The organism is Haladaptatus salinisoli (genome assembly GCF_020614375.1).
GTDB classification, from domain to species: domain Archaea; phylum Halobacteriota; class Halobacteria; order Halobacteriales; family Haladaptataceae; genus Haladaptatus; species Haladaptatus salinisoli.
The window spans coordinates 276,001-332,404 of sequence record NZ_CP085330.1; the positions used below are offsets into that span (position 1 = coordinate 276,001).

Below are 56,404 nucleotides of genomic sequence, written 5' to 3' on the forward strand. Positions count from 1 at the left end.
CAACGCACTACGGCTGTGTGTACAAGAACGATGGTTACCGTGTCATGGAAGAGATGGCCAAACACGTTCCCGGTGTGAGTTACAAGGAATCTGACGGAGGAATTCGATCATCTGTCGCCCCGCAGCCCAGACGAGGGTGTCACTACTTCCCGCTAATTCTACCACAATTCCTTCTGACAGCTACCGGAACCACCTGACACGTGCCGTCGAAAAATCGCCGTCACCGTGCACCGACACGTAGATCGTCGGTGCGTACGAGTCGACGATCTCGCAACTCACACCCGTCTCAGTTAGCGACCAGGTGAGGACGTCGCCATCGACGTGTCGATTTTGTACACCATGGCCTCATCCCCGGTCGTTCAAATCGTCCTCGATATGATCGAGTCGGTCTTCCAAATCGTCGATTTGGATCTGCTGTTCGAGTAATATCGAGATGAGGATCGGCGTCTCGACGAACAAGGGCTTGTGTACCGTACTGGGATCGGTATGCAGCTGGGCATACTCGAAGAGTCGATCAAAGACCGCTTGGTCGGTCGGTCGAAGCGCCCGGCGATACTCGTCCCATTCCGTTGTAATCTGGCTGGTGTAGCTCATTGCAGGTAGACACGACCACCGAGATGGCCTTAGGCAGGCCAGGGTCGCTTCCGAATATTCCAATACCCGAAATATCGATAGTAATCGGTGTGGGTGTCGTGTTGATCGCCACACTGGAGAAAGAACGTGATCTGCTTTTTCACTAATTTCGATCGGTTCATTGCATCGAGAGAAGCCCACTAGAACCTCGAGGGATTTCTGTAAATTTGGCCAGGTTAATTCTGTCTTCCATTCGCCAAATATCGATGAAGGCGAGGTGATACCGAACGAATTGGTTGATGAGGTTGTGGCGAATTCCCTCATCGCATCTACGGACGGTTTCAAAGGGGTTGCAGAGGGTTCGATTCACAGTGAGCTACTGGATTGCTATACGATTCTACCGCAATTCACGATCTGCGATGCCTGATAGTGGTAGCTGAACTCGGCTCCTTCCATTCGTTTCCGATTCGGATTTCCGAAATGCTGGGTGTCGACTTAGACGCACTGCACAACAAACACACTCGGGTATCGAAAAAGACGACTAGGGGGAGGCAACTCTCACGACCAGGCACGAGAACATCGTTGGGTGATGGCGCCAAACTATGCCGTCGTGCTGGCCTCTGTGAGAGCGTATCCATACCTATGGTCCAAAGGATAAAATAAGCTCGTCAGACATAGTTTGATTTTACTATATTATTCAACCGAATGATCTAAACAGCAGTTATCGAACTCGATTTTCGGCATCGTTTTCTTTCCATCGAGTAAATTCTCGCGTAATCGGCTGTTACTTAACTATCTTAAGAGCTAACAAAAAGTATGAACGGCGAGTCACAGACAACCAAAACGACCCGCTGGTTCGGCTCCACCACTGAACAATCCGGATCGAACTCATTCCACCAATATGCATTGATCGCTTCCGAGACGATTGACGCCGAATCATCGAGTTCGGAACTTGCTACCGATATAATCAACGCACTCATTGACGTAATTGAGCCAGCGACTGGCCAAACGACGCTCACGCTGTACGAATACGTGAATCCAGACGCGCTCGAAGACATCATTACAGCAAGCGCAGAGAAAAAAAGCGACATCGAAGTCAGATTCACAGTCGAAGGCTATCTCGTCACCGTTCGGAGTAACAATACCATCCTCATTTACGAATCGCTCGGAGCACATCCCAGTACTAGTGAGAAGCCGTCCCTGGCTAGTTGATCAAGTAAAACGTTCCAACGACACCATATACTATTTATGTGCGCCCTCACTGACAAGGCAGTCCTCGTTAGTCGGTTTCATAATCAGTGAGCCGAAGCTTCCTCTCAACCTCATAGAGATGGCCTTTCATGTAGAGCCGTTCGACGATATCCTTGGCAGCTGGCCGTTCAAGGTCTTCTTCCGCCTTGAGGATCGCATGTGCTTCATCGTAGGTGAGCTCGCCCTCAGCCGGGAGTTCCTTCGCGAGTGCGTCGAGTGCCTCTTGTGCAAGAGGTGCGAGTGGCGATTCGCCATCAGAAACCATCGGTACTCCCGAATCTGCGTTCGCAGTAAGTAAACCCTCGGGAGACGCCTCTTTGTGTCACGCTTTTCGCTGCGACAATGGGATAGGCATACGGCGTGGGCGGATGGGTTAGGGATGAGTACGAATACCCACGCCGCTTGCCGGGAGACGTTGACTGCATTCCGTGCTTAGAACGCGATGGATAAAGGGGCGAGCCAACCACAGCGGAAGTGAAACTAACTGCAGCTACAGGTTCCTTTGCTAATCCTGGCGCACAGTCTCGTGCCGTGAGTTGCCTCACTGAGGCCGATGATGGGGTAGGCGATGCGCGCGTCGCCTACCGTGTTCTTTCATTTCGCTTTCTACAGAGATAACGGAGTCGCCACGTCGTCTAACAATCCTACAGAGCGCTCGAATCTTTTTGAGTAAGCGAAGAGGTTACTGCCGGAACGTTAGCAGGTGGGACTTTACCTCTTCAAACTCACTTCGAGGGATTACGAGGTGAGATAGCGGGGAACCCATGATTCGTCGTGTAGCCTGTTCAATGAGGGTGTCCTTCCTTCGCCACGAAAGTGCAAGTTCATTGTCCGTGGTTTCCCTGACGGAATCTAACTGCGTTAAGTCATGACAGTGGTGTGAGACGGACATCCGTTCTTCCTCATCAGGCCCTACTACCGGCCTGTCGAACACGCACAACTCGGAGCCAGTCAACTCCACGTACTTCCCATCCTGTTCCCATGCTGCGACAGTGTGTGAGGGAACTACAATTCCGAATCCCCCGAGCGAATCGGTTAATCGCTCAACGAACTTGGTGGTGGGTGACTCCTCACGAATTCGGATTTTCCCACGTGTAAGTGGTTCGTACTGGCCGTCACAACCGCTTCGAAACTCGGAGCGTGAAACGAGAGGATCGAGACAGGAAGACTACCACCGTTGCCTAATGCGTTGTGGATTGCCTGTAGCACAGTGTCGTCACCCGGGAGATCGCCAGTTCGCCACGTTAGTTCGTCTTCAGTCTTGGAGTTCGATTCTCTCGGCACTTCTTCAAGGGCGGAAACTTCGTTTGGGAGAGACCGAATTTCTGACGTGTGAACGCCCACAGAGAACTCCGGTGCTGCCTCTTCAAGGGCATTTATCAAATTGGATTTGCAAACGACAACCCGGTCATCATCGAATGCGATTATTCGGTGAGTCGCGTCAAATAGTCCGTACGATTCCATTTTTAGTGAGTTTGAGCGAAAGGTGTTATTCCATAAGGTGATTCTTTCGTCACCTTGAGATTGAAAAAGGCACCCTCCCCTTACTTAGATGTATTGTTTCGCGAACATGAGTGCTACCGGTGACTTCTGAAATTGGCTACTACCACCTAAATTCCTAATGGGAGTCGAAACTGGCAGGTCGGCACCGTCGGCGAATCGGGTTTCGTACCGCGAGCGTTCGCGTGGAAAACGCGGGTCGTCCGCGAACGCGGTCGACGGTGCGCTCGGAAGAGCTCCCGTTGACGAAGTCGGACGGAGACCGCGCTGGCGCACGCTCCGTTCCCGCCGAGGTCACCGTCGAGCGGCCGCGCGAACCGCGTCCCACAGACGCCGGTACCGCGCCTTCCAACTGCGGTCGCCGTCGGTGCGGGACGGGGTTGGACGTTCCGGGCGGTCGGCGGCGTCGCGGCGATTCCGATCCGCGGAGAGGGCCGTCACGACCGCTCCGGCGGTCATCCCCAGGGAGGTCGCTAGCACCGCGAGCTCCCGTTCCAGTCTGCCGAGGTCGAGCGCGTCGAAGTGCATGATCATCCACACCATCCCCGAGACGAACAGGACGCCGCCGGCCCCGGTCAGCCAGGCGTCGGCGGACGACCGCTTCGCCGACGCGCGCGTGACCCGAACGAGGACGCTCCCCGCGAGGAAGTGGATGCCGAAGACCGCGGCGAGGAACCCGGCGGCGGAGAGGACCGCGAACGGGTTCCACGAGGGAAGCGCCGGCGTTGCGCGTCCGACGATTTCGAGGAACGCTCGCAGGAGTCCGGCGAGGAGGCCGTCGGCGACGCCGAGCAGTGCCGCGACGACGTCGGCTTCGAAGTCGAGCAGCGACGCGGCGAGTCGGGACAGCACTCGCCGACCGGTGAGTTCGGCGAGGACGAAGAGCGCGACGGGCGGCGCGACGCCGACCGCGAGCGCTCGTGTGAGGGCGCGGTACGCGACGCCGTCGCGCCGCCGGATTCCATTTCCGACGAACCAGACGAGCGTCAGCAGCGGAACGACCGCGATGGGCGACTCCCGGAGGAGACGAACGGTGGTTTCGAACATGTGACGGGCGGTGATAGCGAGCACGCTGATACTCGAAGCGGTGGGTAGAGAACGTTTTGGCTTCGGTCGCGGAGCGCGGTCGGTGTCGTGAAACTCCGAAAACGGACGTATCGCTCGCTACCGAACCGCCTTCGGTACTCTATCGAGCTTCCGCGACCGGGGTCGCGGAAGCTCGATTCGGGGCCGGTGACTCGGGCGCGCCGGTACGGCGGAGTCGAGAAGACGCCGGCGTCGAGCAGGGAGGGCGCGGGGGGTAGGGGTCGTGCAACTCGGAGGCTTTGGTATGCCACGGCGCAGTTTTTACCCTCCCTGCAACCTGAACTTGCGAGTTCGAGACTAAATATATTATGTCTAAGACAATATCGTAATCGATTGAAAATTGGGCGCAGTAATCGTATCATCCCCGAGCGACCCTCCGTTCGCCGCGTTTCGATTCGCAGGCCCTCACTGAGATGGCTTCGATATCGGCGACTCCCCTCCGAACGCCTCCATCGCCACGTACGTATTGTTGACGGGGTGGTAACCGGGTTCGACTTCGGTTCCTCGATTCGGATCGTCGCGGCCGTTCTCACGGGAGAGTCGTTCGAACCAATTTCCGTACTTCGGGTTGACGAAGTGCGCCTCCGCGTACTCCCAGAGTTCGTCGTACCAGTCGAGGTACTCGTCGTCGATTCCGCCGAGCAGCGCCGCGGCCCCGATGGCCTCCGCGACCGTCCACCCGTACTTGTCGGCGATGACCGGCGTACCGTCCGCCTCGACCGTGTAGTAGAACCCGCCGTGCTCGTCGTCCCAACCCAGTTCGACGGCGAGGTCGAAGAGTTCCCGGGCGCGCGTCGTCAACCAGTCGTCGTCCCGAAACGCGGCCAGCGTCAGGAGGAGCTTCGACCACTCGACGTGGTGGCCGGGCTGGTAGCCCCACGGTCGGAATCTGTGCCGCGGTTCGTCCTCGTTGTACTCGAAGTCGTGGTTCCAGTCCGCGTCGTAGTGTTCCCAGAGGCGACCGTCTGTCTCGGAGGCGAGGTCGTCGACGAAGGCGTGGGCGATGGCGTACGCGCGGTCGAGATACGGCTCCTCGCCGGTCGCTTCGTGGGCGGCGAGCAACGCCTCGCAGGCGTGCATGTTGGCGTTCTGCCCGCGGTACGGCGCGAGACGCTCCCATCGTCCGTCGGCGCGGTCGGCGTAGAGGCCGTGTTGGCCCTCCCAAAATCGGTCGTCCATGGTTTCAAAGGCCCGTCGGAGTTCCTCCCGCGCCCCGGGGACTCCGGCCTCGGTCGCTCGCGCACACGCGAGCACCGCGAACGCGTGGCCGTAGCAGTATCGGGTGTCGTCTTCCGTCCGCCTGCCGTCGAGTAGCCAGTCGTACCCCCCTCGCCGATCGTCCCAATGGTGGTTCGAGAGGAAGGCCAGTCCGTGCTCCGCCGCCGCACGGCACCAGTCCGGACCGTCGACGAGTGCCCCGACGCTGAAGTTGTGAATCGCCCTGGCCGTGGCGACCAGATGTTTCGTGCGACCGTCGTAGACGTGCCCGTCGCGCTCGTCGAGTTGCGCGACGTAGCCGCCGAAACGGCGGTCGATGCAGTCGGGGTAGTAGAAGTTGAGGACGTTCAGCAGTCGCTGCCGGAGCACCCATCGGTCGCGATTGTCTGGCGAGGGCATATCCCTTTTTTCGAGCGCGGCTATTAGATTCCACCGGCGAGCAGTCGGCCCGTCTTTCGGGCGGGATTCGAGGACGAAACTTCGGTCGCGGTCGCTCCGGGTTTCGCACGAGCGCCGACATCGGCGACCGCCCGTCGTTCGTCGACCGTCCGAATGCACAACGGGCCAAAACCGTTAATTTATGGCGCGTACTATGCGTAGTCGCAGGGGACGCCCGACTCGGCGCTGACGTGCGACGGTCGATATCAACCATAGGACACCGAATCGGTCGCCCCCGATGGGGAGGGTCGACCGCCGATAACTCTCCACGCGATCCTCTTCGAGACGGCGCCTAAGACATCGATATCGACGGATTCTGTCCCTGAACCGGGTTTTCGCGGACTGATTACACCGAAGATGAGGGGACAACGTTTATGTCCGGAACCGCCTTTTTATTGGACGAGTGTCCCCCGGAGCAACAGTCACGATCGACCCCCACGTCCACTCGGAAGCTTCGTTCGACGGCCACGACCCCGTCGAACTGCTCCTCGAACAGGCGAGCGACATCGGCCTCGACGCCATCGTCATCACCGACCACGACGCCATCGCCGAATCGAAGCGGGCGGCGGCGCTCGCGGACGACTACGGTCTGATCGGCATCCCCGGCGTCGAAGTTTCGACGGCGGACGGCCACCTCCTCGCCATCGGCGTCGAGACGCTTCCGACGCCCGACCGGTCGCTCTCGGCGACGGTCGAGGAGATTCGGGACCTCGGCGGCGTCGCCGTCGTTCCGCACCCCTTCCAGTGGAGTCGCCACGGCGTTCGCAGACGGAACATCACCGACTGCGACGCCATCGAGGTGTACAACTCGTGGCTCTTCACGGGCTACAAGAATCGGCGGGCGAAGGCGTACGCGGACGCGCACGGCTACCCGAGCGTCGCGGCGAGCGACGCTCACACCGCCTCGCTGGTCGGACGAGCGTACACGGAACTGACCATCGACTCCGTCTCGTCCGTCGACGAGGTCGACGCGGACACCATCGTCGAGGCGTTCAGGGACGGGACGACTCGCATTCGGGGCAAGCGCACGCCCGTCCACCACAGCACCCACCACTACGCGAAGGGCGCGAGCAAGCGGGCGAACGCCGCGCTCACGTCGTCGAACCTCAACATCGCCGCGCTACTCACGCAGGCGGCGTACGCGTTCCATCGCGGGAAACTGACGCAGGGAACGCTGCTGTTCGGCGCGGCGACGCTCTCGCTTCGGGATAGCCGCCTCTGGTACTTGGCCGAAGGGATGCTCACGGCGAAGTACCTCACGCGGCGAGTTCCGTGGTCGCTTTTCTGAGGCGGATCCCCGCGGTCGTCATCTCGGACCGCGTCCCGTCCGCGGTCGGCACACGTCTCCCAGTCGCCGACCGAGCCACGTCGCACCGACCGCGACGAGATAGTAGGTGACGAGCAGACCGGCCTCCCATACGTACTTCTCTTGGGGGAGAACCGCATCGAGCGCGTAGACCGCGTTCTCCAACCCACGGGCTGTCGTAGACGAGGAGCATGACGACGTACGAGAGGACGAACAGGAGTCGATAGAGCACGGAATCGTATATATCGACGACGTTCGGGAGGTACCACGTCAGCGCGAGAAAACCGAAGACGAGGAGCGTCGTCCGGGCCGTCCAGACCAGTGAAGCCGGTTCTCGTCCCATACGCGAGCGGACGTCGCCTCGGTACTTTACGTCACGCCCCGACGCGGGCGCGGGGGTGTGGCGTACTCGTCCGTTCTCGCGGTCGGTCCGCGCGAACCGCACCGAACGGCGAAGCGGTCGGTCACACGTCCCACGTCTCCTGCGCGTACGCCATCTCCCAGAATCGGTGTTCGAGGCGCGCGCTGGTCAGGAACGCCTCCCGCATCGCTTCGCGCTCGCCGGGATACCGTTCGCCGCACCGGTCGACCCAGTCGCGCATCCACGCGACGGCGTCCGCGAACTCGTCGCTCGAGTACTTCTCGATGAACGGGGTGTACCGATGGTCTCCGTCGGCCGCGTCGGCCATGTGCCGCGCGACGTCGAGGTAGCCCTGCCCGCAGGGGTAGACCGCCGCGCTGATTTCGGCCATCGACCCCTCGTGGGCGGTTCGTACCAAGAAGTTCGTGTAGGCGACGCACGTCGGCGCTTTTCGCGTCCGTTCGAGTTCGTCGCGGTCGATGCCGTACTCCGCGGCGAACTCCCGGTGCAGGTCCAGTTCGTCGTCCACGACGGCGTGGGCGACGTCCAGCAGGTGGGTCATCGTCTCCTCGTCGTTCGCCTTCGCGCCCGCGAGCGAGAAGACGCGAGCGTAGTCGAGCAGGTAGCGATAGTCCTGTCGTACCCAGTGGAGGAACGCTTCCTCGTCGAGCGTTCCCGCCGCGAGTTCGCGGACGAACGGGTGGTTCTTCTGGGCATCCCAGATCGGTTCGCCGCGCTCCAACAGCCGGTCGCTGAAACTCATCCGTCGAATCGAACGAGCACCTCCCGCGTGATATAACTAACTAATATCACCGAGTAGTATTGGCGGGATCGGAGTCGCGGACGCCACCGTCAAAACGCCGATGCCGCCGTCGCTCGGCCGTTCGCTTCGAAAAAAGGCGCTTCCGTCTCGTTTGTGGCGGCCTGCCCGAGTTACGGCAGTTGCTCCTCCGGCACGACGTGGACGGTTGTTTCCACGCCCAACTCCCGGTTTTTCCGGTCCGCGATTCGTTCCGCCCGCTGCGCCGACAACCCGTGAAGCACGACCTCCGTCTCCTCCTTCTCCGCCGCGAGCACGACCGCGTAGCGGTCGTCGTTCTGCCGCGCGTTCGTCGTTCTCCGTCGGTTTTGGCGTACTGTCGGCATAGTTGGCTTAATTCAGGCCCGTGGTGGTCTTTCTCACGATACGTGTGACGATAGAGAGCGTAGTTTAAAAAGATTTGAGGCCCATATGCCCGGCGTCGTTTCCTTCCTCAATTCGCCCGGGAGCCGCCTTCGCTGCGGCGTGTCCCGCGACGAACGCGCACGGTCGAGACAGAGCGGGTCGCCCTACCGCGACCGTCGCCGCGTCCTCTCGACGTCTCCGGAGGGATACGTAGCGGTATGTATCTAACCCCGGTTACGTAACTTTTAGGAAGCAGAATTCTAAAAACGAACGTGGCTCGAACGCATCCAATCCCGATCGATAGAGAGACGTCCCAAATCGACCGACGACGATTTCTCGGCGCGACCGCCGCCGCATCGACCCTCGGCGGGGCGAGCGGCGTCGCCACGGCGGCGACCGACACCGTCTCCGTCGTCCACGACACCCACTTCCACGGGCGGTTCGAAGGGAGTTCGGGGGTGAACATCGCCCAGTACACCCACGTCGTGAACGAACTCCGCGACGCGAACCCCAACGCGGGATTCGTCGGCATCGGAGACGACTTCAGTCCGTCCACGCTCGGATTCGAGTTCCACGGCGAGCACATGGTCGAGGCGCTGAACTACCTCGATCCCGTCGTGGACGGCTGCGGGAACCACGACTTCGACTTCGGCGTCGAAAACGCCGTGAAACGGTTTCGAAACTCGACGTTCCCGTGGGTGGTCGCCAACCTGTTCACTCCCGACGGGGACCCCATTCCCGGGACGAAACGCTGGCACGTGGAAGACATCGGCGGGCACGCGGTCGGCTTCTTCGGTTCCGGCGTCGAGGACTTCCACGGCATCACGGCCTACCCCGACGAGTATCGGGTCATCCATCCGGTCGACGCCGCCGAAGAAGCCGCGAACGCCCTCCGCGAGAAGGGCGCCGACCTCGTGGTGATGGCCTCGCACACGAACTCGTCCACGCACGACGACATCGCCGAGAACGCCGACGTCGACGCAATCGTCGGTTCGCACTCCGACAAACTGCAGGACGAGGTTCGCGTCATGAACGGAACCGTCATCAGCGAACTCGGCGACCAGTTCGCCCACCTCGGCGTCGTCCAACTCGACGTTGCGACGGGCGACGTCGTGAACTGGGAACGCCACGACCTCGCGTCGAGGGCCGACTCCATCCCCGAGGACGCGGGGATGCGGAAGATAATGGACAAGTGGCTCGGGCGTCTCGACGAAAGGCTCGGGCAGACCGTCTTCCGCACGGCGAGGAAACTCGACGCTCGTTTCTCGACCAACTACGCGGTCGAATCGAACTTCGGCGACCTCGTCTGCGACGTGATGTGCGAGAAGATGGACGCCGAAATCGGCCTCCAGAACCCCGGCGGCATCCGCTCCGGCGCGCAGTACGGTCCCGGCGCGATAACCGGGAAGGACGTGTTCAACATCCTCCCCTTCCCGAACAAGGTCGTCAAGGCGGAGGTCACCGGGAAGGCGCTGATGGACACGCTCGAAACCTCGGTCTCCGCGCTGCCGTGGTCGTCCTACGGCGTTCAGGCGGGCGCGCAGGTCTCCGGACTCCAGTACGAGTTCACCGGAACCGGGGAGTCCGCCGTCGGAAACTTCTACGTCGGCGGCGAACCCCTGCGGGAGGACGAGACGTACACGCTCGCCACGAACGACTACGTCTTCGAGAACTGGGACGGACTCGACGACGCGACGCTCGTCGAAACGTCGAAGGAGTTCCTCGGTTCCGTCTTCATCGACCACCTCTCGGACGCGGGCGTCGTGCAACCGGACACCGAGAACCGCATCCTCCGCGTGGACGAGGACGTGGGAGGGACGGGAATCGAACTCGACGAGGACCGCGTCACCGCGATCCTCGACAAACCCGAGACGGCGAACGGGGTGTACGAGAAGACGTTCGTCGCGCTCACGGAGTTCGGTCACGAGATCGAGGCGGAGGCCGTCGAAGACCGAGGGGATTCCGTCGCCGCCTCCTTCGACCGTCGGGCCCTCGAACTGCTCGCCACCGGGCCGAAGGACGTGAACCTCCGCGTGTTCGGCGGCTTCGAACCCGACGACGCGGCGTACGACTACCGCAGCGACGGAACGCTCGTCGACCTCCCGGTGGCCGAACCGGTCTTCTACTTCGCGATGAAGGGGACGATACCGACGAACGGTCGCGGCCCGAATCCGTTCGGCGGAACGGCCGCGAGGACGGAGACGCTCGGTTCGGCCGATTCGGAGGCGGACGACCGCGGTCGCCGGCGAAAACAACACTCGCATCACCACTGAGGCCCGCATCACCGGCGGGCGAGCGCGACTATCGGGACGATTCGGCGGCCAAGAGCGCCTCGCCGTCGCTGGTCAGCCGATAGACGACTTCGCCGGTGACGGCCGTGATGAGTTCGCCGTCGGCGAGGAGTTCGCACCGTCGTTCGACGTAGGGGAGGTGCATCCCCATTCGGTTCGCCAGTATCGGGATGTACTCGGGTTGCGTGCGTTGGAGGGCTACGAGGATGTCCACGTCCACGGGGCGCATCCAGTCGGGGCGTTCGATCATTCGGTTCCGCTTCGAAAATGTGATGTGCTACCACATAACTATTCTTGCGCGGCGCTGACCGTTCCGTTCGCATCCGAATCGCACGTCTCCGCCTCGTCCGCTTCGAACCCGGTCGTCCGGTCCGGTTTAGACCGACCGCCCGCGCCGAAGCGGTCGGTAGAACCACGTGTAGGCGATGAAACAGAACAGGCCGCCGAGCGCGGCGATGCAACCGAGCGCCAGGAGGGTGGCGAGCGCGCTCAGTATCATACGGGGGTCGTCCCCCGTCGCGTCGTTCGGCTGGCACCCGCTTCTCCGACCGTCATTCTCACGGCCCACTGATACTCTGAGGGAGTTGAATCTTTCGGGTGCGGAGCAGAATTGACCGGCGGGGAGGGCGTTTTCTCCCTACAGTTCGGGGTCGTAGACCCAGAGCATGTTCGGGCGGTGGAGGTCGCTGTCCTCGCCGATGACGACGCGTCCGTCGGGGAGGATGACGAGGTTGTCCGGATTGGCGATGGTGTTCTCCGGGTCGACCGTCGAGGACGCGTCGGCGAGCCTCCGCAGTCCGCCGCCCGCGAGCCCTTTCGCCGCCTCGGTCGCCCTGTGGACGCCTTTCGCGTCTCCCCGGGTCTCCCGACTCGCGGACGACCGACGTTCCCTCGTCGGGTTGTACGAGCAGTCCCGACAGACGGTGCTCTTCGAGTTCGGGTGCGAGTCGTACGGACAACCGCCGCAGACGTTCGCGTTCGGACCGCCGACGACGACCGGTTCCATCCGGTGGACGTCGTACCGCCCGTCCAACCGCATCCGGTAGACCGCACCGTAATCGTTCCCCTCGAGTTCGATGTGGTCCTGCGGATCGTCGTGCTCCCCGGTGGCCTCGTTCGAGAGCATCGTCTCGTTCACCTCCGACATCGCCATGTAGAGGAAGTCGCCGGGTCGCGCGTCTGACTTGATGTTGACCCCCTCCATCTTGCGGAACTCGTCGGTCGCGCCGACCGCCGCCGCGGCTTTTCGGGATTCGAGGAACGCCGCGCGGTCGTCGGCGGCGTCGCCGTTCGCCCACGCTTCGACCTCCGCGTCGGTGACGTAGTCCGGGTTCGGGGAGGGGTCCTGGTCGTCGTACTCCTCTATCCACGACAGCACTTGGTCGTCGGTGGCGTGCGCGAGTTCGATCCACTCGATGCCGAAGCTGACGTCCGCGGTGTCGTCGGTCGGCCCCAACTGCCTCGCCCGCGCGGCGTAGAGCGTCCCCGCCGAGAGGTCCCCCGGTTCGTCAGCGACGAACTTGAAGAAGACGGTGCCGGTTCCGTCGTCGCTCATGTACGCCGTCTTTCGGTCGGGCATGACGACGGCGTTCTCGTGGGCGAACCGCCCCATCGCGTAGTGCTTGGTCGGTTTCGGGTCGCCCTTCGGGTTCTCAATCTCGACGATGTAGCCGTACCGATAGGCGTTTCCGACGTAACCGAGGTACTCCTCGATCGCTCGCTCGCCGTTCCCGTACGTCGTCTCCTCGGAACTGAACCACGTTCTTGCGTCCGGTTCGTACTCCTCCGAAGTGAGGGGCGTCCCCCACGGGGAGACCGTCCCGAAGCAGTTGTTCCACGTTCCCTCGACCGGTCGGAAATCGAGGTTGCGCTTCTCCGCGACTGTCCATCCGCCGGCGTCGTCCGCCCGTTCGAGCGTCAGTCGACTCATCATCCCGGGTTGGGTCTCCCAGTTGGTGAAGAGGTAGCCGCCGTCCGCACCGTCGGGAACGAATCCGTTGAAGTCGGGGTTCGACCCGTCCGTCAGCGGTTCCCCCGATTTCGAGTACGGAACGCCCAACCGCTTCCCGTTCACCGTCTCGTCGCCCCCCTCCGCGAGAATCTGGTACTCCCCTTTCGCGGTTTTGACGTACTCCGCGGGCGATTTCGGCGGTTGCACGCTCTCGAAGTCGCGGGGGAGACTCGTCATATCGACGCCGGCGACCGCTCCTATCGCGCCCGGTCGGTACCGCTCTTCCGCCTCCGCGCCCGGATGCTGGACGTTGAAGAAGAGCCGCCCGTCCTCCGTCAGGAAGATGCCGGTGAACTCCGCGCCCGCGACGGTCGTCGCGAATCGGTTGAGCGTCGGTTCGGTTTTGCCGTGCCCGCCGATTCGTCCGCTTCTCGCACCGGCAGTTCCCGCGTGGACGCCGAGCGACACCGCGATGAGCGATTCGAGCGTGGCGCGCCGGGACAGGTGTTCGCGCATGACGGGTGTACGTCGGGTAGAATTCGACTTTATCCTTTCGCAAATTACCTGTTTGAAGATAAATCTGAACGGTGAACAATAGTATAAATAACGAAACGATATCTATATCGAAATACGTACGGGGGTGTTTCGGTGGAGTTCGGAGAACGGCCGGTCGTCGAATCGTTCGGTTCGCGACCGATACGCTCAACCGCCCGAACCGCGGCGTTCGACGGCGACCCCTTTCGCCTCGCTCGCGTCGATGCCGAACAGGAAACCCGCGATGAACAGGAGCTCGTTTCCGACGTAGTATCGTCGGAAGACGTGGTCGACGAGCGATTGGAGCGGTTCGGGAGCGACGCCGCCCAGCAAGACGAGGACGAGCGCGATGATGGCGGCGAGTCCGGCGAACCAGCGGGTCACCGCCCCCGAGACGAAGCCGACGACGAAGACGCCGACCGCCGTGAGCAGGCTCATACGGTCGACCTTCGTTCGGATCGCGCTTAGCTATTGGCGTTCGAGCGCGTCGTCGGTCTCACGCAGTCGATACCTCGTCATCCCCTTCTGTCGCCGTCTGTCGACCCGGCGCTCGACGACCAACTCGCTGAGCGCCGATTCGACCGCCTTCCTTGACTCGCCTTCGACGAGCGAGACGAGCGACCGCGCGGTGACCGGCCCCGGGTACGCTCGCTCCAGTTCCCGTACGACCTCCCGTTTCGTTGCCTCCGTCATCGTTCTCCCCCGACCGCTTTCGCCGAAGTCATTCCATCGCCATGTGCGTCTGGGTGCCCTCGACCCCGCTGATCGACAGCACTCCGGACGCGACGGTCTTTCTCACGTCGGCCGGCGAGTCGACGTCTATTTTCGCGATGACGTCGATATCGCCGGCGACGATGTGGGCGTCGGTGACGCCGTCGAGTTCCGCGACCGTATCGCGTATTCGGTCCACTGACGGCACGTTCGCTTTGATGAGGACGTAGGCGATAACCATCGGTTCTCCCCTTCAAACTAGACGCGAGCGATGCCCAAAGCGTTGCCGCCGTCCGAGCGAGGGGACGACGCCCGCGGATCGTCGCGGCGATGGCGGCCGACCGGTCTCGTTCGAGTCGAGACGAGTAGTGAAAGAGCTATAGAAAGACCCATATTATATGAAATTAATGATATATATAATACGAGTTAACAAATGAGCGACCCTCTCCGGGAGTCCGTTGCCGACGGAACGAACGTTCTCGTCCGCGCGTCACCGCTGGACGCGGACGGCGATTCGAAGTGCCTCGATTTTCTCGCGGCCTCTCCCCCGTCCCTATCGAACGTTCTCATCGTCTCCTACGTTCGCACCCCCGAGGAGTGGCTGACGCGGTGGCGCGACTACGTCGGCGAACTCCCGGCGCAACTCGGCGTCATCCACGTCGGGGATACGATGCGCTCCGCGGCAGCGTCCGCCCCGCAACCGAGCGCCTCCGAACGACGACCGCCGGCCCTCGTCGAAGGCGTGGCGAGTCCGACCAACCTCACCGGACTCGGCATCAAGATGAGCGAGTATCTCACGGAGTGGGAGGACAACGGGAACCGGAGCGCCGTCTGCTTCGACTCCCTCACGGTGCTCTTGCAGTACGCGGAGGACGTTCAGACCGCCTTCAAGTTCCTCCACACGCTCATCGGGCGCGTCCGAGCGGCGCGGGCGCGAGCCTGTTACAAGATAACGCCCTCCGCCCACGACGACCGGACCGTCGCGACCCTGTCCAGCCTGTTCGACGGCGTCATCGACTGACGACGAGACGGTCGACTCGCGTCGGAAACGTAGCGTCGCCGCTCGGGCGTCGGCCCTTACGCGTCTCCGGCGTCGCGGCGTCGGAAGAACACCTTCGGCTCCATCGAGAGCTTCGTCTCCCCCGCTTCGTTCTCCAGTTCGATGTGGAACGTCACCAGCCCGCGGTTCGGGTCGCTTTCGAGCGGTCGCTTCTCGAGGACCTCGGTTCGAACCGAGAGCGTCTCTCCGGGGCGAACCGGGGCGGTCCATTCGAGACGCTCGACGCCAGGCGACCCGAGGCTTCCGCCGCCGCCGAGAACGTTATCGACGAGGATTCGCATGCAGATGGCGGTGCTGTGCCACCCGCTCGCCACGAGTTCGCCGAACAGCGACTCCGCCGCCGCCTCCTCGTCCACGTGGAACGGCTGCGGGTCGTACCGCTCGGCGAACGAGAGTATCTCCTCTCTCGTGACCTCGTAGCTACCGAATGCGTCGGTTTCGCCGACCTCGAGGTCGGCGAAGTACGTGCCAGCCATGCGCTCGCTTTGGTGCGGTTCGACCAAATACCCGGCGGTCGTCAGTCGGGTCGGGCGGCGGCCGCGTCGACTACCCGGCCGAGGAAGAGCACGGTGCCCGTCGGGCGGTGCCGAACGAAAAAGAGGAACGGACGGTCGACGGTCATCTCGAACGGATTCAGCGTCGCGCCCGTCGCCGCCACCTCGACGGCCGTCGCGGCCGCCGCCTCGGTTCCTTCCTCGTCGACCGCGACGTAGCTCTCGTGGAGCACGTCGTCGATTCGCAGGTGTTCGCCCGCCCCTTCGAGGTCGACCATCCCGCCGAAGTCTGCGCCCCTCGAGAACGCGACCGGCATCCCCAGGTCCGCGAGCGTCTCCGGAAGTTCGAACGACGACTCGACGGTGAACCTCGGGAGCGCGATGGTTCCCTTCCGACTCTCCATCTCGCTAAGCAGCGTCGACGCGCGGTCGGCGTCCAGCGACCGCTCGAACTCCTCGAACGTTCCCTCCTCGGGGAGGACGACGACCATTCCGACCTCGCCGCCGACGTAGGGGAGTTCGATACTCTGGTGGCCGTCGACGGTCGCGTAGGGGAACGACTCGGATTGGCGCATCATCGGAACTCGCGACCTCGTCCCGTCGAGCGCGGCGAACGACTGCCGTCTCGTCCGATCTTTCTCGAACGGCTCCGCCCACGTCGCCCGGAAGTAGACGGCGTTCGTCAGGACGAGCCGAGTTCGGGGGCCGAGTGCGTTCTTCGGGAGCAGCTCGGTTATCTTCTCCTCGGTCCGGTCGGCGACCCACTCGTTGATGGTTTCGGTCGCTTCGTCGTGATTTGTCTCGAAATCGCAGACGCGGAGGCCGGCGTCGTAGTACGTCTCGAGGGTCGTGAGGAAGTCGTCCCGCCACGGGTAGTTCCGTTGTCCCCAGATGGCGTTCGCGCTCTTCAGTTGGAAGGGGACGTCCTTTCCGGAATCGCCCCCGTCGCTCGCGGCCAGTCGGTCCTCGGTCTCGCCGAAGACCGCGTGGAGCGAGTTGCCGTCCTGCGGAAATCGGAGCGCCTCGGCCATCTGGGTTCGCGTCTCGCCGCGCGCCCCGGCGTAGGTCATCGCCAGCGCGACCGAGACGCTGTAGGGCGAGACGAACTGGTTCTTCGCGGGTTCGTCCGCCGCGAGCGACGATAGGAGATTCAATCCGAACTCGGCGTTGCCGCGGGCCAGTCGGTCGATATCGCTCCCTCCCGCGACGGCCGGGTTCGGATTCGGATCGCCGGCCACGGTCGTACCGCGCGCCTTCGAATCGTCGGACGACAGCGGTCCGAGACAGCCCGGGAGGAGCGAACCGGCGAGGAGCGCGTTCGAGAGCGCGAGAACCGCGCGTCGGGTCGGGGCCATGCGTCACCGATTGGACGTAACGCACGAAAGTTGTTGGCAAGACTCAAAGAACGGTTTGACATACGTTCCGGACGGGCGGCGCTCCCGCGCGGCGAGGACGGCGCGAGAGCGTGCCTTTTTGCCCGACGGACGCGTATCCGAGGGTATGGTCGCGTCGAAACTGGCGGTCGTGCTGTTCGGCCTCTTCGAGTTGGCGTTCCCGAGGAAGGTGGTCGAGTTCGGAGAGGCGCTCGCGTTCGAGAACCCGGGCGAGAGCGAACTGCGGTCGTGGATAATTCCCGTCGCCCGCGCCGAGGGGGTCGCGTTCCTCGCGCTGATGCTGCGCGGCGAGCGGTCGTACTCCGAAGCCGCGCCTCTGCTCGGGCTTATCGGGATACCCGCGCTACTCGAACCGAGGCGGTTCGTCGCCGCCGCGATGCGAGTATCCTACCGCGACGCCGGACGAATACGACTGAAATCGTGGGTCGTTCCGTTCACGCGTCTCCTCGGACTCGTCTACCTGCTCGTCGCGCTGCGCGAGTTCGCCGAGCGCCGCTCCGCCCGCTGAACCCCTCTCCCGTTCGCTCCCTACTATCGCGCTTCGTCGCTCCTCGCCGCTCCTCGCCGCATCTCGTCGTTCAAATCCGATTTGAGGTGGTCGAGTCGATCTTCGAGGTCGTCGATTCGCTTCTGCTGTTCCACGAGCACCGAGACGAACGCCGTCACCTCGACGGGTTGGTGAATCTGAAGCCGACCCGCGTCGGCGTGCGCCCGCGCGTACTCGAAGAGTCGGTCTAACGCGTCCCGGTCGGTGCCCGGAAGCGCGCGTCGGTACGCCTCCCACCGCGTCTCCATCGCGTCCAACGCGTCCTGATACGTCGAATCGGTACGGTTCATCACGACCGACCGTACCGCCGGAGCGCACAAAGGTGCGACCGGGTCGCTTCCGGCGCTTCCGAAAGGAGCGTCGCCGAGCGGTCGGTGCGGCCCATCGTCGGCGAAGAGCGCCGCCGGTGTCGGGTCGGGCCGGTGTCGGTCGCGTCTTCGCGGTCGCTCCGCCGCTTTCCGATTCGGTTCCGAAATCCTCGGGAGCGCGACCGACCCTCCCGACGCCGCGATTTGTATACACAAACCGTTTGCAACGTACACAAAAAACTTAAACTACGTCCGGACGACCATGGGAGTGACGTTGTCATGCAACAAGCCGTCTTCGACCGGAACGAGTACGAGCGGCGGATAGCGCGGACGAAAGAACGGATGCGGGAGGCCGAACTGGACGCCCTCGTCGTCTCCGACCCGGCGAACATGAACTACCTCACCGGCTACGACGGGTGGTCGTTCTACGTCCACCAAGCCGTCATCGTGACCCACGACCGCGACGAACCTGTCTGGGTCGGGCGGGATATGGACGCCAACGGAGCGCGAGCGACGACGTGGCTCGCCGAGGAGAACATCCGGCCGTACAGCGACGACCACGTGCAGTCGCCCCGGGACCTCCATCCGATGGATTTCTTCGCCGCGGTGCTGAAGGACCTCGACGCCGACGACGCCCGCGTCGGCGTGGAGATGGACGCCTACTACTTCACCGCGAAGTCGTACACCAGACTCCAAAAGAACCTCCCCGACGCCGAGTTCGACGACGCCACGCTCCTCGTCAACTGGGTTCGGGTCGTCAAGTCGGAACCGGAGTTGGAGTACATGCGCCAAGCCGCGCGCGTCTCCGAGAACGCGATGCGGGCCGGACTCGACGCGGTCGCGGAGGGCGTCCCGGAGTACGAGGTGGCGGCGGAGATATACGACGGACTCATCCGGGGAACCGACGAGTTCGGCGGCGACTACCCCTCCATCGTCCCGCTGATGCCGTCCGGCGACCACACCGGAACGCCGCACCTCACGTGGACCGACCGACCGTTCGAGCGGGGCGACCCGGTCATCATCGAACTCTCCGGCTGTCGGAACCGGTATCACTCCCCGCTGGCGCGGACGACGTTCGTCGGCGACCCGCCCGAGGAGATGAAACGCAGGGCGGAAATCGTCGTCGAGGGACTCGAAGCGGCGCTCGACCACGTCGAACCCGGCGTCACCGCCGAATCGGTCGAGCGAGCGTGGCGCGACGTCATCCAGAAGTACGACATCGAGAAGGAAGACCGGATCGGCTACTCGATGGGTCTCGGCTACCCGCCGGACTGGGGCGAACACACCGCGAGCATCCGTCCCGGCGACGAGACGATACTCGAGGAGAACATGACGTTCCACACGATTCCCGGCCTCTGGTTCGACGACTTCGGCGTCGAACTCAGCGAGACGTTCCGCGTCACGTCGAACGGGGCCGAGGTGCTGGCCGACTTCCCGCGGGAGCTCTTCACCGCGTGACGGCGGCGGTTCGGAACCAAGGCCCGCACGAACGTGGAATTCGCGGGCGGCCATCGCCGCCCGGCCCCGCGGTGCGTCGACGCGCTCAATGCCCGAAACGAACGATACCCTCGATAGGGGGGCGTTGAAATCCGCTAACTCGGTGAAACGATTGCGCCGTTTTATTCGTACCCTCGTCCATCCGAGAGCGCCGAACCATGACGAACGAAACCGACGACCGCGAGGGGAGAAATTCGACGGAGGCGTCCCGCCGAACGCCGCCGCGGCCGGATGCACTGAGAAAGGCGATACCGGCCACGGGAGCGCTCGCGCTCGGACTGGGGAGCGCCGGAAGCGCGTCGGCACAACCACAGAACGTGTTGGTGTACACCTACGACTACCACCCGAACGTGCAGTTCCGCGTCACCGACTCGATAGAGCAGTCCACCACCGTTCGACTCCTGCGTCGCCCCGGGGGCACCGACGTTCCCGAAATCAGCCAACCGGACGACTACAACGGGTACGTGATTCGCTATCTACTCCGCGGGCGAGGTCGGAGGGGTAATATCACCGCGTTCGTCTTCGGCCGCGACCTGGTACTGAGTCCGGGCGACCGCCGCCGGTTCTCCGAGGACGCGGCCGTCTTCAGCAGTACGCTCAACCTACTCGGAACAACCATCCGCGGACGCGACTGAGCGAGACGGAACGAACGAGATGATTTCGTCCTCCGCGATACAATCGCAATCAGCGGGGGTCCGGCGCGAGCACCAGATTTTCCAGCGGTTCGTCCCCGTCGAGTCGTTCGACGTTTCGCGCGACGATGTCGGCGAGTCGCTCCCAGTGGCGCGGCGTGTGTCCACCGGTGTGCGGCGTGATGAGGCAGTTTTCGAGGTTCCAGAGCGGATGGTCCTCCGGAAGCGGTTCGGGGTCGGTCACGTCGAGCGCGGCCCCGCGGATCTTGTTCGACCGCAGCGCGGAGACGAGCGCGTCGGTGTCCACGATGGGGCCGCGCGCGGTGTTGACGAGGACGGCGTCCGTCGGCATCGTCGCGAACTCCGACTCACCGACGAGTCCGCGCGTCGTCTCGGTGAGCGGGCAGGCGACGACGACGTACCGACTCCGCGAGAGGGCGTCGTGGACGGCGTCTTCCTCGAAACCGACCACTTCGTCGGTCGGGCCACCCTTCTCCGGCGAATAGCGAACGCCGATGGTCTCCACCTCGAACCCGCCGAGGCGCTGCACCACGGCCTCGCCGATGGAGCCGAGGCCGACGACGGTGACGGTGCTGTCGGTGAGTTCGCCCGACTGGAAGTGCCGCCACTCGCGATTTCGCTTGCGCCGCCAGCCTTCGTGGAGGCGGCGCGCGAAGACGAGCATGTTGCCGACCGCCTGCTCGGCGATGCCCGGCGCGTGGATGCCCCCTGCGTTCGTCACGGCGACACCGCGCTCCGCGAGGGCGTCCATCGGAACGTGGTCGGTTCCGGCGAACGTGCACGCGAAGAGTTCGAGGCGCTCGGCGCGGGCGAGCAGGTCCTCGCCGACGGTGATGCCGGTGACGATTCGCGCGTCCGCGACGAGTTCGCGCTCCCGCATCGGCGTCCGGGCGAGCGCGACCGTCCGGTCGGGGAGGCGTTCTTGTAACTCCTCGGCGTACGATTCCATCGAGAGTCCTTCCGTCCCCTCGCGGAGAACGACGATATCGGGGTTCTCGCTCATTCTATCTCCACCGCGCCTTCCGACGCGAACTGACGGTCGAACGATTGCGACGCTTCACCTTAGTCCTTTTGTGTAGCCGATGTCAACAGTAAGCGTTTATCATTAAGTGGTTGGAGCGTGTTAGGGTCACGCATGACCGAGTCGATACGAGAGCGACTCGCCGAGGTGCGCCGCGAGTTCCACCGCTACCCGGAACCCGCGTGGTGCGAGTTCTACACGACGCACCGCCTCGTCGAGGAGCTACGAGCCATCGGCGTCGACGAACTCGCGATCGGAACCGAGATTTACGACGGCGCGGACCGCATGGCGGTCCCCGAGGACGACGACGTCGACCGGTGGTACGAACGAGCGAGCGAACGCGGCGCCGACCCCGACGTGCTCGATCGGATGGCCGGCGGAAACACGGGCGTCGTCGCCGTCCTCGAAGGGAACGAACCGGCGGTCGGCCTCCGCGTCGATATCGACGCGCTGTTCATCGAGGAGTCGACGGCGGACGACCACGCACCGACGGCGGAGGGGTTCCGGTCCGAGGGCGACGGGACGATGCACGCCTGCGGCCACGACGCGCACATGACGTGGGGTCTCGCCGCCGTCGAAGCCGTGAAGGAGAGCGACTTCGACGGGAAACTCGTCGTCTTCTTCCAACCCGCGGAGGAGGTATCGGGCGGCGGCTACCCGATGGCCGAGAGTCGGTTCGCCGACGGCCTCGACTACTTCTTCGCCGTCCACGTCGGTCTCGACCATCCCACCGGCGAGGTCGTCGCCGGAATCGAACGACCGCTCGCCATGTGTCACGTCGAGGCGACGTTCGAGGGAACGTCCGCCCACGCGGGGAAAGCGCCCGAGGAGGGGAACAACGCGATGCAGGCGCTCGGCACCGCCATCCAGAACGCCTACGGCATCCCCCGCCACTCCGACGGGATGACCCGCGTGAACCTCGGGAAGGCGGAGGCGGGGACGGCGAGCAACGTCATCGCCGAGCGCGCCCGCGTCTCGGCCGAGGCGCGCGGCGAGACGACCGAACTGATGGAGTACGCGAAATCGCGGCTAATCGGAACGCTCGAAACCGCCGCCGAGATGCACGGTTGCGACGCGGACGTCGACGTCGTGAGCGAGTCCCCGCGCGCCGACAGCGACCCCGAACTCCTCGACGTCGTTGCGGACGCGGCACGCGGCGTCGACGGCGTCGATTCGGTCGTTCCGACCGCGGATTTCGGCGCGAGCGAGGACGCGACGTTCCTGATGGAGCGCGTGCAGGAGGACGGCGGTCTCGCCACGTACCTCATCGTCGGCACCGACCACCCGACGAGCCACCACACCCCGACGTTCGACGTGGACGAGCGGAGCCTCGACATCGGCGTCGAGGTGCTGACGAGGTCGATACTCTCCGTCGCGGAGGACGGCGTATGAGCCCGGACCGGACGAGAGACGGGGTGCCGACCGCCGACGAGGTCGTCACCCTCGCGGACGTGGAGGCCGCCCGAGACCGACTCGACGACGTCGTTCACCGGACGCCGCTCGACCGCTCGACGACGTTCGCGGAGCGGAGCGGCGCGGCCTCGGTCGGTCTCAAACTGGAGAACGTGCAGCGCACCGGGTCGTTCAAGATTCGCGGCGCGTACAACGCGATGGCCCAGCTTTCGCCGGAGGAGCGCGAGCGGGGGGTCGTCGCGTCGAGCGCGGGCAACCACGCGCAGGGGGTCGCGCTCGCGGGGCGGTTGCTCGACATCGACGCGACCATCGTCGTCCCCGAGGTGACTCCGGCGGCCAAAATCGAGGCGACGCGGGGCTACGGCGCGGAGGTCGTGGTCGAGGGCGACATCTACGAGCGCTCCTACGAGCACGGGCGCGACCTCGCCGACGAGGAGGGTCTGTCGTTCGTCCATCCCTTCAACGACGAGGCGATCATCGCCGGGCAGGGAACCGTCGGCCTCGAACTGCTGGAGCAGTACCCCGAACTCGACACCGTCCTCGTCGCCATCGGCGGCGGCGGGCTGATCTCGGGCATCGCGACCGTGCTCGCGAACCGCGACCCGGACGTCCGCGTCGTCGGCGTCCAACCGGAGGGGGCGTTCCACGCCAAGCCGTCGCTCGAACGCGACGCGATACACGAACTCCCCGACGTGGACACCGTCGCGGAGGGCATCGCCGACACGCGCCTGCTGGAGAAGACATTCGCGGTCGTCCGCGAGCGCGTCGACGACGTCGTCAGCGTCAGCGATAGGGAGTTGAGCGTCGCAGTCGCGCTCCTCGCGGAGCGAGCCAAGACCGTGGCCGAGAGCGCCGGCGCGGCGCCGCTCGCCGCGCTCCTCTCCGGCGCGGTCGACGCGGACGGCGAGCACGTCGGCGTCGTGGTCTCCGGCGGCAACGCGAACCTCTCCGAACACGGCGAACTCGTGCGCGCCGGCCTCGCGGAACTCGGTCGGCGCGCGGACGCCCGCCTCTCGGTCGCCGACTGGCCGACCGCGCTCGGCGCGCTCTCGGAGACCGTCGAGGAGCGCGGCGCGGAACTCGACGCGCTGGAGCGCGCCCGCCGAACCGCCGAGGACGACCCGAACCGGACGCCCGTGACCGTCGGCGTGACCGGAAGCGGGCCGGCGCACGTCGGCGAGGTGCTGGACGCCCTGGACGCCCTGGACGGCGTCGCGGTGGTCGCTGACAACTTCGACCGACACCGCGCCGGGCGATCGGACTAATCGAGCGCGGGAAGGACGATATCAACCGCGCCGTCGGGTCGGATGCGAAGGTCCGGGAGAGACGTCGGGGTCTACTTCGTGAGGGATTCGACCGTTTTCGACGCGTTGATCCTGCCGGCACCGAGTTCGGGTTCGCTTCGTCCGGCGCTCGCCTCGGCGTTTCGTTTGATCGCTCCCTCGACCTGCTGAGGTGTCGAATCGGGCGACAGTTCGCGGACGAGACCGACCAGACCGGCGACCTGCGGTGAGGCCATCGAAGTACCGACGTAGTACGCGTACGAACCGCCCGGTATCGTCGATAGAATCCGATTGGTGGGGTTCGGCCACTCGGTGTCGTCCGACAGCGTCTTCTCGATGGTTTCGTATCCGCCGCCGGGTGCTCCGACGTCGATATCGCCGAGACCGTAATTCGAGTAGAACGCGAGTTCGTCGTTCGGACCCGTTGCGCTCACGCCGAGGGTGCTCTCGAGACTCGTCCACATGTCGCGGTAGCCCCCGTGCTGGAGGTCCGTCTCTTCGTTACCCGCGGATACGACGACCGTCGTTCCTCGGCGAAGGGCGCTTCTAACGACGCGCTCACAGATGACGCGTCGGACGCCGCGCGACGTCTGATTCTCCCTCGGCGGACGCGGGTCCCAACCGAGACTCATGTTAACGGCGTCGGCACCGATCCGAGCCGCGTAGTCGATCGCCAACAGGCAGTCGCTAATGCGTTCGACGAGCGGCCCCTCCTCGGGGAACACGCGGAGCGGAACGATTTCGGCGTCGGGAGCCATCCCGACCACGCCCGCCGCGCCGGTTGCGGCGGTGATTCCGGCGACGTGCGTTCCGTGCGCCGCGACCGGTCCGCCGTCGGGACCGAACTCACCGTCGACTACCGATCGACCCAGTTCGCGGTTCACGTTGTCGGCGAGGTCCGGATGGGTGTGGTCGACGCCCGTATCGACGACGGCGATGCGCGTTCCCTTCCCGGTCGCAGTATCGTGCGCGTCGAACGCGTCCGTGATTCGTTTATCCCACTGCAGGTCGGCGTACTCGGCGTCGGTCGGTGACCCCGTCGAATCGACCGGCGGCGCTTTCAGTTCGTACGCGCTATCCGGCGCGACCTCGCGGACGCCGGGAATCCCTCGAACGTCGGATGCGGCGTTCGCCGGTCCGCGGACGAAAAGGAGGTTCGCGGCGGAAATCTCGTTCCGAACGGCGTAGCCCGCTCGTTCGAGTCTCCGAGCGACGTTGTCGCTTCCCGTCGTCACGAGGTACGTTTCCTCTTCGGACGCGCTTCCCGGCGCAGTTGCCGCGAAGCCGACGGTCGTCGCTGCGATGCCCTTGAGGAACTTTCGACGTTCTGATTTTATATCCATCGTGTCTCGGTATAAAAAACACTGAGAGCTAATAAATTTTTCTCAGACAAAATTTGTGACATGTCTCCCACCCTCTCATCGGACGATGACGCAGCAATCGCGGGAGAGAACGCGAGCGAGTAACCCGCGTCGGCAGTTTCGATTCGCGACTGCTTCGTCCGACCGCTAGCTTCCCACGATGGCACTGCGGGAGGTGCCGACGGACGGCGACCGCCCCGGATACCGCTTATCCCGACCAACCTCGCATCGATATCCGAGAAACGTTCGGCGGGTTTTTCGGACGCCCCCGGCGACACGGAATTCAGTGCATTTACCGGCGTCGGCGACCCTCGGGCGCTCCCGAGCGAGAGAATCGAGAGCGGGTGGCGAGGGCGCTAGGTGTTTAGCCCGTTCGCCTATACGGTCGCGGGCGAGCAGAGACGGTGAATGAGAACGCGAACGCACACGGAAAGAGAGACGCGGAACCCCCTGTTCACGGTCCTGAAAACGAGACGACGGCGGTCGATTCTTAGACACCTACTCGACCGAACGACGCTCTCCGAGCGCGAACTGGCCCTCGCGCTCGCGGCAACCGAGCGAGGCATCCCCACCGCCGACGTCCCGAACGAAGAAGCGAGGGACGTCCGTCTCGATATCCGCCACTCCCACCTGCCGGTGTTAGAAGACCACGGCCTCGTGACGTGGGAGCGGAAGGAAGAAACCGTAACCGCGACGGACCACGCCTCGCTCGCGGACTCGCGGTTTCACCGGCTCCTCGGGGTGGAGGGCGACGGAGTCGACGACGTACTGGTGAGTTTATCGAACGAGCGCAGACGTCTCCTCCTCGCGATTCTCCGCGACGATCCCGCGCCGAGTTCCGTCCGTGAACTCGCTCGAGAAATCGTCCGGCGGGAAACGGGCGAGACGTCGCCGAGTCGAGCGTCGCTCGACGAAATCGCGGTCACACTCACCCACACTCACCTTCCGACGCTTAGCGGCGCCGCCGTCGTCGATTACGACGCCGAATCGGGTCGCGTTGCGTACTCCGAACACCCCGTGCTGGAGGAACTCCTCGGGGTTCTCCGCGAACCGGACGACCGTCTCGTCGACAAGCTAGACGGCTTCCTCGGGGGGCTGCTCGCCTCGTATCGGCGAGCGAGCGAGTACACGGCGGACCCCTTCGACCTGCCGAACTTCTGGAGCGAGTCGCACTATGGCTAAACCGCCGGAGCTGTGGGCGTTCATCTTGACCAACGCACTGCTCTTCATCACCGGCTGTCTCTTGACGGCGTTGAGCTACCTCGCGTACTATCAGAATCCGAAGAAGTCGTCGTACCGTTACTCCACCGTCGGATTCGCGTTCATCGTTCTGGGCGGACTCATCAGTCCGGTGTATCGACTCGGTATCCGTAGCGACTACCACCTGGACGCTAGCCAACGGTTGATTCTCCAATCCGCCGAAGCTATCTTGCTGGCGTTGGGACTCGGCCTCCTCTTCTACGCTGTCGTGCGCCACGACGGGAGTTCCTCGACCGTCGGCGGCGTCGGTCCCGCCGATTCGGACTTTTACGACGCCGACGACCGGTGGCACAGAAATTGAGGAGACCGCGACCGGGTAGCGACTACGATTCGTCCGCGTCGCTCAGTTGCGTCTCCCACTCGCTCACCGTCTGCGTGCACTCGCCCACGAGTTCCGCCGGGTTCCCGATCGCGGTACAGCGAGGCGGAATCGAGTCCAGAACGACGGACCCAGCGCCGACTTTCGCCTCCGTCCCGACCGTTATCGGGCCGAGCAGGGTCGCGCCCGCTCCTATCGTAACCCCGTCCTCGATCGTCGGGTGGCGCTTTTCGCGTTTCATCGAATCGCCGCCGAGGGTCACGCCGTGATAGAGCATGACGTCGTCGCCGATCTCGGTCGTTTCGCCGACGACCACGCCGGCGCCGTGGTCGATGAAGAACCGACGACCGATCGTGGCACCCGGGTGGATTTCGATTCCCGTCAGGAACCGGGCGAACTGCGAGAGGATGCGGGCGAGGATGTAGTGATCCCGCGACCACACCGCGTGAGCGACGCGGTGGAGCCAGATCGCGTGCAGTCCCGGATAGCATAGGACGACCTCCAGCGGATGGCGCGCGGCGGGGTCCTTTTCTAACGCGGTTTGAACGTCCTCCGTGAGTCGGTCGATCATCGCTCTGTGGGTACTAGGTCCCCCGTTCACAAAAAGTCCTCCACGAGCGTAAGCGTGGATTCGAGGAGTCTGTACGCCTCGCTTCCACGAGGCGTTTCGCGGGGTCTTCACGGAAAGCGCGGTCATCGCGGGCGGCGATTCGGAGCGAACTACGCGCGGGCTCGGAGCGTTCAGCACGCCGTTACTCGTCGATGCTCGACTGGCACGCCGGTTCCGGCGCTCGCCAGGCGACCGCAACGCCGCAGACCGCGAGCGCGCCGGCGACGACGAACGCCGCAGTGAAGCCCGCGACGTCGACGACGACGCCGCCGGCTATCGGCGCGAGGAATGCGCCTGCGAGTCCGATACTGGTCTGAAACGCCACCGCGGTGGCCGCCACGCGGGGGTCGACCACCTCCCGAACGTACGTGAACGATAGTCCGAGCGTGAGTTGGACCGCGAACCCGGAGACGAGCAGGAGCAGAACGAGTACCGGAATCGACCGGAAGTGCGTGAAGCCGAGGACGAGCGGTGCCGCCAGACAGAAGGACCCGAGGAGAACCGGTTGCCGCCGTCCGTCGAACAACCGGTCGGAGAGGACGCCGCTACTTATCCGGGCCAAGACGCCGACCGCGGGAAACACCGCGACGAGCAGTCCGCTCAGCCCTAACGAGAGACCGACGACCTCGGTGAGGTACGAAGAGCCCCAACTGTTCACGAACAGGTACAGCGAATAACCGAGGAACCCGAGCGTGCCGACGAGCCAGACGCTCCGGTTTCGGAGCACCGCCCCGAACTCGCGGAGCGTCGGTGCGTCGCCGCCGCTCCGCCCGAGCCCCCGACTCGTCGGCCAGAACAGAAGCAACCCGAGCAGCGCCAAGCCGTTGTACGCGACGAAGATGGCCGGCCATCCGAACCAGTCGGCGACGAGCGGTCCGGTTCCCTGTCCGAGCGCGAACCCGATGGGACCGCTCGCCGTGAACGCGCCGACGGCGGTCGCTCGGTTGGCGTCGGTCGCGGCCCGACTCACGATATCGATTCCGGCGTTCCAGACGACGACGTACGCGACGCCGCCGATCGCTCGCGACGCGATGACCGAGCGGTAGTCGCCGCTCCGGCCCGCTATCCACCCCCAGATGCCGACGACGAGCAGCGCGAGCACGGCGAGCGCCATCGCGCGTCTGGAGTTCGTCCGGTCGAGCACCGCGCCGACGGGAAGGCTCGCGACGACCGCGGTTCCGAACATTATCCCGACGAGGAGGCCGGCGGCCGCCGGAGTGGTATCCAGCGAGTCGCGAATCAGCGGCGTCACGCTCGCGGGGACGATTTCGTAGGCGGCGAGTCCGGTCGAGACGAGGCTCGCCCCGACGACGAGCCCCCACGTAGTCCGGGCGCTTCGCGCGGTCTCACCCGCCTCGCCGGTCGTCGCTCGGTCGTCGCTCGTTCCCGTCGTCATTCTTGGAGGGGTCGGACGTTCGTACTCGACGCTCGGGGATGGGTGTTCCGATACGGGCGATTTCCGAGGGTTCGTACGTCGAAGTTCTCGAAGCGGATTAGGTCTTCGAGGGTCGGAACGGACCGAAACGCCACGTCTCAGGGTTCTTCGAGACGGTATTCGACCTCGACGCCGACGGAGACCTCGATCGGGCCACTCTCGAGGCTTCCCGACTCAGCCGTGTCCATCGCCACTGCCCGGCCCGCCCGCAACCGGCGGGGTCGCGAGACGTGGTCGGTCACCATCGACCGCACGCTGCCGACGGTCACGTCCTCTGGGGCTGCCGCGGCGGTGGCGTTCTTCCGCGCCGTGACGACCGCGTCAGCGATCGCTTTCCGTTGGAGGTCGCGTCGGGTCGCCGTCCGGAACGTGAACGCGACCTCGTCGATTTCGACGCCGGCCCCGTCAACAGCGGCCGAGAGCACGTCGTCGAGGCGGTCGAGGTCGAAGACGACGACGGCGACGGTTCGGTCGCTTGGTACGGTTGCGTCGCGGAATCGGAATCCGATTGCCTCATACGGTCCGGGGGGAACCTGCCGAATTCGAAACTGACTCGGTCGGATTCGGTCGTCGGGAACCCCCACGGCACCGAGTTCTTCCCGAAGCGCCGGTGACCGATTTGGCACTTCGCGGCGGGCGGTCGTGACGTCCGGTTCGACGGCACGGGCGACGAACCGGAGGTCGACTTCGTCGGGTGGAGCAGTCGTCCGACCGACGGCGGTGGTCGTGATCGTCCGGTCGTCCGTACACGACCACGTATTTCGATTGAGAAACCCGTTTCCGTGGGTACAGTAAAACTCGGGGCCGGGAGAGCGTGCACGTACGCCTTCAGGCCGCCTCGATGGCTTCGTTCAGGATGCCGATACCGAGTTCTATCTCGCGCTCGGTCGAATCGAGGGGCGGGAGCAGGCGGACGGTCTTCTCGCCGCAGCCGAGGACGAGCAGCCCCCGGTTCAGCGCCTCCGCGACGACGGCGTCGCGTCGGTCTTCCGCGTCGAACTCGACGGCGAGCATCAGACCCTTGCCCCGAACGTCGACGACGTGCGGCGCGTCGGAATCCCGGAGCAGTTCCTTCGCTTGCCGCCCGCGCTCGGTCGCGTTCGCGAGCAGGTCGTGTTCCTCGATGGCCTCCAGCGTGAACACGCCCTGCATCGACGAGAGGACGTCGCCGCCGCCGAACGTCGACCCCAAGCGGTTCTTCTCGGTCGGGAAGACGTCCGACCGCGAGACGGTCGCGCCGACGCGGAGCGCCTTCGCGCTGGCGATGACGTCCGGTTCGATGGGGTAGTGGTCGGAGGCCCACATCTCGCCGGTGCGGCCGACGCCCGACTGGATTTCGTCCACGACGAGCGGGATGTCGTACGTCTCGCAGACGTCGCCCACCTCCCTCATGAACTCGGTGCTCGGGAAGCGATAGCCGCCGACCCCCTGAATCGGTTCGAGGACGACGAACGCTATTTCATCGGGGTTAACGTGGCCGCCTTCGGGTTGGAGCGCGTTCCGGAGCTGCGAGCCGTCGCGTCGGAAGAACCCGCAGTCGCAGTCGTCGGCCGTGCCGCGGCGACAGTCGCAGAAGGGAACCGTCCGAACGCCGGATATCTCCGGGTAGTGGCGCGTGTACACCTCGCTCGACCGGGTGAGGGAGAGGGTGCCGAGCGTCCGTCCGTGGAAGCTGGATTCGAACGCGTAGGCGTACTTGGCCGTCGGATTGCGGTCGTGACTTATCTTCATCGCGTTCTCGACGGCCTCCGCGCCGGAGTTCGAGAGGAAGACGGTGTCCATCCCGTAGTGGCTGGACGCGTCGGCGAGTTTCTCCATCAGGTGGCTGGCGCCGGGGAACTCCGTCGTCTCCGGGTCGTCCCCCGCGCCGAAGTACATGTCCTGTCCGGCGATTTTCATCGGCTCGACGAGCGTGAACTCGCGGAGTTTCCCGACTACCTTCTCGTTGTTGTAGCCGAGGGGTGCCGCGCCGATGTGGCATGTGAAATCGAGGAGGACGTTCCCGTCCACGTCGGTGACGAACGGCCCGTCCGCCTCGCCCGTCACGTCCCAGACGAACTCGTGGGAGTACTCGCTCGGTGCCGCGTGCGACCCGTGGAACTCGATCCACTTCCGGGCGTTCGGGCCGGGAAGCGCGTCGGCGTCCGGTTCCGCCGTGTCCCTATCCATACACAAAGAGTGTATATGCCGTTAATTAAAACTTGTTATGATTCGGCCGAGAGGAGGGCCTCACCGGTCAGTCGTCGTCGGCCGGATCCTTCCGACCCGGCGTTTGCTTTGCCGCGTCTCCGGTGCCGAAGATGGTCGTCTCGTCCTGCAATAGGATGCTTCCGTACTCGTCTTGGAACGTTCTGATGAGGCCGATAACCGCCACCGAACAGACAACGAGGAACGGGCCGCCGGTGGTTATCGCGGCGGCTTGAAGCGCGTCGGCGCCGCCGATGACCATCAAGATGGACGCGACAGTGCCCTGCAGCACCGCCCAGAAGATGCGGTTGATGGACGATGGGTGTTCCTTCCCGCCGGTCGTCATCATCGAGACCGCGAGCGTCGAGGAGTCCGCCGACGTGACGAAGAACGTCGTCACGAGGACCAGAAATCCAACGAGGAACAGTTGGCCTAACGGGAGCGCGCCGTAGAGGATGTACCCGGAGACGGCGGAGCCGAGATTGGGGTTGTTGATGGGGCCGAGGGCGTTCACGACACCGGTGTGCTGCAACCAGACGCCGGTGCCCCCGAGGACGACGAACCACGGAATCGTCGCCATCGCGGTCGCGCCGATGCCGGTGAATGCGACCTCCCGAACCGAGCGACCGCGCGAGATGCGCGCGATGAATAGGCCCGCGAAGGGCGACCACGCCAGCGGCCACGCCCAGTAGAACACCGTCCACTGGTTCGCCCACTTACCACCGCCCGTCACGTGGGTGAACAAGCTCATCTCGAAGAAGTCGCCGATGAGGCCACCCATGGCCTGCGTTCCGACTTCGAGAATGAAGACGGTCGGGCCGACGATGAGGGTGCCGACCATCAACACGAAAAAGAGGGTCATGTTGAAGTTCGACAGCCGACGGATGCCGCGGTCGACGCCGAACAGCAGCGACGTGGTGAAGATGACCGTCATCCCGGTGATGATGGCGATGGTTCCGGCGTCACCGAGTTGGATGCCCCACCGGTACTGCAAGCCGGTGAGGAACTGGCTCCCGATGAAACCGAGCGAGGTCGCGACGCCGCCGAGGGTGGCGAACACCGCGAGGATGTCGACGAGGGTTCCCCAGAAGCCGTCCACGTTATCCGCTCCGAGGAACGGCGTCAGCATGGCGGAGACCCGGAGCGGCGCGCCGTAGTTGTAGACGAAGTAGCCGATGCCCAGTCCCATCACGGTGAAACACGACCACTGAGTGAGACTCCAGTGGAACAGCGAGTACTGCACCGCGATGGGCATCGCCGCCGCGGACTGGTCGGGGACGTTGTACAGCGGCGGAACGCTCCCGTAGTGTGTGAGCGCCTCCGCGGGGCCCCAGAAGACGATGCCCGCCGCGAGTCCGGCGGAGTACATCATCGCGAAGTACGAGAAGTAGCTGTACTCGGGCGGTTCGTCGCCCAGTTTCAGCTTCCCCCACGGCCCGAAGATGAGGAACCCGAGGAAGAGGACGAAGCCGAGCATGCCGATGAGGAACGCCCAGTTGAAGTGGGCGAGCATGAACCCCTGTACCGCGTAGACGACGTCGCCCGCTGCTTTGGGACTGTACGCGAATATCGCCACGAAGAGGAGCGTGATTCCGGCCCCGAACGCGAAGATGGTCGGCTCGATTTCGTCGAAGAACTCGGCGATCGCACCCTGCTCGTTCGACCGACTCATGCCCGCTCACCCCCTTTTCGGCGATTCGACCGCTCGTCCGCCGCGTCGGGAGTTCCCGTCTCGCTCCCGAACGACCGCAATTCCACCCTCTCGGGGCGTTCTTTCGGTTGTCGATTCACCTGCGCGCGGTCACACCGGTCGTGCGGTTTGAATTTCATGATTAGTGTGTGCTCTCATCGACCATGCCGTACGATACCATACACGCAACCAGTCGTGAAAGACCCTGATAAATATTACGATTATTGAACCCCATGGTTACAGAATACGTTTACTAACTTCGTTCGAGAACGTTAATTGTGTATAGCTATAACAGAGTAGTTGGATACCATACACTAACGAGCCGGGTGTCAGCACGGCAATCAGTATTCGCTTTCCATGTAGAAATTACGATTGTTATTTATATAAATATTAGTAGATATTTGAAGACTTTTGTTTCTAAATCGCGCGTCCCATCTCCTCGAAGCGCTACGATTCGACGAATCCACTGGGAACCACCGGGGTTTCGAACCGAACGTCGAACGCGTTCGACGTTCCGTAACCCTTAATCCAGACCATACACAAAATCTGTGTATGTCCGACCAGTCCGACGAGAAAGAGTCCCCGAACGAACTCGCCTACTCCGCGGATCGGGATAGGGGTATCCTCACGCCGAGCGACAGGGAGTACCTCATCGGACGGAAGTCCGATTACACCGAACACTCCAAGAAGCAGAAGCGGAATCGGATTCGACGCCGCCTCCGCAACGCCATCCTCGATTTCACGATACTCTTCGAGCACTTAGAAGACCGCGACCGGGAGACCGTCTTCAACCCCGACGACGACGCGAGGGACGCCTACACCCGGGGTATCACCGACATGCTCGCGTTCCTCCACCTCGGAACGATGGGCTACTACACCCCGTTCAAGGACATGCTCGCGCAGGGCGTCAACAAGGCCGAACAGGAACTCGCGGGTTCGGACTACCGCATGGTGACCGTCGATTTCAACGTCGACCCGGTCGGTCGCATCGACGTGGACGAGGTCATCGACAAGCTCGAATTCGGCGACTTCGAGGACATCACCGACGAGGAACTGCGCGCGTTCGTCCGCCTCCTCGCCGAATCCGGGGACTTCTCCGCGACCTCCATGCGGTCCGAGATGAAAGAACAGATGAGCGAGTTCATCGAGAAGGTCGACGCCGCGACCGAGCGGCGCGACCAGCGGGTCGAAGAGTTGAACGACTAGTCCCGTCGAACCACTCTCAGCCCCCTCTCGTTCGCGGTGCCAACGAGAAATGAGCGCGCTTACAGCAACTACGGCCTCGGGCCGGCGACGGTGGTTTTTACGAGCTCCTCCCCTCGCATCGTTGTCGACCGAGACTGCGCGTCCGTGCGTACCCTCGTAAATTTCCATCGCGTTCGCCGTGGACTCGTAGCGCCCCCTCGGATTGAGCACGCGGAGAGTTTATCCTCACCCACTATTCTCAGTAATTTATAAATGGGAGAAAGCTTATTTTACTGCTCCAAGAAGTTCGATCCATGCCTCGCTCACGACGAACCCTCCTCAAGACGACGGGACTCGCACTCAGCACAGGGACGCTCGCATCGGCTGCCGGGTGTCTCAGCGACCCGTTGGTTGGCAGCAACAGCAGTCCAGATGAACCACCGACGTCGTCTTCGTCGGGGGGAACCGCAACGACGGATTTCACGCGGTGGCTCCCGGATCCGACGACCACCCCGCTCCGAGATGACTACGGGATTCGGTATTTCGACATCGAAGGTATCCGTTCCCACCGGGATTCCACCCACGAGAACGCGTACTCCCGACTGGAATCTCAGATGTTAGGCCCCGCTTCCAGCGAGTACGTCGACGCGGCCGCAGTCGACGCCGCGATACAGATCGACTTTCACATGAAGTTGGCCCTCGGGTCGTTCGACCCGAAGGAAATCGGCGAGAAAATCACCGACGACGGGCAGTCGACCACGGCAACCTCGACGCAGAGTCACACGACGGCGACGCGAACCACCTGGCCGGAGCCGGAACGCTACCGCGGGTTCGACCTCTACGGCACGGAGCACGTCTACGCCGTCTCGAAGCACGCCCTGATGGAGGTGTCCCCGATGCGCGAGGTCGACGCGGTCGAGTGCGCGAAGGCTATCATCGACACGTCCGCTGCGAAGACGAGTCAGTACGTCGACGGTAACGAGTACGTGGCGGCGATGCTCGGAGTCGTTGACGCCCCCCACGCGCTCTGGTGCTACCCGGAGGCGATGGACGGATCGACGTCGCGCGGCTTCCGGAAGGACATCATCACGGGAGGGCTCAAATCGTGGCGATTCGGAGCTGAGACGACCCACCTTACGTGGGCAAACACCTACCCCGACGCTGAAACGGCGGAGAGCGGAGAGCTGTCGAACTACATCGACTCGGAATCCGATCGGTTCGGTGCGTACGACGGGCTCGATGTCAAAATTGAAGGCCGGATGGCCTGGACCGACGGCACGATTCCGACGGAGGAATTCGATCATCTGGCGCCCGGCGGCCCGGGCGAGGGCGTCACCACCTCCCACCAGTCCCGCCGCAGTCCCTTCTGAAGGCTACCGTCGCCGCGGGCGATTTCGGTAGCCCACGCGAGCGCCAGTCTCCCCGCGTCGGGCCCGCTTCGCGTCCGTTCGAAGGCGATCGCAGTGCCATCCGCTGACGCGACCGTTTCCGTATTTCTCTCCGTTGGCGCTCCTGTCAGAGGACGGTTTACCCTGCGTCCTCTCCGCGGCGTCGTCACGCGGCATCACCGGCCGAAAAGTTCACCGGTCCGAAAGGGAGTGCGGCGGACTCGAATGGGTCAGCCGGCGACCGGTACGCGCCGTACCGGTAGCGCGACGTCGCACCCCCGACCGGGATCGGGAGTTTCGACGGGGCGGAAACGACCGGCTCCGTTTCGAATTCTCAGCCCAGATACGCCACGGCGTCCATCTCGACGCGCACGTCTCCCGGAAGACGAGAAACTTCGACGCAGACCCTCGCGGGCGGGTCGCCGGCGAATCGTGCGCCGTAGGCCTCGTTGACCGCGTCGTAGTCGTCGAGATTCGTCAGGTAGACGGTGACCTTGACCACGTCGTCGAGCCCGTCGCCGCCCGCCTCGCTCACGACGGCGGCGATGTTGTCCAAAACCCGCCCGGTCTGCGCCCGGATGTCGCCGTCCACGTCGTCGCCGGTTTCGGGGTCGACGGGACCGTAACCGGAGACGTACAGCGTGTCGCCGGCGCGAACGCCCTGCGAGTACGGGTTGTCGTTGCGCGGTGCGTCGTCGGTGATGATTCGGTCGGTGTCGCTCATGGTCGTGTTGTGTGTCGAAAGCGTACGCAGCGGTCGGAAAGCGATTCAGGCGGCGCTCTGTCGTTCGGCCGTGACCTCTTGTATGGCCTCGACGATGACGTCCATCGCCCGCTCGGCGAGTTCCTCGGTGAGCACCAGCGGCGGGAGCAGGCGGAGGACGTTCCCGTGTCGTCCGGCCTTCCAGACGAGGACGCCGTGCTCGTAGCAGTACCGCTGGACGGCTTTGACGGTGTCGTCGTCCGGTTCCCCGTCGGCGTCGACGAACTCGGCGCCGATGAACAGTCCCTCGCCGCGAACTTCGCCGAGTCGACCGGTCTCCGCCGCGGCCTCGCGCAGTCGGTCGCGGATGTAGTCGCCGACCTCCCGCCCGTGGGCGAGCAGGTCGTGGTCCTGGATGTACTCGATGGCCCGCGTGCCCGCGCGCATCGCCACCACGTGACCGCGGTACGTTCCCGCGTGGTCGCCCGACCCCCACGTGTCGAGGTCCTCGCGGTACATCGTCGCCGAGAGCGGGAAGCCGACGCCGCCGAGCGCCTTGGCCGTCGTCATCGCGTCGGGCGTCACGTCGTACCACTCGCTCGCCCACCACCGGCCGGACCGTCCGAGTCCGCTCTGAATCTCGTCGAAGACGAGCAGCACGTCGTTGTCGTCGGCGATTTCGCGCAATCCTTCGAGGAAGCCTTTCGGCGGCGTGATGACGCCCCCCTCGCCCTGAATCGGCTCGACGAAGATGCCCGCCGGGTTGGCGAGACCGCCGTAGGGGTCTTCGAGTATCGCCCGTACCTCCTCGAGCGCGTGGTCGACCGCCTCCTGCGGGGTCTTCTCCTGTCCGAACGGGTGGGGGTACGGCGCGTGGACGACGTCCGAGAGGAGCGGCGTGTAGTGGCCCTTGAACCCCTTGTTTCCGGTGAGGCTCATCGCGCCGCTGGTCGCGCCGTGATAGGCACCCCGGAAGGCGATGAGGCCGTCCCCGTCCGTGTTGTACTTGGCGAGTTTGATGGCGGCCTCGATGGCGTCGCTCCCGGTCGGTCCGCCGAAGACGACGCGGTTGTCTCCCCGTAATTCACCCGGCGCTATCTCGTCCAACTTTTCGATGAGTTCGAGGCGCGCGTCGCTCGGAAAATCGACCGTGTGGACGAGTTTATCCGCCTGTTCGTGCACCGCTTCGAGCACGTAGGGGTTCCCGTGTCCCACGTTCAACACGCCGATACCGGCGAACATGTCGATGAACGTGTTCCCATCGGCGTCGCGAATCGTCGCCCCCTTGCCCTCCTCGAAGGCGACCGGAATGTCCTCCGGATAGGCGACGGCGCTACTGTCGATTTCGCGCTGTTTTTCCAGCAGTTCTCGGGAGTTCGGCCCCGGCACGGCGTCGACGTTCGGTGCGTCCTCGTAGTGCAGTTGGTCGATGGGTGGACCGGCCGTCATACGAGAACCCATGCGGAACAGTTATAAATAAGTTGTCCACGGATACCATTCAGGCCATAAACGAAAATTGAACTCGGATGGCGGTTCGAGTTCGGCGGTTGGCGACTTCGGACGCGTTCTTCGTACCGTGCCGACGGCGCGCCGACGAGCCTCGAGACGCGCGAGATCGCGGGACGGAACTCAGCGGGGACGGTACGTCCGCGCGCGATTCTTCCCGTCGGCGACGACGAGCCGATAGTGATCCATCTTGGCGAGGTAGTTGCGAACCGTCCGTTTCGTCTTCGGCTCGTCGACGCGCTTCGCGTAGGCGTCGTAGAGCGCTCCGGGGTCGAGTTCCCCTTCCTCCCGTAGCACCTCGTAGAGCGTGCGCTGGTGCGGATTGAGCTGTTCGACGGTCTTCTGGCGAACTTCGTGGCGGCCGTCCGGAATCGCCTCGCGGACGACGTCGGTCGTGATTCGCTCCGCGCCCGACTGGTCGGCGCGCCGTGCCGCGTTTCTGAGGATACCGATGGCGACGCGGGCGTCCCCCGCCGCGGCGTCGGCGATGACGGTCAACTGCTCGTCTTCGACGGCGTCCTCCGAGAGCCCCCATCGAGCGCGGGCGCGGAGGATGGAGACGAGTTCGTCGAGGTGGTACTTCTCGAAGGGGATGCGGACGCAGGTCTGCAACCGGCTGGTCAGGCGACCGTCGAGTTGACTGAACAGCTCCGCTTCCCGATTGGTGATGAGTATCGTCGAGACGTTCCGCATCCGGTAGAGGTCGTAGAGGACGCTTTTGTCCTCGAGTTGGTCGACCTCGTCGAGGATGACGACGAACTGCGGGCCGTCGTACTCCCGAAGTCGGTCGAGCAGTTCGTCCTTCGGCGTCGACCGGCGGTGGATGTCGACCGTCCGGCCGATGCCCTCGAGCAGTCGGTAGAGCACCTGAAACCGGGTGTACTCCTGCCAGCAGTTTACGTACCGGGTGTCGATGTCGAGAACGTTCTCGCGCAGGCGCTCGACGGTGTAGTTGGCGATGCAGGTCTTTCCCGCACCGGACGGCCCGAGCAGGAGCGACGTTTCCCCGGTCCGCCCGTCCATGATGGGCCTGAGCGCGTTCGACAGGGCGTTTACCTCGGGATTGCGATGCTCGACCTCGTCGGGGATGAACTGGGACTGTAAGACGCGAGCATCGCGTATCATGGTCTACGGGGTCGATATTTCGTCCGACGTAATAAACGAAACTGCGTCGGTTCCGATTCTTCCGATTCGTTCCGAGTTACCCAAAGGAGATGAATTGATAAATACATCTCGGTGAGGAGATATCCAAGACGAAATTCGGCGAAACTCTTACGTGGTATCCTATCATCACCATAGACGGTGTAAGAGTATGTCTACCAAGGAGGGAGAGGAAACGAACTCCATCGACACTGATAACGTTCCAGAAGGGAACGCCGCCCCGACGCGAACCGTCTCGCTCTCGGTCAGCACGACGCTGGAACTGCTCGCTAGCTGGGAGCGGAGAGCGGTTCTCGAATTTCTCAGGGAGAGACCGGACGAAACCGCGACGGTCAGCGAACTCGCGGAGCAACTCCGGCGACGGAAGGACGAATCGCTGGACGAACGAGCTCGCGAGTTCGCGGTGATGCTCTCGCACGCTCACCTTCCGAAACTCGAAGACGCGGGCGTTATCGAGCGCGACGGCCGAGACGTTCGCTACCGGCGCGTCGACCGCCTCGACGACTGGCTACTCCTGATTCGATCCGAGGAGACGACCTGACGAACGGGACGGCCGACCGCCTCCGACGAGCTCGCTTTTCGACGATTTCGGCGCGTTCGAGCGATAGCGATGAGCGACGGCGATTCGACCGTCGTTCGGTCGCTGTCGAGGATGCCGGGCGGGGGCCCTCCCGCAACTGCGTCGCCCGCGCGGGGCGCGACGGGGCTACTCGTCGCCGAACAGGGACGGTTCGTCCTCCTCGTCGGTTTGGAGGAGCGGGACGGGCGGCCCCCAGAGGTAGCAGTGTTCGCCCCCGCACTCCGGGCAGTCGTACGTGGCGATTCCCTCCCCGTCGCGCACGTCGGTGTCCCAGTCGTCGGGGTCCGTGTGTTCGGTCGCTATCGGTTCTAACGTCTCCGGACATCGAATCTCGACCCGGTGGTCCCGGTCGAGATCAGGTCGCTTCTCGGACGCGTTCGTGAATCGGTCGAACATGAGTATCGGTGCGATTCGCCCCGGCTCCGAGACCGTTCGCACGCCGTAGCGTTCTTGGGCACTGGAGCGATACCAATGCGTCGATTTCAGTCTCGTACCTAACCTGAAAGGGACCTCCGGCGAAAATCGGCCGTTCCCGCGTCGTCGTAGGGTGCGCGACCCGGACGTAGACGACGTCCGCGGTCGCGTCCTATCCGCCGCTCGCGGTCGGTTCGGTGAACAGCGCGTCGAAGAGCTTTCGTTCCGCGAGGCGGACGTGCCGGTGGAACGTCGGCGCGCTGACGCCGAGCGAGTCTGCGACGTCCTCGCCGGTGCTGTCGCGGGGCCACTCGAAGAAGCCCGAGTAGAACGCCGTTTCGAGGGCGACCCGCTGACGCTCGGTCAGTTCCTCCGCGAAGACTCGCTCAGTCCGATCCGACGCCACGTCGTAGCGGGTCGCCTGTCGCCGCGTCACCATCTCGGCGTCGGGAATCTCGCGTTGAACCGTGTCGATGACGCGCCTCACGTCCGCGCTCGGGGGGAGGTGGATGGTCATGTGAAAGTCACCGTCTCCGACGGCGACTCGCTCGATGTAACCGCCGTGGGACGCCACGGCCGAGACCACGGGCGCTTCCGAGAGACGAAGCTCGAACCGGATATCGCCGAACTTCTCGCTTAGTTTCGTCAGTTCCTCCCAGCCCGGGAGTCGCTCGAAGAGCGTCTCGAACGCGTCCCACGTCTCGTCGGTCGTCGTTCCGTACTGGAGGTACGTCCCGTCGCCGATGGGGACGGTTCGGTCGAGGACTATCGTGTCGTCGGCCGACGCTTCGATGCCCACCGCCTCGAAGACGTCTCGGACGAGCAGTTCGACCTCGACGAGTTCGTCGCTCATCAGCGCCTGCTTTCGCTCGACGGACGCTATCGCGTGGCCGACGATCTCTCCCAAGTGTCCGATCACCTCCCGTTCTTCGCTCTCGAACGCGTCGGGGCGTTCCGTGTAAACGCTCAGAATCCCGTAGAGGGTGTCGTCGTGGACGACCGGAATCGAAGCCGACGACCGATAGCCGTACTTGAACGCGTACTTACGCCACGGTTCGAAATCCGGGTCGGCGCTGACGTCCGTCATGACCTGCATCTCTTTCGTTCGAATCGCTCGACCGGTCGGGCCGCGACTCGTCGGGTCGTCGGGGTCGATCGAGAGCGGAATTTCGTCGAGGTAGCCGTCGACGCCGGCTTCGACCCGCGGCGTTATCGACCGGGCCTTCGGGTCGACGCCGCTTATCCACGCGAACCGGTAGGAGTTCGACGCGGCCAGATGCTCGCACACCACCCGTTCGATCTCCTCGCGGGTGGACTGCTTGACGAGCGCGCCGTTTATCTCCCTGACGACGGCGTTCAGGTCGTTGAGCGCCGCCAACTGCTCTCGCTGTTGGTTCAGCTCGCGCTCGCGTTCGACCCGCTCGGTGACGTCCCGTATCACGGCCATCCCGGCGAACACCGACCCGTCGTCGTCGGTCACGGGCAGGCACCACGCTCTGAACGACCGCTCCCCCCAATCGAACTCGAACTCGCGGGTCTCTCCGGCCAACGCGGCGCGGTAGTTCGCTTTGAGCAGTTCGCTTACCTCGGGCCGGGAGTACAGGTCGCCGACGCGGACGCCGGCGAACTCCCGCGGGTCGAACCCGTAGTCCGAGAACAGCGTTCCTTCGACGAGCGTGTACCGAAGTTCGTCGTCGTAGAGCGCGACGCTCCCGTTCGGGAAGTTTTCGACGAGCGTTCGGTAGCGGCGTTCGCTCTCCTCGAGTTGGCGCTCGCGTTCGACCCGGTCGCACGCCACCTCGGCGTTCGCGGCCAGCAACTCCACCAACTGCCGCGTTTCGTCGTCGAACGCACCCACGGCCCGCGAGCCGACGACGAGGATTCCGTGCTCGCTCATCGGTACGAACAGCCCGGAGCGCATCTCCGTGACCGATTCGTCGGCCTGTAGGTCGGGCGATTCGCGAACGTCCCGGTAGTAGCGAGATTCCCCCTCGGCGAAGACGCGCCCGGTGATACTGCTCTCGCCCGGCGGTATTTCGGGGAATTCTCCGCGCATGAACCCCGTTTCGACGGACTTCGCCGCGGGGAACAGTCGGTCTCGGTCGTCGTCGAATCGGTAGACGACGACGCCGGGGAGGTCGAGCACGTCGGTCGCCGCGTCGACGACGATATCGAAGACCTCTTCCCTCGACCGCGCGCCGAGGAGCGCGCGGGCGGAATCGTGGAGCGCCCTGAGCGTCCCCTCGAACTGCTTGCGTCCGGTCACGTCCCGGACGACGCCGGTGCGCGCGTAGGAGTCGTCGTCGTAGCGGTACGGCCCGAATCGGCTCTCGACCGGTATCGACTCGCCGTCGGCCGTCCGGAGGTCGAATTCGAGGGTCGCGCCGTCGCGCTCCCCGTCGCGTACCGCTCGGCTGAGTTCCGCGGCGGTGTCGTTTATCGCCTCCGAGTGGACGACCGACCCGTGCATCCCCATTAGCTCGTCGCGGTCGTAGCCGGACATTTCGAGGAACGCCTCGTTCGCCCGCACGAATCTATCGTCGGGGTCGAGCGCGTACACGCCGTCCCAGAGCGTCTCGACGATGGTCTCGTAGCGTTCGCGCTCCTTGCGCTCGGAGACGTCCCGAAGGTACACCGAGACGCCCGTTTCGGAGGGGTAGATGTGAACCTCCAGCCACGCGTCGAGCGGCGCGAAGTACTCCTCGTAGCTCACCGGTTCCTGCGAGTCGACCGCGCGCCGGAAGGCGTCGTACCCCTCGTCCGACCGAGCTTCGGGGAAGCGGTTCCAGACGACTCGGCCGAGTAGCTCCGACTCCTCCGCCCCGAGGAACGTCTCCGCTCGTTCGTTGGCGTACTCGAGCCGTCCCTCGTCGTCGAGCGCGAAGACCGCGTCGTCGACGCGGTCGAACACCTCGTCGAGTTCGTGCTCGAGGTCGTCGCGCTGTCGTTCGAGTCGCCGGGCCTGCTCTTTCAACTGCGTGATGTCGGTGAGCGTCGTGACGACTTGCCCGCCGCCGCGTTCACCCGCCCGCTCGATGGGCGCCGCGTTGACCGACACCCACCGACTCGTCCCGTCGGGTTCCACGAGCCGAACTTCCCGGTCGAACACCGCCGTCCCGGTTTCGAGGCTTCGGACGGAGGGCCACTCTTCGAAGGGGAGGCGCTCTCCCGACGCATCGTACGCCTCCCAGTCGTCGACGTCGAACTCCGAGATGTCGTCGCTCGGCGCGGCGAGCATCGCCTCGGCGCGCGCGTTCGTCCGGACGACTCCCCCGTCCGCCGAGAAGACGACGATACCTATCGGACTCGTTTCGAGGATTCGTTCGAAGCGGTTGCGCTCGACCCGCAGTTCCCGTTCGTACCCGCGCCGTTCGGACATGTCGCGAACCACCGTCGTGTAGCCGCGCAAACTCCCGTCCTCGTCTCGCCGGGGAGTCGTCGAGACGGTCGCCCAGAATCGCGAGCCGTCCCGTCGAACGCGCCAGCCCTCCGTCCGGAATCCCTCGGCCGAGTTCGCCGCGCGGAGGTTCCGTTCCGGAACGCCGTCGCGGACGGCGTCGTCCGGATAGACCGTCGAGACGTGCTCGCCGACTATCTCCTCGTCGTCGTACCCGACGAGGCGTTTCGCACCGGCGTTCCAACTGACGACCGTTCCGTCGGCGTCGAGCGCGAAGACGGCGTACTCCTCGACCTCCCGCACGAGGGACCGAAACCGCTCGCGAGTCTCGCGCAGTTCGCGCTCGCGCTCCTCCCGGCGGCTCGAGCCGTCGGATGCTCCCTCGGCCGCACCCGCTCGCGGCCGCCACCAGACGCGTCCGCGAGCGCCGACCTTCTTGGTCTCCACTTCACCCCGCTCGGCGAGGCGGTTCAATCGGTCGTACGCGGCGCGGCGGGTGCAGTCGAGGACGTCCGCGACTTCGCTCGTCGTCAGCGGTGCCGATGGGGGGTCCGCGGTGGCGAAGACGGCGAGCGTTTCGGCTCGGATGTCCCGCGAGGAGTCCTCCGTACCCATGCGACGACGTCGCACCGAGCGCAGTTAAATCCCCGTCAACGGAAGTCGCCGTCTTCGGCCGCTCTCGACCGGCGAGAGTACGGGACGGCTCCGCGCGCGAAGTTCCCCGAGTCGCCGTCGGCCGAACTCCGGCGAAACGGTTGGATATAATACACTAATTTATTATAGCCAACCGTTAGGGGGTGGCGGTGATACCTCTCGGTAAGCATTGCACTTTCGATGCGGACAATCTAGAGGCGAAACGATGATCGATTTCGGTACACTATCAGCGACTACTCAACTGTCAGCGACCGTTCGACTACCGGTGGCGACGGGGGGGACGGTACGCAACGAGCGGAGCGGGGTATCGATTACCGACGGACGCGGAAGACCGCCGGTACGAGGGGAGGGCGCGTGACGAGGGTCGTCTGCGACGAGTGCGGAACGGAACAGACGGTGACCATCTTCAGTCCGAAGTGCTCCGTGTGCGGGTCGGAGGAACTGACCGTTATCGACGACGAAGACGGGACGGACTCGGAGTAGCGGCGCGCGAGCGGCGAGGGGGACGCATCAGGACGGTGCGTCCGCGTCCGTCGCGCGTTCGAGACGGAACGCGTCGATATCGGTCCCGGTGTCCGGATTTCGTTGGGCGACGACGCGGAGCGTCTCTCGAGCGAGTTCTTCGACGGCGTCGAGTCCCTCGTCGGTGTCCGCGCCTTCGAGGCGGCCGAACGCGATGGACGCGCCGCTCCCGAGCGCGGCGGCGTCGGTCGAGAGGACGCGCCCGTCGCTCCCGATTTCGCGGAGGTGAATCTCCCCTTCTGAGTCGCGCGCCACGACGAGCGCGTCGACCCCGACCGCCTCCACGATGTCGCTCGCCGTCCGGGCGACGCGGTCCACGGTCATCCGTTCGTCCGTTTCGACCCGGTGGCTTCGTAGTTCGGCTTCGAACCGCCTATCGAACTCCTGTATCCCCCCGACCTCGCCGACGACGGCGGCCCCGGCGAAGTCGTAGTCGAACACCCGCCGCACCGCCTCGCTCTCGACCGACCCGCCGCTCGTCTCCCGTCGGTCGCCCGCGAGCACGGCACCCTCGGGGGTGGCGATTCCCAGTACAGTTGCCATGGTCGTGGTTCGACCGGCGGGGAAAAGAGAGTTGTTGCCGACTACCTGACTCCCGTCACTCGACTTCGATTTCAACCACGTCGTCGTCGTCGAACCCCGCGCCGCCGAACTCGTCGCGCAGGGGGTCGGTCACGAGGTCCTCGATGACCAGTTCGAGGTTGCGCTTGTTCGACTTCCAGACGGCGTCGATGACGCCCCCGACGTAGGGGAGCGACCCGCCCGCCACGTCGACGGTGACGTTCGCTATCATCCGCAGGAGCGTCGTGTACGAGACGCCGAGGCGGGCCGCTTCGAGGACGATGTACAGCGAGAGTCCCGCGCTGATGACGTCGCCGACGACCGGGAGCGCGCCGAGCACGGGGTCGATGCCGACCCGGAACTCCGTCCCCGGGACCCGGACGAAGTCGTCGAAGATTCGCGCGACCGTCCGCATGCGCTCGATGGCCGCCCTGTCGACCGTCTCCGGCAGTTCGTCGTCCAGGTCGCCGCGGAACGCGGCGTTTCTGTCGAAGGGTTTTCTGCCCGCGGTCATGGCTGATACCTGTCGTCGCAGTCCAATAAATCCGGTGCCTGCGAGGGAAGCGTTCGCCTCGCTACGCCCCGAGTCCCCGCGAACCGACGAACGCCCGAACGCCGATGTACGCCGCGACCGACCCCGCCGCGTAGACGCCGACCATCGCGTGCGTCAGCGGGGTCGGACTGCCGATAGCGAGCTTCGCGACCGTGTTCGCGGGCGATTCCGGGAGCAGGTAGGTCGCGCCGAAGACGAGCAACACCCCCATCGAGAAGAGGAACTGCGCTTGCTTCCGGTCGCGGAACCGCAGGGCGAGCACCGCGCCCATCGAGACCACGCTCGCCGAGAATCCGGCCACGAGTAGCACGATTTCGATGGGGTTGGCGACGGCCGTCCCGCTCAGGGAGAGCAGCGCCAGCCACGCGCCGGCTTGTAAGGGCGCGAGGATTCCCATCGCCAGCATCTTCCCGTCCACGACGTCGGCGCTCGTCAACGGGGTCGCGCGGAGCAGTTCGAGCGTCCCGCGGTCGTACTCCTCGGTGATGGCGTCCACCGCGATGCTCCCGCTCAGGAACACCGGCAGGAAGGCCAGCAGCGGGACGAGCACGGTGTACGTGAAGCCGAAGTAGGGGCTGGCCCCGCTCTCCGGCGGGGGGCGAACGGGGGTTCGTTCGAGCCGCGAATCGAGGCGAGCGCGCTCACGACGCTCGAACTCGCCGAGCAACTCCTTGAGTTGGCTCACCACCACCGTCGTCCCGACGTTCCCGTCCGGCGCGACGGCCCTGACTCTCGCCCGTCCGTCGTCGGTTCGCTCGACGTGGAGGACGGCCTGAATTCGACCGCGGCGGAAGTCGTCCATCGCGGCCCGCTGCGTCCGGTACTCGACCGCCCGCCAGTCGTCGTTCTCCCGAATTACGGGCGCGAGGTCGTCGCCCGCCTCGCCGGTGACGCCGACCTCGACGACGAACCCGTTCGAGACGGAGCCGGGGTCGTACAGCGAGACGAGACCGACGGCGAGGAACGACGAGAACGCGGCGACGAACAGCTGGATGAGTATCGCCAGCACGATGGTCTTCTCGCTCCGGAGCGAGGCGAGTTCCCGCCGAGCGACGACGAGGCGCTTATCCAAGGGCGTTCACCACCGCGAGGTTGTAGGCGGCGTGAACCAGCGTCGCCCAGACGAGCGCGCCGACGTACCACTCCCGGTTTTTGCTCGCGCCGAAGGCGGTGACGGTCGCGGTGACCGCGTGGAGCGCGAGCGGCGCGAACAGCAATCCGACCAGCGCGAGCGGCGACGCCTCCACGCCGAGGCCGGTCGCCACGCCGAACGTCGCGCGTCCGAGTTCGAGGTTCGGCAGGCCGACCAACTGGGCGACGGCGGTCAGCTTCTCGCCGAGGAAGAAGCCGAGTCCGCTGAGCGCGCCCAGGGCGGCCGCCGACCGGACGGAGCGGTCGAATCGTCCGTGGGCGAACCCCGCGTAGACGTGGACGCTCTTTGCGACCTCCTCGATAAACGCGATGGCGACGAGCAGGACGGGAATCGAAACCTCGACGGGCAGCGCGAACAGGAGCGCCACCGCCAGCAGTTCGCCGACGAAGACGAACGGGATGGAGAGGGCGCTCAGCTTCGCGACGCTCCGCCGTCCGGATAGTTGACCGTCCAGCGCGTCGAGCGCCTTCAGCGGTACCGGACGCTGCGTGAACATGTCCTCCTCGCGGTAGACGCCCGCGCCGAGCGCGAACAGCACCCCGGCGGCGAGGTAGAGCGGGAGCGTCGAGAAGGCGTAGTTCGCCAGCGAGACGGGGTCGCCTTGGAGCGCGCGCACCACCAGCGTCAGGGGCGAGATGGACGCGATGGGATGGACGTTGGCGAAGATGGCCGGGACGAACGCGTAGGAGGTGAGGAAGACGGAGAGCGACACCGTCACGAACGTGAGTTCCTTGAACGAGCGGGAGAACATCGCCCCGACGAACGCGCTCCCGAGGAACAACAGCGCGATGGGCACGACCGCCGTAACCGACGTGAGCGCGGCCGCGGCGACTTCGAGCGGTCGGTCGCCGACCGCGGGCGCGAGGACGACGACGCCGATCGCGGTCGCCGAGGCGATGCCGACCATGCCGAGGACGTACGGGAGCGTCTTGCCGGCGATGATGTCGCCGCGCGACGCGGGCGACACCAACAGCAGTTCGCCCCGGTCGTTGACGCGCTCGTCCATGATGCTGCTCGCGTACGCCTGAATCACGAAGTTCATCGGCAGGACGAACGCGAACGCGAGCACCAGCGACTCGAAGGGGAACGGCGGGGTGATGTCGGCGGGCGTGCCCCGGCGCTCGTTGTCGACGAAGATGGACGACCCGGCGCCGACCGACGGGGGCGACGAGTCACCTCCGCCGGGCGCACCGCCCCCGAAGCGAACCTCGCCCTCGCTCGTCGTCCGGGTGACGGTTCGTCGGGGGTCGGACGCGCTCGCGCCAGCAGGGTCGAGCGCGTCCTGTTCGACGTAGCGCAGGGTGACGTTCACCGGAAACGCGGCGGCGCGGTCGGACTCGTCGAGCATCCGGCGGTCGTTGTACCGCTCGACGGACGCCTCGAGTTCGGCGAGGGCGGCCCGGCCTTTCGCCGAATCGTCCCACAGCACCTCGTCCGCCGAACATCCCGGCGTCGCGTCGGTGCAGACGACCACGTCCGCGTTCTCGTCGTTCGGTCGGATTCCGAGTCGCGGGTCCCGGACGTTCGGTTCGACCGCGACGAACGCCGGGTCGGCCGCGACCGGGTCGTAGTACGGACTGTCCTCGGCGACGCCGACGCGGTAGATTCCGTCGTCGGTGGTCACGCCGCGACTGGCGACCGTCGGCGCGAGCGCGGCGACCGACAGGAGGACGACGCCGACGAGGGCGAGCGTCCGCCGGTCCACCTGTCCGGCGTTCTTGGAGACCTCCCAGCGCGCGATTCGGAGCGTCTTGCGGAGCTTCACGGCCGCTCCTCCGCGTCGGGCGCGTCCCTCGACAGGTCGAGGAAGATGTCCTCGAGGCTGGGCGCGTGCGTCCGGATGTCGACGACCTCCCCCCCGGCGGCCGCCGCGAGTTCGCGCGTCTCGTCGACGGCGTCCATGCTCCCCACGACGCGGCGGTAGGTGCCGTTCTCCGCGACCGCGCCGTCGACCGCGACCGAGGTGGAGACGTGGTACTCGGTTCGACCGTGCTCCTCGCGGATGTCCTCGACGCTCCCGCGGGCGACGATGCACCCCTCGTTCATCACGACGAGGCGGTCGCAGATGCTCTCGACGTGGAAGAGGTTGTGCGCGCTGAAGACGACGGTCTTGCCGGACGCGGCGAGGTCCCGCGTGAACCCGATGATGTAGTTCGTCGTGAGGGGGTCGAGGCCGCTCGCCGGTTCGTCGTACACGAGCACCGCAGGGTCGTTAACCAGCGACCGCGCGATGGCGACCTTCCGCCGCATCCCCTTGGACATGTCCCCCAGTCGCCGGTCGCGGTGGTCGAGTTCGAGGCGGTCGAGCGTGCGATCGATGCGCTCGTCGGCGGTCTCGGGCGGAACGTCGTAGAGGTCGGCGAAGAACGAGAGATACGAGAGCGGCGTCATGTCCTCGTACAGCGGCGACTCCTCCGGGAGGAAGCCCAACTTCGTCCGCATCTCGGGATCGCGGGCGTCGTAACCCGCGACGCGGGAGGTTCCGCTCGTCGGTTCGATGAGACCCGAAAGCATCTTCAGCGTCGTCGTCTTCCCGGCCCCGTTCGGCCCGATGACGCCGAACACCTCGCCCTCGGACACCGAGAAGCGACTCCCTTCGACGGCGGTGAAATCGCCGTATTCTTTCCGCAGATTGAACACCTCTATCATAGAGATGTTCGATCTTCGACACCGGGGGGACTTGAGTGTTTGGCAGTCGCGGACCGCCCGCGGGCGGAACGGTATCGTCCTACCGGGCGGGCCTCCGCTGAGAGAACATGGCCGTTTTTCGACTGTTTCGCCCCGAGACGCCGGGATTCATGCTCGCGGGGTGCCTTCGCCGTGACATGGAAGTCGACGGTCAGCGACTCAGGGACGATATCGAGGCGAACGCCGAGTTCGGCGCGCTCGACGGCGAGGGTCACGGGCGGACGGTGCTCACCGGCACGGAGGCGAACCGAAGGGCGCGCGAGTACTTCGTCGAACGGCTCGAAGACGCCGGACTCGACGTTCGGGTGGACGCCGTCGGAAACATCGCGGGCCGGTGGACGCCCGAGAGCGCGAACCCGGACGCCGCCCCCGTCGCGGCGGGGAGCCACCTCGATTCGGTTCCGGAGGGCGGCATCTTCGACGGTCCCCTCGGCGTCTACGGCGCGTTGGAGGCGGTTCGAGCGATGCAGGACGGCGGCGTCGAACCGACTCGCCCGGTCGACGTCGTCTCGTTCACGGAAGAGGAGGGCCAGCGGTTCGCCGACGGCTTGCTCGGCTCGTCGGTCGCGGTGGGGGACCGCTCGGTCGAGGAGGCGCTCGCGCTGACCGACGGGCGGACGACGCTGGAAGACGCGCTCGACGCCGCGGGATTCCGCGGCGAGGGCCGAATCGACGCGGGCGAGTGGGACGCGTGGCTCGAACTCCACGTCGAACAGAGCGAGCGCCTCGAACGCGCCGGCGTCCCGGTCGGCGTCGTCACGACCATCACGGGCATCACGCACTGCGACGCCGAAATCGTCGGCGAGGCGAACCACGCGGGGGCGACCCCGATGCCGGACCGGACCGACGCGCTGGTCGCCGCGAGCGAGTTCGTCCGCGACGTGGAGCGCGCGGCCCGCGACGTCGGCGACACGGCGGTCGGGACGGTCGGGAAACTCGACGTTCGCCCGAACGCGACGAACGTCGTTCCCGGCCGGGTCGAGATGGGCGTCGATATCCGCGACGTGCGCTACGAGGCGATGAACGAGATCGTCTCCCGGGCGCGGGACTCCCTGAGCCGTCTCGAAGCGGAGCGCGGCGTCGAAACGCGGTTCGACCGCGAGTTCGACCTCGAACCGACGGAGATGAGCGACCGCTGCAGGGAGGCGGCGCACGGTGCCGCCGAGGACGCGGGTATCGACGCCGTCGACCTCCACTCCGGCGCGGCCCACGATACGATGCGAATCGCGGACGTGACGGACGCTGCGATGCTGTTCGCGCCCTCGCGCGACGGCGTATCGCACAACCCAGCCGAGTGGACCGACTGGGACGACTGCGCCGCCTCGACGCGCGTGCTCGCCGGCGCGCTCGCCTCGCTAGCGCGCTAATCGCGGTTCCGACTGGTCGCCGGGTCGTACCCCGTTAATTGCCGGAGTTCGTCCTCCGAGAGTCCGTCGCCGCCGACGTTCATCTCGTCGATACCGACCCCGCTGGTGACGACGGCCCGGAACGCTTCTTCGAGGGTGAGGTCGACGTCCAACAGTTGGCGGTCGGGGACGTTGACGACGAACCCGCCCATCACGGGGTTCGGGGCCATCGGGAGGAAAATGGTCGTCATGGCGTCCTCGCCCGCCGATTCCCGAATCCCTTTCGGCGTCTTCGCCGTCACGAAGACGATGGTGTAGCTGTCGGCGGTCGGAAATTCGAGCAGTTTCACGTCCCGAAAGTGGTCGGCGTCGTTCTCTATCATGGCGTCGCCCATCCGCCGGAAACTCCGATAGACGGTGCCGAACCCCGGCACCTGACTGATGACTCGATCGAAGCCGTCGATGGCGCGTTCGCCGAAGGGCGAGTGCGCGATGAATCCGACGACCAGTATCAGCCCGAAGACGGTCGCCGCCGTGACACCCCCCATGACGTATATCGAGGATATCGACACGAACTTGAGCAGCGGTTTGAGCACTTTCGCCACGAAATCGAGCAGGACGACGATGACGTACACCGTGATGAGCAGCGGAACGACGACGGTTACGCCGGTGAGCGCCGCCTCCCGTAACATTTCGAAAACCGATAGGTTCTCAGAATCGTCCATCGTTCATCACACGAGGATACTACATAAAGAGCGTACCGCCTGCACGTGCCAGCATCGCCTTCCGTCGCGGAGTTCGCCGGCAGAGTCTTTCGTGAGTGAACCGTAGTACGTGTATGAGTACCATGGCTGTCGTGCGGCTTCCGGCGGCGGGATTCGCGCTACAGACGACGCTCGAACGGATTCCGGGGGTCGAGTTCGAAGTCGAGCGCGTCGTCGCCCACGAAACGGGGAGCGTGATGCCCTACGTCTGGGCGACGGCCGACCCCGAGTACGCGGAGGACCTCCGCGCGGCGCTCGAAGACGACCCGACGACGGACGGCGTCGAACTCCTCGTGGAGGCGGGCGACGAGTGGCTCTACCGGATGGAGTGGGTCGGGCAGACGCAGTTCGTCGTCCACGTCCTCGTCGACGAGAAGGGAACCATCGTCGGCGCGACCGGGAAGGAGGCCGAGTGGCGACTCCGAATCATGTTCCCCGACCGGGACTCGTTGGGCGAGACGTACGACTTCTGCGAAGTCAACGACATCCCCATCGAGATAGAGCAGATATATCGGATGAGCGAGTCCCCCCGGCGAGGGCAGTACAGCCTCACGGAAGAACAGTACGAGACGCTCGTGGCCGCCTTCGAACGCGGCTACTACGACATCCCGCGGGGGATATCCGGCGACCAACTCTCCGACGAACTCGGCATCTCTCACCAGGCGCTCTCGGAGCGCCTCCGGCGGGCGTACAAGAACCTGATATCGAACGCGCTCGTCGTCGGGGACGACGAGCGCCGGTAGTCGACTTTCCGCGCCGACGGGCGGTCGGACACCGGAAACGTCGGTGTCGTTCGGTGCCGTCCGCCTTCGTCGAACCGCACTCGACCCGGAGTATTAACCCGTCCGCCGACGTGGCCCGACGTATGACGGATATTCTGCCGGACGAGACGAGACGATTCCTGCGCGCCGCGACCTCCGAACCGGACGAGACGCTCCGCGAGATGGAAGAGCGCGGCGAGGACTTCCCCACCGTCGGACGCGAGGTCGGGCAGTTCCTCCGACTGCTCGCGCGCGCCGTGGACGCGAAGCGAATCTTCGAGTTCGGGTCGGGGTTCGGCTACTCCGCCTACTGGTTCGCCGAGGCGCTCCCCGAGGACGGCGAAATCGTGCTCACCGAGTACGACGAGGACGAACTGCGCGAGGCCCGCGAGTACCTCGAACGGGGCGGATTCGCAGACCGCGCCGTCTTCGAGAACGGCGACGCCAACGAGATAATCGACCGCCACGACGGTCCGTTCGACGTGGTGCTCGTCGACCACAACAAGGACGGCTACCCCGAGGCGCTGGCGGCGGTTCGCGACAAGGTCGCGCCCGGAGGCGTCGTCGTCGCCGACAACGCGATGGTCAGCGGCATCCAGGATTTCGACGACATCCTCGCCGCGCTGGAGGGCGACGACCCCGAGATGGACGACGAGACCCGCGGCATCGCGGAGTACCTGCTGACGGTGCGCGACGACCCCGCGTTCGAAACGTCGGTCGTCCCGCTGGGCGAGGGAATCGCCGTGAGCTATCGGAAGTGATCCGCGTCGAAGTCAGAGGCGGTGACGAGACGAGGTCGGAGTGATGGCGCCAGACCTCCGTTCCCGCGTCACGGGTTTCTCGTCACGTTTACACCCTTCGGGGGCTTCCGTAAAATGCTTTGTGGTGTGTTCACATGTGTCGATGGAGGTCAGGCGGGGTGCGACCAACCGCGAACGAGCCACCAGAGCGCCGTTCGGACGCGCCCTTCCGCGGCGAGTTTGACGCCCGCAATCGGGACGAAGACGAGCGCCGCGGCGGCCACGACGCCGAACAGCAACGCTGCCTCGGCGATCTCACGAACTGCCTCTCGAGTGTCTGTGGAGTTCATCGAACGGTCACCTGCGTTCGACGTGAGAGCCACTGCCGTCGGGGATAAGCCTTGTGGACCGCTCGAAGCGAACTTCTATCGTCGTGCCGACCGACGTTCGAACGAATGCCAGAACTGCTCGCGAATCCGTACGAGTCGGTCGACTGGGAGCGAGTGACGCGGCGGAAGGCCCAGTTTCACGCCCACTCGTCCCATCCGTCGACCGAGAAGCACTCCGGGAGCGAACCGCCCGACGAAGTCATCGACGCCTACGCCGAGGCCGGGTACGCGGCGCTCGCCCTGACCGACCACGAGTACACCGTCGAAACGTCGAACTGGCCGTGGGAGCGGTGGGATCGGAACCCCGCCGACTCGGGGATGGTCGGCGTCGAGGGCGTGGAACTCGGCGGCCCGGACGACCAGATCCCCCACGACACGCTGAGCCTGTTCAACGACCTCGCGGATTCGACCGATATGACGGTCGACGACGCGCTCGACGCGATCGCCGAGCGCGGCGGCGCGGCGATATTCGCGCACCCCGGTCGGTACCACGACGCGTCGGACGTCGACTGGTACGCCGAGCGTTTCGAAGCGCACCCGAACCTGCTCGGGTTGGAGGTCGTGAACGCGACGGACCGGTACTCGACGGACCGAGAGGTCTGGGACGCGGTGCAGTCGCGGATCGGCAACCGCCGCGCCGTCTGGGGGTTCGCCAACGACGACTACCACGGGCGGGAGACGGGGTACGGCTTCGACCACGCCTACAACGTGTTGCTCCTCCCGGAGGTTACGGAGGCGGCGGTTCGCGCGGCCGTCGAGGAGGGGCGGTTCTACTGGCAGTTCGTCCCCGAGGGAGGGTCGCCGCCGAGCATCGACGCGATTCGTCACGACCGCGACCGCGGGACGCTGCGGGTGGTCGCGGCCGACTGCGACGCGGAGTGGATAGCCGACGGGGAGGTCGTCGACCGAGGCGACTCGGTCCGCTACCGCGACCTCCCGGACGGGGTCGAGTACGTCCGCGCCCGACTCGTGACTCCGGAGGGGAGCGAGTCGAGCACGCAACCGTTCCTGCTCGGGTGACGGCCGCGTCGCGGTCGGTTCGGCGGCGGTCGTCCCGGCGCGCCGGCCGCATCACAGGTAGGCGCAAGACCTGCTTGTATCGGTGACCCCCGACAGATGCTGCCGACATGCGGGAGTAAAAGCGAGTCGGCGAACACTCAACCTAGCATGACGCAAGTTATCAATCAGCTTAGTCGGTCAACCGCGACTTCGACGGACGGGGGTGACGACGGTGAACGCGGTTGAGCGGTGGAAGCAGGAGAAACACCCGCTGGACGTCATCGAGGACGTGCACGAGTACGCCGACGAGGGGTTGTCGTTCGACGAAATCGAAGCCCGCGCCGGCGACGGCGAGTGGGAGCGCCTGAAGTGGGCCGGCCTGTACAAACACGGCCGGCGACGGGGGTACTTCATGCTCCGCACCAAGGTGCCCGGCGGTCGCCTGACGCCCGAACAGGCCGAGGTCATCGGCGAGGTCGCGGACGACTTCGCCACCGCGCCGGAGGAGTACGGCGGCGAGAACCAGAACTCGGTCTGGGGCGACGCCTTCCTCGACATCACGACCCGACAGGACGTCCAGATGCACTGGATCGAAATCGAGGACGTGCCCGAGATCTGGCGGCGCTACGACGAGGTCGGCCTCACCACCGTTCAGGGCTGCGGCGACGGCGCTCGGAACGTCCTCGGGTGCCCCGCGGCGGGTCTCACCGACCACGAGTGCTTCGACGCGCAGCCGGTCGTCGACGCCGTCTCCGACTTCTTCACCGGCAACCGCGAGTACGCGAACCTGCCGCGGAAGTTCAAGATGACGATAACCGGCTGCCGGGAGGACTGCGCGCAGTCGCAGATAAACGACATCGGGCTGACGCCCGCCCGGAAGCGAATCGACGGCGAGGAGTACTACGGCTTCCACGCGAAGGTCGGCGGCGGCCTCTCGGACGGGCCGCGCATGGCCTCCCCGCTCGACGTGTTCGTCCGCCCGGAGGACGCCGTCGAGTTCTGTCGCGCCGTCGCGCAGGTGTTCAAGGAGTTGGGCGACCGCCACAACCGCGGCGTCTGTCGGATGCGCTACCTCGTCGAGCAGATGGGCGCGGAGAAGTTCGAGGAGGCGGTTCGAGACCGGTGTTCGGTCGACCTGCGCTCGCGCGGCGTCGACCGCTCCGAGGGCTACACCGGCGACCACGTCGGAGTCCGCGACCAGAAGCAGGACGGCCTGCGGTACGTCGGGTTCAACGTCATCGCGGGGCGCATGGGCGGCGACGAGTTCGCCGAGGCGGCGCGGGCGGCCCGGCGGTACGGCACCGACGAGGCGACGCTCCGCCTCGCCACCGACCAGAACTTCCTGATAACGCACGTCCCCGACGACCGCGTGGGGGAACTCGTCGACGAACCGTTCGCGGGCGACTACCAACCGGACCCCGGCCCCTTCTCCCGCGGCGCGGTCGGCTGCACGGGGTCGGAGTTCTGCAACTACGGCATCATCGAGACGAAAAACCGCGTCCGTCGGTGGGCCAAGGAACTGGACGACCGAATCGACGCGCCCGACGACCTCGAAGTGGTGCGGATGCACATGAGCGGTTGCTCGGCGTCGTGCGCGCAGCCCCAGATAGCCGACATCGGCTTCCGCGGCGAGACCGTGAACGTCGAGGACGCCGACGAGACGACGAACGAGGAGGGCGACGCGATAGTTGAAGGGATGGACTTCGGCCTCGGCGGGTCGCTCGGGGCGGACAACGAGTTCGTCGACTGGGTCGAGACCGCGGTTCCCGCGAACGCGGTCATCCCGGCCATCGAGCACCTGTTCGAGGCCTACGTCGACGAGCGCGCGGACGGCGAGCGGTTCTACGAGTGGAACCGCAGAACCGACGACGACCGACTGCGAGCCGTCATGCAGCGCGCCGACGCGCCCGTCTCCAAAGGGGTGGCGCAGGATGACTGAACGCCCGATGCCCGGCGTGCCTAGTTCGTCCTCGGCCGACGGGTGCTGCGAGGACGGCCGGTGTGCCTGCTCCGCGAACGAGGT

Annotated in this window: 56 protein-coding genes (1 of these 56 cut by a window edge); 21 read left to right on the forward strand and 35 right to left on the reverse strand. The window is 65.1% G+C overall.

What is annotated here, in order from left to right; all coding sequences use genetic code 11:
• Positions 1–345 precede the first annotated feature (345 nt).
• Positions 346–594, reverse strand: a complete 249-nt coding sequence (locus LIX00_RS21920; RefSeq protein WP_227356648.1) for a DUF8156 family protein — start codon at positions 592–594, stop codon at positions 346–348.
• A gap of 795 nt (positions 595–1,389) precedes the next feature.
• On the opposite strand from LIX00_RS21920, the gene LIX00_RS21925 reads away from it, so the two are divergent.
• The gene (locus LIX00_RS21925) at positions 1,390–1,785 is read left to right on the forward strand and encodes a HalOD1 output domain-containing protein (protein WP_227356649.1); all 396 of its coding nucleotides are present in this window, start codon (positions 1,390–1,392) and stop codon (positions 1,783–1,785) included.
• 67 nt (positions 1,786–1,852) lie between these two features.
• Here LIX00_RS21925 and LIX00_RS21930 read toward each other — a convergent pair whose 3' ends face one another.
• The 3 genes from LIX00_RS21930 to LIX00_RS21940 form a co-directional block, all read right to left on the reverse strand.
• Complete coding sequence (locus LIX00_RS21930) at positions 1,853–2,089, reverse strand: hypothetical protein (RefSeq protein ID WP_227356650.1); 237 nt, start codon at positions 2,087–2,089, stop codon at positions 1,853–1,855.
• Between the two features lie 1,529 nt (positions 2,090–3,618).
• Positions 3,619–4,395: a hypothetical protein gene (locus LIX00_RS21935; protein WP_227356651.1), complete on the reverse strand. Its 777-nt coding sequence runs from the start codon at positions 4,393–4,395 to the stop codon at positions 3,619–3,621.
• Positions 4,396–4,815: 420 nt separating this feature from the next.
• A complete protein-coding gene (locus LIX00_RS21940; RefSeq protein ID WP_227356652.1) occupies positions 4,816–6,027 on the reverse strand; it encodes an AGE family epimerase/isomerase in 1,212 nt (403 codons plus the stop codon).
• A 442-nt stretch (positions 6,028–6,469) separates the two neighbouring features.
• On the opposite strand from LIX00_RS21940, the gene LIX00_RS21945 reads away from it, so the two are divergent.
• Entirely contained in the window at positions 6,470–7,354 is an 885-nt protein-coding gene (locus LIX00_RS21945; protein ID WP_227356653.1) for a CehA/McbA family metallohydrolase, read from the forward strand.
• Here LIX00_RS21945 and LIX00_RS21950 read toward each other — a convergent pair.
• From LIX00_RS21950 to LIX00_RS21960, 3 genes are all read right to left on the reverse strand, one after another.
• Entirely contained in the window at positions 7,323–7,715 is a 393-nt protein-coding gene (locus LIX00_RS21950) for a hypothetical protein (RefSeq protein ID WP_227356654.1), read from the reverse strand. The two genes, LIX00_RS21945 and LIX00_RS21950, sit on opposite strands and share 32 nt — an antisense overlap.
• Positions 7,716–7,836: 121 nt before the next feature.
• Positions 7,837–8,496, reverse strand: a complete 660-nt coding sequence (gene tenA / locus LIX00_RS21955) for a thiaminase II (RefSeq protein WP_227356655.1) — start codon at positions 8,494–8,496, stop codon at positions 7,837–7,839.
• 170 nt (positions 8,497–8,666) lie between these two features.
• Complete coding sequence (locus LIX00_RS21960) at positions 8,667–8,879, reverse strand: hypothetical protein (RefSeq protein ID WP_227356656.1); 213 nt, start codon at positions 8,877–8,879, stop codon at positions 8,667–8,669.
• A gap of 291 nt (positions 8,880–9,170) precedes the next feature.
• On the opposite strand from LIX00_RS21960, the gene LIX00_RS21965 reads away from it, so the two are divergent.
• Positions 9,171–11,171, forward strand: a complete 2,001-nt coding sequence (locus LIX00_RS21965; protein ID WP_227356657.1) for a bifunctional metallophosphatase/5'-nucleotidase — start codon at positions 9,171–9,173, stop codon at positions 11,169–11,171.
• A 28-nt stretch (positions 11,172–11,199) separates the two neighbouring features.
• Here the strand turns inward: LIX00_RS21965 and LIX00_RS21970 are convergent, their stop codons facing one another.
• From LIX00_RS21970 to LIX00_RS21990, 6 genes are all read right to left on the reverse strand, one after another.
• Positions 11,200–11,439, reverse strand: a complete 240-nt coding sequence (locus LIX00_RS21970) for a hypothetical protein (RefSeq protein WP_227356658.1) — start codon at positions 11,437–11,439, stop codon at positions 11,200–11,202.
• Between the two features lie 126 nt (positions 11,440–11,565).
• Positions 11,566–11,688, reverse strand: coding sequence for a hypothetical protein (locus LIX00_RS26030; RefSeq protein WP_255679369.1), 123 nt, complete (start codon positions 11,686–11,688; stop codon positions 11,566–11,568).
• A 138-nt stretch (positions 11,689–11,826) separates the two neighbouring features.
• The gene (locus LIX00_RS21975; RefSeq protein ID WP_227356659.1) at positions 11,827–13,656 is read right to left on the reverse strand and encodes a PhoX family protein; all 1,830 of its coding nucleotides are present in this window, start codon (positions 13,654–13,656) and stop codon (positions 11,827–11,829) included.
• 186 nt (positions 13,657–13,842) lie between these two features.
• Positions 13,843–14,112 (reverse strand): hypothetical protein, encoded by a 270-nt coding sequence (locus LIX00_RS21980; protein WP_227356660.1) that lies wholly within the window; start codon positions 14,110–14,112, stop codon positions 13,843–13,845.
• A gap of 30 nt (positions 14,113–14,142) precedes the next feature.
• On the reverse strand, positions 14,143–14,367 hold the full coding sequence (locus LIX00_RS21985) for a hypothetical protein (protein ID WP_227356661.1): 225 nt from the start codon (positions 14,365–14,367) through the stop codon (positions 14,143–14,145).
• Between the two features lie 28 nt (positions 14,368–14,395).
• Positions 14,396–14,626: an Lrp/AsnC family transcriptional regulator gene (locus LIX00_RS21990; protein ID WP_227356662.1), complete on the reverse strand. Its 231-nt coding sequence runs from the start codon at positions 14,624–14,626 to the stop codon at positions 14,396–14,398.
• Between the two features lie 192 nt (positions 14,627–14,818).
• Here LIX00_RS21990 and LIX00_RS21995 point away from each other — a divergent pair, with 192 nt between their 5' ends.
• Entirely contained in the window at positions 14,819–15,406 is a 588-nt protein-coding gene (locus tag LIX00_RS21995; RefSeq protein ID WP_227356663.1) for a DUF7504 family protein, read from the forward strand.
• Positions 15,407–15,462: 56 nt separating this feature from the next.
• Here the strand turns inward: LIX00_RS21995 and LIX00_RS22000 are convergent, their stop codons facing one another.
• Positions 15,463–15,921 (reverse strand): MaoC family dehydratase, encoded by a 459-nt coding sequence (locus LIX00_RS22000; protein ID WP_227356664.1) that lies wholly within the window; start codon positions 15,919–15,921, stop codon positions 15,463–15,465.
• A 41-nt stretch (positions 15,922–15,962) separates the two neighbouring features.
• A complete protein-coding gene (locus LIX00_RS22005) occupies positions 15,963–17,294 on the reverse strand; it encodes a serpin family protein (protein WP_227356665.1) in 1,332 nt (443 codons plus the stop codon).
• A 145-nt stretch (positions 17,295–17,439) separates the two neighbouring features.
• Here LIX00_RS22005 and LIX00_RS22010 point away from each other — a divergent pair, with 145 nt between their 5' ends.
• Positions 17,440–17,841, forward strand: coding sequence for a hypothetical protein (locus LIX00_RS22010; RefSeq protein ID WP_227356666.1), 402 nt, complete (start codon positions 17,440–17,442; stop codon positions 17,839–17,841).
• Between the two features lie 23 nt (positions 17,842–17,864).
• Here the strand turns inward: LIX00_RS22010 and LIX00_RS22015 are convergent, their stop codons facing one another.
• Positions 17,865–18,404: a DUF8156 family protein gene (locus LIX00_RS22015; protein ID WP_227356667.1), complete on the reverse strand. Its 540-nt coding sequence runs from the start codon at positions 18,402–18,404 to the stop codon at positions 17,865–17,867.
• A 63-nt stretch (positions 18,405–18,467) separates the two neighbouring features.
• Between LIX00_RS22015 and LIX00_RS22020 the strand changes: the two genes are divergently transcribed.
• On the forward strand, positions 18,468–19,646 hold the full coding sequence (locus LIX00_RS22020; RefSeq protein WP_227356668.1) for a M24 family metallopeptidase: 1,179 nt from the start codon (positions 18,468–18,470) through the stop codon (positions 19,644–19,646).
• A gap of 197 nt (positions 19,647–19,843) precedes the next feature.
• Positions 19,844–20,320, forward strand: a complete 477-nt coding sequence (locus tag LIX00_RS22025) for a hypothetical protein (RefSeq protein WP_227356669.1) — start codon at positions 19,844–19,846, stop codon at positions 20,318–20,320.
• A gap of 49 nt (positions 20,321–20,369) precedes the next feature.
• Here the strand turns inward: LIX00_RS22025 and LIX00_RS22030 are convergent, their stop codons facing one another.
• Positions 20,370–21,341, reverse strand: a complete 972-nt coding sequence (locus LIX00_RS22030; RefSeq protein WP_227356670.1) for a D-2-hydroxyacid dehydrogenase — start codon at positions 21,339–21,341, stop codon at positions 20,370–20,372.
• Between the two features lie 132 nt (positions 21,342–21,473).
• Between LIX00_RS22030 and LIX00_RS22035 the strand changes: the two genes are divergently transcribed.
• Both LIX00_RS22035 and ilvA read left to right on the forward strand, forming a co-directional pair.
• Positions 21,474–22,751 carry an amidohydrolase gene (locus LIX00_RS22035; RefSeq protein ID WP_227356671.1) on the forward strand — a complete coding sequence of 426 codons (1,278 nt, stop codon included), beginning with the start codon at positions 21,474–21,476 and terminating at the stop codon, positions 22,749–22,751.
• The gene (gene ilvA, locus LIX00_RS22040; protein WP_227356672.1) at positions 22,748–24,037 is read left to right on the forward strand and encodes a threonine ammonia-lyase; all 1,290 of its coding nucleotides are present in this window, start codon (positions 22,748–22,750) and stop codon (positions 24,035–24,037) included. The genes LIX00_RS22035 and ilvA overlap by 4 nt, the downstream gene beginning before the upstream one ends.
• A gap of 71 nt (positions 24,038–24,108) precedes the next feature.
• On the opposite strand, the gene LIX00_RS22045 is transcribed toward ilvA, so the two are convergent.
• Positions 24,109–25,398, reverse strand: coding sequence for a S8 family peptidase (locus tag LIX00_RS22045; protein WP_227356673.1), 1,290 nt, complete (start codon positions 25,396–25,398; stop codon positions 24,109–24,111).
• A 426-nt stretch (positions 25,399–25,824) separates the two neighbouring features.
• On the opposite strand from LIX00_RS22045, the gene LIX00_RS22050 reads away from it, so the two are divergent.
• On the forward strand, positions 25,825–26,598 hold the full coding sequence (locus LIX00_RS22050) for a DUF7344 domain-containing protein (protein ID WP_227356674.1): 774 nt from the start codon (positions 25,825–25,827) through the stop codon (positions 26,596–26,598).
• Entirely contained in the window at positions 26,591–26,977 is a 387-nt protein-coding gene (locus LIX00_RS22055) for a hypothetical protein (RefSeq protein WP_227356675.1), read from the forward strand. Before LIX00_RS22050 ends, LIX00_RS22055 begins: the two co-directional genes overlap by 8 nt.
• A gap of 22 nt (positions 26,978–26,999) precedes the next feature.
• Here the strand turns inward: LIX00_RS22055 and epsC are convergent, their stop codons facing one another.
• The 5 genes from epsC to LIX00_RS22080 form a co-directional block, all read right to left on the reverse strand.
• Positions 27,000–27,566: a serine O-acetyltransferase EpsC gene (gene epsC, locus LIX00_RS22060; RefSeq protein ID WP_227356676.1), complete on the reverse strand. Its 567-nt coding sequence runs from the start codon at positions 27,564–27,566 to the stop codon at positions 27,000–27,002.
• Positions 27,567–27,747: 181 nt separating this feature from the next.
• Positions 27,748–29,001 (reverse strand): MFS transporter, encoded by a 1,254-nt coding sequence (locus LIX00_RS22065; protein ID WP_227356677.1) that lies wholly within the window; start codon positions 28,999–29,001, stop codon positions 27,748–27,750.
• 137 nt (positions 29,002–29,138) lie between these two features.
• A complete protein-coding gene (locus LIX00_RS22070) occupies positions 29,139–29,771 on the reverse strand; it encodes an SIMPL domain-containing protein (protein ID WP_227357172.1) in 633 nt (210 codons plus the stop codon).
• 97 nt (positions 29,772–29,868) lie between these two features.
• The gene (locus LIX00_RS22075; RefSeq protein WP_227356678.1) at positions 29,869–31,209 is read right to left on the reverse strand and encodes an aminotransferase class III-fold pyridoxal phosphate-dependent enzyme; all 1,341 of its coding nucleotides are present in this window, start codon (positions 31,207–31,209) and stop codon (positions 29,869–29,871) included.
• A 67-nt stretch (positions 31,210–31,276) separates the two neighbouring features.
• Complete coding sequence (locus LIX00_RS22080) at positions 31,277–32,899, reverse strand: BCCT family transporter (protein ID WP_227356679.1); 1,623 nt, start codon at positions 32,897–32,899, stop codon at positions 31,277–31,279.
• 570 nt (positions 32,900–33,469) lie between these two features.
• Here LIX00_RS22080 and LIX00_RS22085 point away from each other — a divergent pair.
• A complete protein-coding gene (locus LIX00_RS22085; protein WP_227356680.1) occupies positions 33,470–34,123 on the forward strand; it encodes a DUF8102 family protein in 654 nt (217 codons plus the stop codon).
• 293 nt (positions 34,124–34,416) lie between these two features.
• A complete protein-coding gene (locus LIX00_RS22090) occupies positions 34,417–35,472 on the forward strand; it encodes a hypothetical protein (RefSeq protein ID WP_227356681.1) in 1,056 nt (351 codons plus the stop codon).
• A gap of 352 nt (positions 35,473–35,824) precedes the next feature.
• Here LIX00_RS22090 and LIX00_RS22095 read toward each other — a convergent pair whose 3' ends face one another.
• The 3 genes from LIX00_RS22095 to LIX00_RS22105 form a co-directional block, all read right to left on the reverse strand.
• Positions 35,825–36,214 (reverse strand): Rid family detoxifying hydrolase, encoded by a 390-nt coding sequence (locus LIX00_RS22095; RefSeq protein WP_227356682.1) that lies wholly within the window; start codon positions 36,212–36,214, stop codon positions 35,825–35,827.
• A gap of 45 nt (positions 36,215–36,259) precedes the next feature.
• On the reverse strand, positions 36,260–37,642 hold the full coding sequence (locus LIX00_RS22100; protein WP_227356683.1) for an aspartate aminotransferase family protein: 1,383 nt from the start codon (positions 37,640–37,642) through the stop codon (positions 36,260–36,262).
• Between the two features lie 180 nt (positions 37,643–37,822).
• A complete protein-coding gene (locus tag LIX00_RS22105; RefSeq protein ID WP_227356684.1) occupies positions 37,823–38,824 on the reverse strand; it encodes a Cdc6/Cdc18 family protein in 1,002 nt (333 codons plus the stop codon).
• A gap of 187 nt (positions 38,825–39,011) precedes the next feature.
• On the opposite strand from LIX00_RS22105, the gene LIX00_RS22110 reads away from it, so the two are divergent.
• Complete coding sequence (locus LIX00_RS22110; RefSeq protein ID WP_227356685.1) at positions 39,012–39,401, forward strand: DUF7344 domain-containing protein; 390 nt, start codon at positions 39,012–39,014, stop codon at positions 39,399–39,401.
• Between the two features lie 165 nt (positions 39,402–39,566).
• Here the strand turns inward: LIX00_RS22110 and LIX00_RS22115 are convergent, their stop codons facing one another.
• A complete protein-coding gene (locus tag LIX00_RS22115; RefSeq protein ID WP_227356686.1) occupies positions 39,567–39,878 on the reverse strand; it encodes a hypothetical protein in 312 nt (103 codons plus the stop codon).
• Positions 39,879–40,026: 148 nt separating this feature from the next.
• The gene (locus LIX00_RS22120; protein ID WP_227356687.1) at positions 40,027–43,866 is read right to left on the reverse strand and encodes a PAS domain S-box protein; all 3,840 of its coding nucleotides are present in this window, start codon (positions 43,864–43,866) and stop codon (positions 40,027–40,029) included.
• 393 nt (positions 43,867–44,259) lie between these two features.
• On the opposite strand from LIX00_RS22120, the gene LIX00_RS22125 reads away from it, so the two are divergent.
• The gene (locus LIX00_RS22125; RefSeq protein WP_227356688.1) at positions 44,260–44,388 is read left to right on the forward strand and encodes a glycyl radical enzyme family protein; all 129 of its coding nucleotides are present in this window, start codon (positions 44,260–44,262) and stop codon (positions 44,386–44,388) included.
• 27 nt (positions 44,389–44,415) lie between these two features.
• On the opposite strand, the gene LIX00_RS22130 is transcribed toward LIX00_RS22125, so the two are convergent.
• From LIX00_RS22130 to LIX00_RS22150, 5 genes are all read right to left on the reverse strand, one after another.
• The gene (locus LIX00_RS22130) at positions 44,416–44,970 is read right to left on the reverse strand and encodes an Ntn hydrolase family protein (RefSeq protein WP_227356689.1); all 555 of its coding nucleotides are present in this window, start codon (positions 44,968–44,970) and stop codon (positions 44,416–44,418) included.
• Between the two features lie 55 nt (positions 44,971–45,025).
• Positions 45,026–45,502, reverse strand: a complete 477-nt coding sequence (locus tag LIX00_RS22135) for a DUF4112 domain-containing protein (protein WP_227356690.1) — start codon at positions 45,500–45,502, stop codon at positions 45,026–45,028.
• Positions 45,503–45,563: 61 nt separating this feature from the next.
• On the reverse strand, positions 45,564–46,613 hold the full coding sequence (locus LIX00_RS22140) for an ABC transporter permease (RefSeq protein WP_227356691.1): 1,050 nt from the start codon (positions 46,611–46,613) through the stop codon (positions 45,564–45,566).
• Positions 46,606–48,459: an ABC transporter permease subunit gene (locus LIX00_RS22145; protein ID WP_227356692.1), complete on the reverse strand. Its 1,854-nt coding sequence runs from the start codon at positions 48,457–48,459 to the stop codon at positions 46,606–46,608. The genes LIX00_RS22140 and LIX00_RS22145 overlap by 8 nt, the downstream gene beginning before the upstream one ends.
• Positions 48,456–49,343: an ABC transporter ATP-binding protein gene (locus tag LIX00_RS22150; RefSeq protein ID WP_227356693.1), complete on the reverse strand. Its 888-nt coding sequence runs from the start codon at positions 49,341–49,343 to the stop codon at positions 48,456–48,458. Before LIX00_RS22150 ends, LIX00_RS22145 begins: the two co-directional genes overlap by 4 nt.
• Before the next feature lie 176 nt (positions 49,344–49,519).
• Here LIX00_RS22150 and LIX00_RS22155 point away from each other — a divergent pair, with 176 nt between their 5' ends.
• The gene (locus tag LIX00_RS22155) at positions 49,520–50,749 is read left to right on the forward strand and encodes a Zn-dependent hydrolase (protein WP_227357173.1); all 1,230 of its coding nucleotides are present in this window, start codon (positions 49,520–49,522) and stop codon (positions 50,747–50,749) included.
• Here the strand turns inward: LIX00_RS22155 and LIX00_RS22160 are convergent.
• Positions 50,746–51,453: a DUF502 domain-containing protein gene (locus LIX00_RS22160; RefSeq protein ID WP_227356694.1), complete on the reverse strand. Its 708-nt coding sequence runs from the start codon at positions 51,451–51,453 to the stop codon at positions 50,746–50,748. The genes LIX00_RS22155 and LIX00_RS22160 overlap by 4 nt on opposite strands.
• A gap of 113 nt (positions 51,454–51,566) precedes the next feature.
• Here LIX00_RS22160 and LIX00_RS22165 point away from each other — a divergent pair, with 113 nt between their 5' ends.
• Entirely contained in the window at positions 51,567–52,235 is a 669-nt protein-coding gene (locus LIX00_RS22165; RefSeq protein WP_227356695.1) for a helix-turn-helix domain-containing protein, read from the forward strand.
• 122 nt (positions 52,236–52,357) lie between these two features.
• On the forward strand, positions 52,358–53,014 hold the full coding sequence (locus LIX00_RS22170) for an O-methyltransferase (RefSeq protein ID WP_227356696.1): 657 nt from the start codon (positions 52,358–52,360) through the stop codon (positions 53,012–53,014).
• Positions 53,015–53,163: 149 nt separating this feature from the next.
• On the opposite strand, the gene LIX00_RS22175 is transcribed toward LIX00_RS22170, so the two are convergent.
• A complete protein-coding gene (locus tag LIX00_RS22175; RefSeq protein ID WP_227356697.1) occupies positions 53,164–53,343 on the reverse strand; it encodes a hypothetical protein in 180 nt (59 codons plus the stop codon).
• Positions 53,344–53,448: 105 nt separating this feature from the next.
• Here LIX00_RS22175 and LIX00_RS22180 point away from each other — a divergent pair, with 105 nt between their 5' ends.
• The 3 genes from LIX00_RS22180 to LIX00_RS22190 form a co-directional block, all read left to right on the forward strand.
• Complete coding sequence (locus tag LIX00_RS22180; RefSeq protein ID WP_227356698.1) at positions 53,449–54,402, forward strand: PHP domain-containing protein; 954 nt, start codon at positions 53,449–53,451, stop codon at positions 54,400–54,402.
• Between the two features lie 211 nt (positions 54,403–54,613).
• The gene (locus LIX00_RS22185; RefSeq protein ID WP_227357174.1) at positions 54,614–56,320 is read left to right on the forward strand and encodes a nitrite/sulfite reductase; all 1,707 of its coding nucleotides are present in this window, start codon (positions 54,614–54,616) and stop codon (positions 56,318–56,320) included.
• Positions 56,313–56,404 carry the 5' end (the start) of a Coenzyme F420 hydrogenase/dehydrogenase, beta subunit C-terminal domain gene (locus LIX00_RS22190; RefSeq protein WP_227356699.1) on the forward strand. 1,363 nt of this gene lie beyond the right edge of the window, so the window shows 92 of its 1,455 coding nt (coding positions 1–92); it begins with the start codon at positions 56,313–56,315; its stop codon lies beyond the right edge, outside the window. Before LIX00_RS22185 ends, LIX00_RS22190 begins: the two co-directional genes overlap by 8 nt.

Excerpts from the sequence above, each read along its gene's own strand:
- LIX00_RS22080 (WP_227356679.1), bottom strand. The coding sequence starts at position 32,899 with ATGAGTCGGTCGAACGAGCAGGGTGCGATCGCCGAGTTCTTCGACGAA.
- LIX00_RS22000 (WP_227356664.1), bottom strand. The coding sequence starts at position 15,921 with ATGGCTGGCACGTACTTCGCCGACCTCGAGGTCGGCGAAACCGACGCA.
- LIX00_RS22130 (WP_227356689.1), bottom strand. The coding sequence starts at position 44,970 with ATGGCAACTGTACTGGGAATCGCCACCCCCGAGGGTGCCGTGCTCGCG.
- LIX00_RS22065 (WP_227356677.1), bottom strand. The coding sequence starts at position 29,001 with ATGACGACGGGAACGAGCGACGACCGAGCGACGACCGGCGAGGCGGGT.
- LIX00_RS22025 (WP_227356669.1), top strand. The coding sequence starts at position 19,844 with ATGACGAACGAAACCGACGACCGCGAGGGGAGAAATTCGACGGAGGCG.
- LIX00_RS22035 (WP_227356671.1), top strand. The coding sequence starts at position 21,474 with ATGACCGAGTCGATACGAGAGCGACTCGCCGAGGTGCGCCGCGAGTTC.
- tenA (WP_227356655.1), bottom strand. The coding sequence starts at position 8,496 with ATGAGTTTCAGCGACCGGCTGTTGGAGCGCGGCGAACCGATCTGGGAT.
- LIX00_RS22170 (WP_227356696.1), top strand. The coding sequence starts at position 52,358 with ATGACGGATATTCTGCCGGACGAGACGAGACGATTCCTGCGCGCCGCG.
- LIX00_RS22020 (WP_227356668.1), top strand. The coding sequence starts at position 18,468 with ATGCAACAAGCCGTCTTCGACCGGAACGAGTACGAGCGGCGGATAGCG.
- LIX00_RS21940 (WP_227356652.1), bottom strand. The coding sequence starts at position 6,027 with ATGCCCTCGCCAGACAATCGCGACCGATGGGTGCTCCGGCAGCGACTG.
- LIX00_RS21975 (WP_227356659.1), bottom strand. The coding sequence starts at position 13,656 with ATGCGCGAACACCTGTCCCGGCGCGCCACGCTCGAATCGCTCATCGCG.
- LIX00_RS22010 (WP_227356666.1), top strand. The coding sequence starts at position 17,440 with ATGGTCGCGTCGAAACTGGCGGTCGTGCTGTTCGGCCTCTTCGAGTTG.
- LIX00_RS21995 (WP_227356663.1), top strand. The coding sequence starts at position 14,819 with ATGAGCGACCCTCTCCGGGAGTCCGTTGCCGACGGAACGAACGTTCTC.
- LIX00_RS26030 (WP_255679369.1), bottom strand. The coding sequence starts at position 11,688 with ATGATACTGAGCGCGCTCGCCACCCTCCTGGCGCTCGGTTGCATCGCC.
- LIX00_RS22110 (WP_227356685.1), top strand. The coding sequence starts at position 39,012 with ATGTCTACCAAGGAGGGAGAGGAAACGAACTCCATCGACACTGATAAC.
- LIX00_RS21980 (WP_227356660.1), bottom strand. The coding sequence starts at position 14,112 with ATGAGCCTGCTCACGGCGGTCGGCGTCTTCGTCGTCGGCTTCGTCTCG.
- LIX00_RS22175 (WP_227356697.1), bottom strand. The coding sequence starts at position 53,343 with ATGAACTCCACAGACACTCGAGAGGCAGTTCGTGAGATCGCCGAGGCA.
- LIX00_RS21960 (WP_227356656.1), bottom strand. The coding sequence starts at position 8,879 with ATGCCGACAGTACGCCAAAACCGACGGAGAACGACGAACGCGCGGCAG.
- LIX00_RS21925 (WP_227356649.1), top strand. The coding sequence starts at position 1,390 with ATGAACGGCGAGTCACAGACAACCAAAACGACCCGCTGGTTCGGCTCC.
- LIX00_RS22135 (WP_227356690.1), bottom strand. The coding sequence starts at position 45,502 with ATGACCGCGGGCAGAAAACCCTTCGACAGAAACGCCGCGTTCCGCGGC.
- LIX00_RS21930 (WP_227356650.1), bottom strand. The coding sequence starts at position 2,089 with ATGGTTTCTGATGGCGAATCGCCACTCGCACCTCTTGCACAAGAGGCA.
- LIX00_RS22160 (WP_227356694.1), bottom strand. The coding sequence starts at position 51,453 with ATGGACGATTCTGAGAACCTATCGGTTTTCGAAATGTTACGGGAGGCG.
- LIX00_RS22050 (WP_227356674.1), top strand. The coding sequence starts at position 25,825 with ATGAGAACGCGAACGCACACGGAAAGAGAGACGCGGAACCCCCTGTTC.
- LIX00_RS22100 (WP_227356683.1), bottom strand. The coding sequence starts at position 37,642 with ATGACGGCCGGTCCACCCATCGACCAACTGCACTACGAGGACGCACCG.
- LIX00_RS22005 (WP_227356665.1), bottom strand. The coding sequence starts at position 17,294 with ATGGCCCCGACCCGACGCGCGGTTCTCGCGCTCTCGAACGCGCTCCTC.
- LIX00_RS22090 (WP_227356681.1), top strand. The coding sequence starts at position 34,417 with ATGCCTCGCTCACGACGAACCCTCCTCAAGACGACGGGACTCGCACTC.
- LIX00_RS22045 (WP_227356673.1), bottom strand. The coding sequence starts at position 25,398 with ATGGATATAAAATCAGAACGTCGAAAGTTCCTCAAGGGCATCGCAGCG.
- LIX00_RS22095 (WP_227356682.1), bottom strand. The coding sequence starts at position 36,214 with ATGAGCGACACCGACCGAATCATCACCGACGACGCACCGCGCAACGAC.
- LIX00_RS22055 (WP_227356675.1), top strand. The coding sequence starts at position 26,591 with ATGGCTAAACCGCCGGAGCTGTGGGCGTTCATCTTGACCAACGCACTG.
- ilvA (WP_227356672.1), top strand. The coding sequence starts at position 22,748 with ATGAGCCCGGACCGGACGAGAGACGGGGTGCCGACCGCCGACGAGGTC.
- LIX00_RS22150 (WP_227356693.1), bottom strand. The coding sequence starts at position 49,343 with ATGATAGAGGTGTTCAATCTGCGGAAAGAATACGGCGATTTCACCGCC.
- LIX00_RS21985 (WP_227356661.1), bottom strand. The coding sequence starts at position 14,367 with ATGACGGAGGCAACGAAACGGGAGGTCGTACGGGAACTGGAGCGAGCG.
- LIX00_RS21950 (WP_227356654.1), bottom strand. The coding sequence starts at position 7,715 with ATGGGACGAGAACCGGCTTCACTGGTCTGGACGGCCCGGACGACGCTC.
- LIX00_RS22085 (WP_227356680.1), top strand. The coding sequence starts at position 33,470 with ATGTCCGACCAGTCCGACGAGAAAGAGTCCCCGAACGAACTCGCCTAC.
- LIX00_RS21970 (WP_227356658.1), bottom strand. The coding sequence starts at position 11,439 with ATGATCGAACGCCCCGACTGGATGCGCCCCGTGGACGTGGACATCCTC.
- LIX00_RS22075 (WP_227356678.1), bottom strand. The coding sequence starts at position 31,209 with ATGGATAGGGACACGGCGGAACCGGACGCCGACGCGCTTCCCGGCCCG.
- LIX00_RS22155 (WP_227357173.1), top strand. The coding sequence starts at position 49,520 with ATGGAAGTCGACGGTCAGCGACTCAGGGACGATATCGAGGCGAACGCC.
- LIX00_RS21990 (WP_227356662.1), bottom strand. The coding sequence starts at position 14,626 with ATGGTTATCGCCTACGTCCTCATCAAAGCGAACGTGCCGTCAGTGGAC.
- LIX00_RS21920 (WP_227356648.1), bottom strand. The coding sequence starts at position 594 with ATGAGCTACACCAGCCAGATTACAACGGAATGGGACGAGTATCGCCGG.
- LIX00_RS22180 (WP_227356698.1), top strand. The coding sequence starts at position 53,449 with ATGCCAGAACTGCTCGCGAATCCGTACGAGTCGGTCGACTGGGAGCGA.
- LIX00_RS22165 (WP_227356695.1), top strand. The coding sequence starts at position 51,567 with ATGAGTACCATGGCTGTCGTGCGGCTTCCGGCGGCGGGATTCGCGCTA.
- LIX00_RS22120 (WP_227356687.1), bottom strand. The coding sequence starts at position 43,866 with ATGGGTACGGAGGACTCCTCGCGGGACATCCGAGCCGAAACGCTCGCC.
- LIX00_RS22105 (WP_227356684.1), bottom strand. The coding sequence starts at position 38,824 with ATGATACGCGATGCTCGCGTCTTACAGTCCCAGTTCATCCCCGACGAG.
- LIX00_RS22030 (WP_227356670.1), bottom strand. The coding sequence starts at position 21,341 with ATGAGCGAGAACCCCGATATCGTCGTTCTCCGCGAGGGGACGGAAGGA.
- epsC (WP_227356676.1), bottom strand. The coding sequence starts at position 27,566 with ATGATCGACCGACTCACGGAGGACGTTCAAACCGCGTTAGAAAAGGAC.